General features: G+C 68.4%; 59 protein-coding genes (2 of these 59 running past the window's edge). 26 read left to right on the top strand and 33 right to left on the bottom strand.

Annotated elements, in window-relative coordinates; translation table 11 throughout:
- Positions 1-96: the 3' portion of an alpha/beta fold hydrolase gene (locus tag FB547_RS14325; RefSeq protein WP_186454166.1), read on the top strand. The gene continues 912 nt to the left of window position 1, outside the view; 96 of the gene's 1,008 nt are visible here — the last part of the coding sequence; the start codon falls outside the window, past its left edge; its stop codon occupies positions 94-96.
- A gap of 7 nt (positions 97-103) precedes the next feature.
- On the opposite strand, the gene ilvB is transcribed toward FB547_RS14325, so the two are convergent.
- Positions 104-1,903 (bottom strand): biosynthetic-type acetolactate synthase large subunit, encoded by a 1,800-nt coding sequence (gene ilvB, locus FB547_RS14320; RefSeq protein ID WP_145743288.1) that lies wholly within the window; start codon positions 1,901-1,903, stop codon positions 104-106.
- Positions 1,904-1,968: 65 nt separating this feature from the next.
- Between ilvB and FB547_RS14315 the strand changes: the two genes are divergently transcribed.
- Entirely contained in the window at positions 1,969-2,463 is a 495-nt protein-coding gene (locus FB547_RS14315) for an Lrp/AsnC family transcriptional regulator (protein WP_209535244.1), read from the top strand.
- Between the two features lie 118 nt (positions 2,464-2,581).
- The gene (locus tag FB547_RS14310; protein ID WP_145743286.1) at positions 2,582-2,986 is read left to right on the top strand and encodes a nuclear transport factor 2 family protein; all 405 of its coding nucleotides are present in this window, start codon (positions 2,582-2,584) and stop codon (positions 2,984-2,986) included.
- A 46-nt stretch (positions 2,987-3,032) separates the two neighbouring features.
- On the opposite strand, the gene FB547_RS14305 is transcribed toward FB547_RS14310, so the two are convergent.
- Positions 3,033-3,926, bottom strand: a complete 894-nt coding sequence (locus FB547_RS14305) for a LysR family transcriptional regulator (RefSeq protein WP_145743284.1) — start codon at positions 3,924-3,926, stop codon at positions 3,033-3,035.
- 89 nt (positions 3,927-4,015) lie between these two features.
- Between FB547_RS14305 and FB547_RS14300 the strand changes: the two genes are divergently transcribed.
- Positions 4,016-4,813: an NAD(P)H-dependent oxidoreductase gene (locus FB547_RS14300; protein WP_145743281.1), complete on the top strand. Its 798-nt coding sequence runs from the start codon at positions 4,016-4,018 to the stop codon at positions 4,811-4,813.
- Here the strand turns inward: FB547_RS14300 and FB547_RS14295 are convergent.
- From FB547_RS14295 to FB547_RS14270, 6 genes are all read right to left on the bottom strand, one after another.
- The gene (locus FB547_RS14295) at positions 4,810-6,900 is read right to left on the bottom strand and encodes an alpha/beta hydrolase domain-containing protein (protein WP_145743279.1); all 2,091 of its coding nucleotides are present in this window, start codon (positions 6,898-6,900) and stop codon (positions 4,810-4,812) included. The genes FB547_RS14300 and FB547_RS14295 overlap by 4 nt on opposite strands.
- Before the next feature lie 61 nt (positions 6,901-6,961).
- Positions 6,962-7,933 carry a Bug family tripartite tricarboxylate transporter substrate binding protein gene (locus FB547_RS14290; RefSeq protein WP_145743277.1) on the bottom strand — a complete coding sequence of 324 codons (972 nt, stop codon included), beginning with the start codon at positions 7,931-7,933 and terminating at the stop codon, positions 6,962-6,964.
- A 44-nt stretch (positions 7,934-7,977) separates the two neighbouring features.
- On the bottom strand, positions 7,978-8,343 hold the full coding sequence (locus FB547_RS14285) for a hypothetical protein (protein WP_145743275.1): 366 nt from the start codon (positions 8,341-8,343) through the stop codon (positions 7,978-7,980).
- Between the two features lie 157 nt (positions 8,344-8,500).
- Positions 8,501-9,892 carry an acyclic terpene utilization AtuA family protein gene (locus FB547_RS14280; RefSeq protein ID WP_145743273.1) on the bottom strand — a complete coding sequence of 464 codons (1,392 nt, stop codon included), beginning with the start codon at positions 9,890-9,892 and terminating at the stop codon, positions 8,501-8,503.
- An 86-nt stretch (positions 9,893-9,978) separates the two neighbouring features.
- Positions 9,979-10,950, bottom strand: a complete 972-nt coding sequence (locus FB547_RS14275) for a Bug family tripartite tricarboxylate transporter substrate binding protein (protein WP_145743272.1) — start codon at positions 10,948-10,950, stop codon at positions 9,979-9,981.
- 114 nt (positions 10,951-11,064) lie between these two features.
- Positions 11,065-11,412 carry a helicase SNF2 gene (locus tag FB547_RS14270; protein ID WP_145743847.1) on the bottom strand — a complete coding sequence of 116 codons (348 nt, stop codon included), beginning with the start codon at positions 11,410-11,412 and terminating at the stop codon, positions 11,065-11,067.
- A gap of 478 nt (positions 11,413-11,890) precedes the next feature.
- On the opposite strand from FB547_RS14270, the gene FB547_RS14265 reads away from it, so the two are divergent.
- Positions 11,891-12,742: a PA4780 family RIO1-like protein kinase gene (locus FB547_RS14265; protein WP_145743270.1), complete on the top strand. Its 852-nt coding sequence runs from the start codon at positions 11,891-11,893 to the stop codon at positions 12,740-12,742.
- 18 nt (positions 12,743-12,760) lie between these two features.
- On the opposite strand, the gene FB547_RS14260 is transcribed toward FB547_RS14265, so the two are convergent.
- On the bottom strand, positions 12,761-13,102 hold the full coding sequence (locus tag FB547_RS14260; protein ID WP_225612705.1) for a DUF1090 family protein: 342 nt from the start codon (positions 13,100-13,102) through the stop codon (positions 12,761-12,763).
- Between the two features lie 105 nt (positions 13,103-13,207).
- Positions 13,208-14,566, bottom strand: coding sequence for a homoserine dehydrogenase (locus FB547_RS14255; RefSeq protein ID WP_145743268.1), 1,359 nt, complete (start codon positions 14,564-14,566; stop codon positions 13,208-13,210).
- A 389-nt stretch (positions 14,567-14,955) separates the two neighbouring features.
- On the opposite strand from FB547_RS14255, the gene FB547_RS14250 reads away from it, so the two are divergent.
- Positions 14,956-15,360 (top strand): hypothetical protein, encoded by a 405-nt coding sequence (locus FB547_RS14250; RefSeq protein WP_047784726.1) that lies wholly within the window; start codon positions 14,956-14,958, stop codon positions 15,358-15,360.
- A 24-nt stretch (positions 15,361-15,384) separates the two neighbouring features.
- On the opposite strand, the gene ybaL is transcribed toward FB547_RS14250, so the two are convergent.
- The 3 genes from ybaL to phbB form a co-directional block, all read right to left on the bottom strand.
- The gene (ybaL, locus tag FB547_RS14245) at positions 15,385-17,088 is read right to left on the bottom strand and encodes a YbaL family putative K(+) efflux transporter (RefSeq protein ID WP_145743266.1); all 1,704 of its coding nucleotides are present in this window, start codon (positions 17,086-17,088) and stop codon (positions 15,385-15,387) included.
- 50 nt (positions 17,089-17,138) lie between these two features.
- Positions 17,139-18,482, bottom strand: coding sequence for a dicarboxylate/amino acid:cation symporter (locus FB547_RS14240; protein ID WP_145743264.1), 1,344 nt, complete (start codon positions 18,480-18,482; stop codon positions 17,139-17,141).
- 125 nt (positions 18,483-18,607) lie between these two features.
- Complete coding sequence (gene phbB, locus FB547_RS14235) at positions 18,608-19,345, bottom strand: acetoacetyl-CoA reductase (protein ID WP_145743262.1); 738 nt, start codon at positions 19,343-19,345, stop codon at positions 18,608-18,610.
- Between the two features lie 224 nt (positions 19,346-19,569).
- Here phbB and FB547_RS14230 point away from each other — a divergent pair, with 224 nt between their 5' ends.
- Together FB547_RS14230 and FB547_RS14225 are read left to right on the top strand one after the other, a co-directional pair.
- The gene (locus FB547_RS14230) at positions 19,570-20,088 is read left to right on the top strand and encodes a CinA family protein (RefSeq protein ID WP_145743260.1); all 519 of its coding nucleotides are present in this window, start codon (positions 19,570-19,572) and stop codon (positions 20,086-20,088) included.
- A 14-nt stretch (positions 20,089-20,102) separates the two neighbouring features.
- Complete coding sequence (locus FB547_RS14225) at positions 20,103-20,351, top strand: toxin-antitoxin system YwqK family antitoxin (protein WP_145743258.1); 249 nt, start codon at positions 20,103-20,105, stop codon at positions 20,349-20,351.
- A 90-nt stretch (positions 20,352-20,441) separates the two neighbouring features.
- Here the strand turns inward: FB547_RS14225 and FB547_RS14220 are convergent, their stop codons facing one another.
- Genes FB547_RS14220 through FB547_RS14200 form a run of 5 tightly spaced genes read right to left on the bottom strand, consistent with a single transcriptional unit; the run spans position 20,442 to position 25,419 of the window.
- Positions 20,442-21,446, bottom strand: coding sequence for a tripartite tricarboxylate transporter substrate binding protein BugD (locus tag FB547_RS14220; protein ID WP_145743257.1), 1,005 nt, complete (start codon positions 21,444-21,446; stop codon positions 20,442-20,444).
- Entirely contained in the window at positions 21,443-22,330 is an 888-nt protein-coding gene (locus FB547_RS14215; protein ID WP_145743255.1) for an HpcH/HpaI aldolase/citrate lyase family protein, read from the bottom strand. The genes FB547_RS14220 and FB547_RS14215 overlap by 4 nt, the downstream gene beginning before the upstream one ends.
- A complete protein-coding gene (locus FB547_RS14210) occupies positions 22,327-23,508 on the bottom strand; it encodes a CaiB/BaiF CoA transferase family protein (protein WP_145743254.1) in 1,182 nt (393 codons plus the stop codon). Before FB547_RS14210 ends, FB547_RS14215 begins: the two co-directional genes overlap by 4 nt.
- Before the next feature lie 19 nt (positions 23,509-23,527).
- Positions 23,528-24,436, bottom strand: a complete 909-nt coding sequence (locus FB547_RS14205) for a MaoC family dehydratase N-terminal domain-containing protein (protein ID WP_145743252.1) — start codon at positions 24,434-24,436, stop codon at positions 23,528-23,530.
- Between the two features lie 8 nt (positions 24,437-24,444).
- Entirely contained in the window at positions 24,445-25,419 is a 975-nt protein-coding gene (locus FB547_RS14200; protein WP_145743250.1) for a tripartite tricarboxylate transporter substrate binding protein, read from the bottom strand.
- A gap of 117 nt (positions 25,420-25,536) precedes the next feature.
- Between FB547_RS14200 and FB547_RS14195 the strand changes: the two genes are divergently transcribed.
- Positions 25,537-26,448, top strand: a complete 912-nt coding sequence (locus tag FB547_RS14195) for a LysR family transcriptional regulator (RefSeq protein WP_145743248.1) — start codon at positions 25,537-25,539, stop codon at positions 26,446-26,448.
- A gap of 215 nt (positions 26,449-26,663) precedes the next feature.
- Here the strand turns inward: FB547_RS14195 and FB547_RS14190 are convergent, their stop codons facing one another.
- Both FB547_RS14190 and phaC read right to left on the bottom strand, forming a co-directional pair.
- On the bottom strand, positions 26,664-27,842 hold the full coding sequence (locus tag FB547_RS14190; RefSeq protein ID WP_124959488.1) for an acetyl-CoA C-acetyltransferase: 1,179 nt from the start codon (positions 27,840-27,842) through the stop codon (positions 26,664-26,666).
- Between the two features lie 50 nt (positions 27,843-27,892).
- Complete coding sequence (gene phaC / locus FB547_RS14185) at positions 27,893-29,644, bottom strand: class I poly(R)-hydroxyalkanoic acid synthase (RefSeq protein WP_145743246.1); 1,752 nt, start codon at positions 29,642-29,644, stop codon at positions 27,893-27,895.
- A gap of 113 nt (positions 29,645-29,757) precedes the next feature.
- Between phaC and FB547_RS14180 the strand changes: the two genes are divergently transcribed.
- Entirely contained in the window at positions 29,758-30,081 is a 324-nt protein-coding gene (locus FB547_RS14180) for a hypothetical protein (RefSeq protein ID WP_145743244.1), read from the top strand.
- Here FB547_RS14180 and pgeF read toward each other — a convergent pair.
- Together pgeF and maiA are read right to left on the bottom strand one after the other, a co-directional pair.
- Positions 30,013-30,780 (bottom strand): peptidoglycan editing factor PgeF, encoded by a 768-nt coding sequence (gene pgeF, locus FB547_RS14175; RefSeq protein WP_145743242.1) that lies wholly within the window; start codon positions 30,778-30,780, stop codon positions 30,013-30,015. The genes FB547_RS14180 and pgeF overlap by 69 nt on opposite strands.
- A 14-nt stretch (positions 30,781-30,794) precedes the next feature.
- Entirely contained in the window at positions 30,795-31,433 is a 639-nt protein-coding gene (maiA, locus tag FB547_RS14170; protein ID WP_145743845.1) for a maleylacetoacetate isomerase, read from the bottom strand.
- 90 nt (positions 31,434-31,523) lie between these two features.
- Between maiA and FB547_RS14165 the strand changes: the two genes are divergently transcribed.
- The 4 genes from FB547_RS14165 to FB547_RS14150 all read left to right on the top strand — a co-directional run bounded on the left by FB547_RS14165 (position 31,524) and on the right by FB547_RS14150 (position 33,913).
- Positions 31,524-32,225, top strand: coding sequence for a fumarylacetoacetate hydrolase family protein (locus FB547_RS14165; protein ID WP_145743240.1), 702 nt, complete (start codon positions 31,524-31,526; stop codon positions 32,223-32,225).
- A gap of 19 nt (positions 32,226-32,244) precedes the next feature.
- Positions 32,245-32,796 carry an NUDIX hydrolase gene (locus tag FB547_RS14160; protein ID WP_055804497.1) on the top strand — a complete coding sequence of 184 codons (552 nt, stop codon included), beginning with the start codon at positions 32,245-32,247 and terminating at the stop codon, positions 32,794-32,796.
- Positions 32,797-32,806: 10 nt separating this feature from the next.
- Positions 32,807-33,313, top strand: a complete 507-nt coding sequence (locus tag FB547_RS14155; RefSeq protein ID WP_145743238.1) for a CreA family protein — start codon at positions 32,807-32,809, stop codon at positions 33,311-33,313.
- 96 nt (positions 33,314-33,409) lie between these two features.
- The gene (locus FB547_RS14150; RefSeq protein WP_145743236.1) at positions 33,410-33,913 is read left to right on the top strand and encodes a murein hydrolase activator EnvC family protein; all 504 of its coding nucleotides are present in this window, start codon (positions 33,410-33,412) and stop codon (positions 33,911-33,913) included.
- Between the two features lie 27 nt (positions 33,914-33,940).
- Here FB547_RS14150 and FB547_RS14145 read toward each other — a convergent pair whose 3' ends face one another.
- A complete protein-coding gene (locus FB547_RS14145; RefSeq protein WP_145743234.1) occupies positions 33,941-35,593 on the bottom strand; it encodes a phospholipase D family protein in 1,653 nt (550 codons plus the stop codon).
- A 191-nt stretch (positions 35,594-35,784) separates the two neighbouring features.
- Between FB547_RS14145 and FB547_RS14140 the strand changes: the two genes are divergently transcribed.
- Both FB547_RS14140 and FB547_RS14135 read left to right on the top strand, forming a co-directional pair.
- On the top strand, positions 35,785-37,209 hold the full coding sequence (locus tag FB547_RS14140; protein WP_145743233.1) for a homospermidine synthase: 1,425 nt from the start codon (positions 35,785-35,787) through the stop codon (positions 37,207-37,209).
- Complete coding sequence (locus FB547_RS14135; RefSeq protein WP_145743231.1) at positions 37,210-38,523, top strand: NAD(P)/FAD-dependent oxidoreductase; 1,314 nt, start codon at positions 37,210-37,212, stop codon at positions 38,521-38,523.
- Here FB547_RS14135 and FB547_RS14130 read toward each other — a convergent pair.
- The 7 genes from FB547_RS14130 to FB547_RS14100 all read right to left on the bottom strand — a co-directional run bounded on the left by FB547_RS14130 (position 38,520) and on the right by FB547_RS14100 (position 45,000).
- Positions 38,520-40,943, bottom strand: coding sequence for a catalase (locus tag FB547_RS14130; protein WP_145743229.1), 2,424 nt, complete (start codon positions 40,941-40,943; stop codon positions 38,520-38,522). The two genes, FB547_RS14135 and FB547_RS14130, sit on opposite strands and share 4 nt — an antisense overlap.
- 93 nt (positions 40,944-41,036) lie before the next feature.
- A complete protein-coding gene (locus FB547_RS14125; RefSeq protein ID WP_145743227.1) occupies positions 41,037-41,228 on the bottom strand; it encodes an aminoglycoside phosphotransferase in 192 nt (63 codons plus the stop codon).
- Positions 41,229-41,249: 21 nt separating this feature from the next.
- Positions 41,250-41,858: a hemerythrin domain-containing protein gene (locus tag FB547_RS14120; protein WP_145743225.1), complete on the bottom strand. Its 609-nt coding sequence runs from the start codon at positions 41,856-41,858 to the stop codon at positions 41,250-41,252.
- Positions 41,859-41,991: 133 nt separating this feature from the next.
- Positions 41,992-42,486: a hemerythrin domain-containing protein gene (locus FB547_RS14115; protein WP_145743223.1), complete on the bottom strand. Its 495-nt coding sequence runs from the start codon at positions 42,484-42,486 to the stop codon at positions 41,992-41,994.
- Between the two features lie 95 nt (positions 42,487-42,581).
- A complete protein-coding gene (locus FB547_RS14110) occupies positions 42,582-43,085 on the bottom strand; it encodes a hypothetical protein (protein WP_145743221.1) in 504 nt (167 codons plus the stop codon).
- Between the two features lie 15 nt (positions 43,086-43,100).
- Positions 43,101-43,880, bottom strand: coding sequence for an alpha/beta hydrolase family protein (locus FB547_RS14105; protein WP_145743219.1), 780 nt, complete (start codon positions 43,878-43,880; stop codon positions 43,101-43,103).
- On the bottom strand, positions 43,861-45,000 hold the full coding sequence (locus FB547_RS14100; protein ID WP_261380282.1) for a DUF3182 family protein: 1,140 nt from the start codon (positions 44,998-45,000) through the stop codon (positions 43,861-43,863). The genes FB547_RS14105 and FB547_RS14100 overlap by 20 nt, the downstream gene beginning before the upstream one ends.
- Positions 45,001-45,408: 408 nt before the next feature.
- Between FB547_RS14100 and FB547_RS14095 the strand changes: the two genes are divergently transcribed.
- The 3 genes from FB547_RS14095 (at position 45,409) to FB547_RS14085 (ending at position 46,740) form a co-directional block, all read left to right on the top strand.
- A complete protein-coding gene (locus FB547_RS14095) occupies positions 45,409-45,609 on the top strand; it encodes a hypothetical protein (RefSeq protein WP_145743216.1) in 201 nt (66 codons plus the stop codon).
- A gap of 107 nt (positions 45,610-45,716) precedes the next feature.
- A complete protein-coding gene (locus FB547_RS14090) occupies positions 45,717-46,325 on the top strand; it encodes an isochorismatase family cysteine hydrolase (protein WP_145743214.1) in 609 nt (202 codons plus the stop codon).
- Between the two features lie 22 nt (positions 46,326-46,347).
- Positions 46,348-46,740: a VOC family protein gene (locus FB547_RS14085; protein ID WP_145743212.1), complete on the top strand. Its 393-nt coding sequence runs from the start codon at positions 46,348-46,350 to the stop codon at positions 46,738-46,740.
- A 78-nt stretch (positions 46,741-46,818) separates the two neighbouring features.
- Here the strand turns inward: FB547_RS14085 and FB547_RS14080 are convergent, their stop codons facing one another.
- Positions 46,819-47,133 carry a plasmid stabilization protein gene (locus FB547_RS14080; RefSeq protein WP_145743210.1) on the bottom strand — a complete coding sequence of 105 codons (315 nt, stop codon included), beginning with the start codon at positions 47,131-47,133 and terminating at the stop codon, positions 46,819-46,821.
- Positions 47,134-47,373: 240 nt separating this feature from the next.
- Between FB547_RS14080 and FB547_RS14075 the strand changes: the two genes are divergently transcribed.
- On the top strand, positions 47,374-47,853 hold the full coding sequence (locus FB547_RS14075; RefSeq protein WP_261380281.1) for a DUF421 domain-containing protein: 480 nt from the start codon (positions 47,374-47,376) through the stop codon (positions 47,851-47,853).
- 43 nt (positions 47,854-47,896) lie between these two features.
- Complete coding sequence (locus tag FB547_RS14070; RefSeq protein ID WP_145743206.1) at positions 47,897-49,678, top strand: thiamine pyrophosphate-requiring protein; 1,782 nt, start codon at positions 47,897-47,899, stop codon at positions 49,676-49,678.
- Positions 49,679-49,694: 16 nt separating this feature from the next.
- Here FB547_RS14070 and FB547_RS14065 read toward each other — a convergent pair whose 3' ends face one another.
- Complete coding sequence (locus FB547_RS14065; protein ID WP_145743204.1) at positions 49,695-50,129, bottom strand: hypothetical protein; 435 nt, start codon at positions 50,127-50,129, stop codon at positions 49,695-49,697.
- A gap of 256 nt (positions 50,130-50,385) precedes the next feature.
- Here FB547_RS14065 and FB547_RS14060 point away from each other — a divergent pair, with 256 nt between their 5' ends.
- Both FB547_RS14060 and FB547_RS14055 read left to right on the top strand, forming a co-directional pair.
- A complete protein-coding gene (locus FB547_RS14060) occupies positions 50,386-50,817 on the top strand; it encodes a hypothetical protein (protein ID WP_145743202.1) in 432 nt (143 codons plus the stop codon).
- 39 nt (positions 50,818-50,856) lie between these two features.
- On the top strand, positions 50,857-51,120 hold the full coding sequence (locus tag FB547_RS14055; protein ID WP_012747128.1) for a hypothetical protein: 264 nt from the start codon (positions 50,857-50,859) through the stop codon (positions 51,118-51,120).
- Between the two features lie 6 nt (positions 51,121-51,126).
- Here the strand turns inward: FB547_RS14055 and FB547_RS14050 are convergent, their stop codons facing one another.
- Positions 51,127-51,990 carry a c-type cytochrome gene (locus FB547_RS14050; RefSeq protein WP_261380280.1) on the bottom strand — a complete coding sequence of 288 codons (864 nt, stop codon included), beginning with the start codon at positions 51,988-51,990 and terminating at the stop codon, positions 51,127-51,129.
- A 114-nt stretch (positions 51,991-52,104) separates the two neighbouring features.
- On the opposite strand from FB547_RS14050, the gene FB547_RS14045 reads away from it, so the two are divergent.
- The 3 genes in view from FB547_RS14045 to FB547_RS14035 are tightly spaced (each overlapping or abutting the next) and all read left to right on the top strand, a layout consistent with a single transcriptional unit that may run on beyond the window.
- Entirely contained in the window at positions 52,105-52,476 is a 372-nt protein-coding gene (locus FB547_RS14045) for a c-type cytochrome (RefSeq protein WP_261380279.1), read from the top strand.
- The gene (locus FB547_RS14040; RefSeq protein WP_145743196.1) at positions 52,473-53,417 is read left to right on the top strand and encodes a c-type cytochrome; all 945 of its coding nucleotides are present in this window, start codon (positions 52,473-52,475) and stop codon (positions 53,415-53,417) included. The genes FB547_RS14045 and FB547_RS14040 overlap by 4 nt, the downstream gene beginning before the upstream one ends.
- On the top strand, positions 53,414-53,514 hold the 5' end (the start) of the coding sequence (locus FB547_RS14035) for a cytochrome c oxidase subunit I (protein ID WP_145743194.1). 2,434 nt of this gene lie beyond the right edge of the window; the window shows 101 of its 2,535 coding nt (coding positions 1-101); its start codon is at positions 53,414-53,416; its stop codon lies beyond the right edge, outside the window. Before FB547_RS14040 ends, FB547_RS14035 begins: the two co-directional genes overlap by 4 nt.

The following is a 53,514-nucleotide window of genomic DNA, read 5'->3' as shown; positions in this document are numbered from 1 at the left end:
AGCAAGCTCATCGTCTACCCCGGCGCGCCGCACGGCCTGACCGACACGCACAAGGACAAGTTCAACGCCGACCTGCTGGCGTTCATCAAGTCCTGAGCGTACCTCAGGCCTCTTCGTACCACCGGTCCTTCGAGAGCATCACCCGGTGGTGCCCACACCCGGCCGGCATCATCGGAAAGCAGTTCTCCTGCGCCGCGACCTGCACGTCGAGGAAGAACGGGCCTTCGCTGGCCAGGCATTCGGCCAGCGCAGCCTCAAGCGCGGCCGGGTCCGACACGCGGCGCGCTCCCCAGCCGAAGGCCTTGGCCAGCGCCACGAAGTCGGGCAGCGCCTCGTTCCAGCTGTGGCTCAGCCGGTTGCCATGGTTGAGCTCCTGCCACTGCCGCACCATGCCCATGTAGCCGTTGTTGCACAGCACCAGCTTCACCGGCGCGCGATGCTGCACGGCGGTCGAAAGCTCCTGGATGTTCATGAGCACCGAGGCATCGCCGCTCACGCAGACTGTGAGCGCATCGGGGTGGCCGATCTGGGCGCCGATGGCCGCGGGCAGCCCATAGCCCATGGTGCCGGCGCCGCCCGAGGTGAGCCAGCGGCGCGGGCGGTCGAAGCGCAGGTACTGCGCGGCCCACATCTGGTGCTGGCCCACGTCGGTGGACACGATCGCGTCGCGCCCCGCGATGGCGCGCTGCAGCGACGCCATCAGCTGCTGCGGCAGGATCGCATCGCCGCGCGGCGCAAAGCGCAGGCACTGCTCGGCGCGCCAGCGCTGGATGCGTTCCCACCAGGGTGCAAGCCGCCCGGGCGCAAGGCCTTCGGCCGGCAGCAGCGCGAGCACGGCCTCGAGGATCGCGGCGCAGTCGCCCACCATGGGCACATCGACCTTCACCACCTTGTTGATGCTGCCGGGGTCGATGTCGATGTGGATCTTGCGCGCGTGCGGGCAGAACTCGTCGAGCTTGCCGGTCACGCGGTCGTCGAAGCGCGCACCGACGCACACCACCAGGTCGGCCTCGTGCATTGCAAGGTTGGCTTCGAGCATGCCGTGCATGCCCAGCATGCCGATGAATTTCGGGTCGGACGCGGGGAAGGCGCCGAGCCCCATCAGCGTGAGCGTGCACGGTGCATGCAGGCGCTGCACCAGCTGCGCGAAAGCCTCGCAGGCGGCCGGCCCCGAGTTGATCAGCCCGCCGCCGCCATAGAGCACAGGCCGCCGTGCGGTGGAGAGCAGGTCGGCCGCGCGCTGCAGCATCGCCTTCGGCGGCAGCGCCGCCCTGCCCGTGCGCAACGCGCGCAGCGGCCTCGACGCGGTGCCGTGTGCGAGGCGCGCGAGCTGGATGTCCTTCGGCACGTCGAGCAGCACCGGCCCCGGCCGGCCCGAGGCAGCGATCTCGAGCGCGCGGCGCACCAGCGCCGGCACATCGTCCGCCGCCCGCACCTGCTGGTTCCACTTGGTGACAGGGCGAGACATGCCCAGCGCATCGCTCTCCTGGAAGGCCTGCGTGCCGATCACCGCGGTCGCGACCTGCCCGCTGATGCAGAGCACCGGCACCGAATCGCTCAGGGCGTCGAGCAGCCCCGTGATGGTGTTGCCCACGCCCGGCCCCGAGGTGACCAGCACCACGCCCACGCGCCCCGTGCTGCGCGCATAGCCCTCGGCCGCATGCACTGCGGCCTGCTCATGGCGCACCAGCACGTGGCGCAGCCGCGGTTCGCCGTGCAGCGCGTCATACAGCGGCAGCGCGGCGCCGCCCGGGTAGCCGAAGATGGTGTCGACGCCGCACGCGACCAGCGTGTCGAGCAGGGCCTCGGCGCCGTTGCGCATGCGCGCGGCGGGATTGGGAGCCTCATGGGCCGCGGCGTGGAGGGCCAGGGAGGACGGAAGGGGAAGGTCGAGCAGTCGCATGCCGTCGATTCTTCCGCTTCTGATGCAGAATTTGCTTCTTTCTTTTGGCTCTTTCGGTCCAAATCATGAAAACCCTTCGGAAAACAGCCTCCAACGAAGAAGGATCTTTCGACAAGATCGACATGGCGATCCTGCGGGTGCTGCTGCTCGACTCGCGCAAGACCCTGCAGGAGATCGGCAGCGAGGTCGGCCTGTCGCCCACGAGCTGCTGGACGCGCATCAAGAAGCTCGAGGCCCACGGGGTGATCAAGCGCTACACCATCGACGTGGACCCGGCCAAGCTCGGCTACCACGACTCGGTGATCGTTCAGGTCACGCTCGAAAGCCACACCGACGAAACGCTCTACGACTTCGGCCGCGTGCTCGCCACCATTCCAGAGATCCAGGAGGCCTACCTGGTGTCGGGCGACTACGACTACTACATCCGCATCGCGGTGCGCGACACGCGCGACTACGAACGGCTGCTGCGCGAAAAGCTCTACAAGATCCCGGGCATCCGCCACAGCAAGTCGCACTTCGTGCTGCGCGTGCTGAAGGAAACCAGCGTGCCGGTCATCTGAGGGCGACGCGCATCGCGGCTTCGTAGGAAGCTGCTGACCGCAACTCTGCGGGTGACCTTGCACGCGTGACTCCGCTGGCACCCGATCGTTGCTTTCCCAACGTACCCAGGAGACGCCTGTGCAAGACAAAAGCCGCGAACTCTTCGCTCTTGAAAAGAAATTCTGGCAGTCGATGGTGGACAGCGACACGAACACAGCCATCGACTTGCTGTGCGAACCGGCCTTCATGGTGAGCTCTCATGGCTCGATGAAGTTCGACCACGCTCGCTACCGCGAGATGGCGGAGCACGGGACCATGGTGGTCAAGTCGTTCAAGCTCAGCGACATGGAGGCCACCTTTCCCAACGATGACACCGCAGTCCTGAGCTACAAGGCCCATCAGACTCTGTCGCCGAGAGGAAAGTCCGAAAAGGTGGAACAGGACATGCTCGACACGTCGACGTGGATCCGCGACGGGGACGCCTGGCGATGTGTCATGCACACGGAAGCACCTGCGCCAACGGGGCAGGCAAAGGGCAATTAGCTCTCGCGGGCGCGATTCTCCGCCCCGGGCCTCCGCGCCCCCGCACCTACAGGCTCGCCGCGATCTGCTCCCGCAGCCAGCGATGCCCCGGGTCGCGATGCCGCCGCTCGTGCCACAGCATCGCCATCTCGTAGCCCGGCACTTCCAGCGGCGCCTCCACCACGCGCAACCCCGGCGCGCCGCGCGCCAGCCGCTCGGGCAGCATCGCGACCATGTCGGTGCCGGCCAGCACCGACATCATGAAAAGGAAGTGCGGCACCGACAGCGCCACCCGCCGCGCGAGCCCCTGCTGCGCCAGTGCATCGTCCGTGGGGCCGGCAAAGCCGCCACCGCCCAACGACACCACCACATGCTCCAGCGCGCAGAACTGCGCCAGCGTGGGCCGGCGCTTGAGGCGCGGATGGCCGCTGCGTCCGGCCAGCACGTAGCGCTCATGGAACAGCACGCGCCGGTGCAGCCCGGGCGGTGCGCCCACGCTGGTGTGGAAGAACAGGTCGATCTCCCCCTGCTCCAGCTGCCGAGCCATGCGCGATGGCACCGCCTCCACCACGGCCAGCCGCGTATGGGGCGCGGCCGCACGAAGACCGGCGAGTGCCGGCAGCAGGATCGCCGATTCGGCATAGTCGGCCGCGGCCACGCGCCAGGTGGTGGTCGCCTCGGCGGGGTCGAAAGGTTTTGTGGGCGCCACCGCGCGAGCCAATGATTCCAGCGCTTCGCGCAGCGGCTCGCGCAGTTCGTCGGCCCGCGCGGTGGGCCGCATGCCGCGCTGCGCGGGCACCAGCAGCGGATCGTTGAACACCTCGCGCAGCCGGGAGAGCTGCACGCTCACCGAGGGCTGGGAGAGGTTCAGGCGCTCGGCAGCACGGGTCACGCTGCGTTCGGCCAGCAGCACATCGAGCGTCAGCAGCAGGTTGAGGTCGATCCGCTTGAAATTGTCCATCGCTATTCCTGGAATTCCGAATATTCATTTCCAATATAGCTCGGCAACTCCTAACCTGCCTGCATGTTCATCCGACGAATCATGCAGCCATGAAAATCCTTCTTGTCCATGCCCACCCCGAAGCCCGCTCGCTCAACGGCTCTCTGAAGCAGTTCATCGTGGATCGCCTCGTGCAGTCCGGGCACGAAGTGCAGGTGTCCGACCTGTACGCCATGCAATGGAAGGCCACGCTGGCGGCCGACGACTTCGCGCACCTCGAACCAGGCGCGCCCTTCGATCCCATCACCGATTCCCAGCGCGCCTTCGAGGCCGGCACCCAGCGCGAGGAAGTCGCCGCCGAGCAGGCCAAGCTGCTCTGGGCCGACACCGTGATCTTCCAGTTCCCGCTGTGGTGGTACACGATGCCGGCCCTCCTCAAGGGCTGGGTCGACCGTGTCTACGCCTATGGCTTTGCCTACGGCGTGGGCGAACACTCCGACAGGCACTGGGGCGACCGCTTCGGCCAGGGCGTGATGGCCGGCAAGCGCGCCATGCTCGTGGTCACGACCGGCGGCTGGGCCTCGCACTACAGTGCCCGGGGCATCAACGGCCCGATGGACGACCTGCTGTTCCCGATCCACCACGGCATCCTCTACTACCCCGGCTTCGAGGTGCTGCCGCCCTTCGTGGTGTACCGCACCGGCAAGGTCGATGCCGCGGCCTATGCGCGCATCACCGAAGAGCTGGGCCGCCGGCTCGACACGCTCGCAACCACCGAGCCGATCCCGTTCCGCCCGCAGAACGCCGGCGACTACGAGATCCCCGCGCTCACCCTGCGCGCCGACATCGCGCCGGGCGAGGCCGGCTTTGCGGTGCACGCCGCGCCGGCCGTCAGGAACGCGCGCTAGGGCAGCACCGGCTTCGCCGCCGCGCTGGCAATGGCCGCATCCGCATCGGTGCGCAGCATGAAGCGCCTGGCGACCAGGTCGTTGGCCGCGGCAGTCACGGCCGCGACGTAGCCGGCCTGGTCGGTGTAGCGCTCCTGCAGCGAGAGCCGCGGATCGCCGCTGCCCGAACGCTCGGCCGCCGTCTTCGCAAAGGGAAAGTACGAACCGAACAAGCCCGCCAAGTCGATGGTGCCCGGCTTGCTGGTGTAGTTCCAGCCGGTGTTCGTGCCCACGGGCACCGCCACGTCGAGGCTGCGGATGCCCGCGATGTCGTTGCCGTCGGCATCCACCTGCGGCACGAGGATGGCGTAGTCGCGGCCAAGGTAGGCGGGCGGCACCTGCGTGGCGATGCCGCTCTCGTCCTGCGGCCGGTAGTTCGGCCCCCAGTCGAGCAGCGAATAGGTGTTGACCAGGCCCGTGTAGTTCGCGCCCGGAATGGCCGGGAACTTCAGCTGCTGCGGGCGCACCAGCGTGGCGTCGGCCAGCTTGGGCACCTGGCTGTCGGGCGGCGCCGTGCCCTTGACGACCCAGTCCTCCAGGTTCTGGTAGAGCGCGCGCACCACCGGCACCACGCCGGCGTTCGCGTTGGTGGCGTAGAGCGCCCCCGCGGTCGCGCCCGGCAGCGAGGACAGGCCCAGCAGGTGGTGCGTGCTCGCGTAGTAGTAGATGCGCGCGTTGTCCGGCTGCACGAGGTCGGCCGTGCCCCAGGCGTCGGTCAGCAGCGGCGAGCCCTGCAGCACATAGAACTCCGTGCCGCTGAAGCCGATGAAGAGCTTGGGGCAGGTGCCGCTCGCCTCGCAGCGCGACAGGATGCCGCCGCGGCGCTGCGCCACGTCGTCCACGTAGTCCTTCGAGAGGCCGCGTGTGCCGGCCTGGCCGAAGGCCGTGTGGTCGGCGCGCACGCCTCCGCCGCCGCCCGGAATCGCGAAGCGCATGTTGATGTTGGTCTGGCGCGCCGCAATCTGCGCGAACACGCCGTCGAACACCTTGCGTCCCGCGAGGTCCTGGTTGAAGCCGAGGTGCACGAAGGTCTTCATGAAGTTGCCGCATTGCGACACGCCCGAGGCAATGGTGTTTTTGATGGCGGCCGCCACCGGGTTGGCGGTGCCCGCGGCGTCGCTCGCCTCGCGATGGAAGAAGGCGATCATGTCGCGCACGGCCGCGAGCCCCAGGCCCATGACCTTCGGGTCCTTCGCGACGTAGACCAGCTCGTACATGTAGGCCGGGTCCCATTTGTCCCGGAGGCACACGTTCGTCTCGTCGGGCGTGCCGGGGAACGGTGCGGCGGCGCTGCACCTGGCAAACTTCCAGTCGCTCGCGGGAATGAGCTGGCGCGCATCGGCTTCGTTGATGCGCCGCGTGAGCACGTAGCCGGGCTGCGTATTGTCCAGGCTCGCCGTCGCGTAGGCCTGCATGGCCGCATTGAACGGGCCGCCGGGCAGCGGCAGCGAATCGTTGGTGGCCGCCGTGGGCAACAGCTCTGCACGGTAGGTGCCGGTGATGCTGCTGCCGTCCGCATTCCGGGCCACGGGCACCTGGAGCGTGAGCTTGCCGGGCGCGGCCGGCACGTCGCCCTGCCAGGCGGCCGTGAGGAACACGTAGCCGCGCGACGCAAAGTACGGATCGAGGTTGACGATGTTGCCGCGGTTCGGCGCGTCGTAGCGCAGCACGCCGCTGGCCTTGCTCATGTCCTTGGGCTTGAAGAGCACGAAGTCGGAGCTGTACTCGACCTTGCCATTGGCATTGAGCGGCGCGAGCGGCAGGTCCTGGATGATGGCGTTGCGCGCGTCCTTCGGATCGACCTCGCCCGTGAAGGTGCCGGTGATCTTCTCGTAGGTGCCGACGCTGCCGAAGCTGCCCGCAACGTCCTCGGTCTTCGAGATGGCGAGCTTGAACTTCGGCGCTTCGGCAGTTGCCGGCGGGGGCGTGGTTGCGGCCGGCGGCGGCAGCACGAAGCCACCGCCTCCTCCACCACCGCTTCCGCCGCATGCGCTCAGGAAAAGGGCGGCCGAAGCCACCGTGGCAGCCAACAGGCTCCAGCGTTTCATGGTTTGTCTCCTTCGTTGTGTGTCTGCGCGGCGCCGATCCCCGCTGCGGCCGGCGCGCGCCCTACTCGGCTTCGATGCCGGCGGCCTTGACGATGCGGCCCCACTTCTGCGACTCGGCCGTCTGGAACCTGGCGAGCTCTTCGGGCGAGGTGGTGAACACCTCGGTGCCGGTGGGTTCGTAGAAGGCCGTCTTCGCGGACTCGCTCTTCGCGGCCTTCACCAACAGTTCGTTGAGCCGCTTGACCACAGCCGGCGGCGTCTTCGCGGGCGCATAGGCGGCGAACCAGTAGCCCATTTCATAGCCCTTCACGCCGGCCTCCGAAATGGTCGGCACGTCGGGCGCGAGCGGCGAACGCGCCGCGCTCGAAACGCCCAGCGCGCGCAGCTTGCCGCCCTTGACCTGCGGCAGGCCGGTGGCCGCGTCGGTGATCATCATGTGAATCTGCCCGCCCAGCAGGTCGGTGACGGCGAGCGTGTTGCTCTTGTAGGGCACGTGCAGCAGCTTGATGTCAGCCATCTGCTGCAGCAGCTCGCCCGCCATGCGGCTGGACGAACTGCCGCTGCCGAAGCTGTACTTGCCCGGCTCCTTCTTCGCGAGCGCCACGAACTCGGCCACGCTCTTGGCGGAGAACGACGGATTCACCACCATGATCTGCCCGCCCTTGCCGAGTGCAGTGATGGGCACGTAGTCCTTCACAGGGTCGTAGGGCAGCTTCTTGAACAGGTGCTCGTTGGCGGCATGCGTGGTGTTGGTGGTGATCAGCACGGTGTAGCCGTCGGCCGCGGCCTTGGCCACCTGCTGCGAGGCGATGAAGCCGCTGGCGCCGGCCTTGTTGTCGATCACGACGGGCTGCTTCGTTTCGGCCGTGATGCTGTTGCCCAGCGCACGCGCGATCTGGTCGGTGGCGGTGCCGGCCGCAAAGGGCACGACGAAGGTGATGGGCTTTTCTGGAAAGGCCTGCGGCTGCGCGTGGCCCAGCAGCGGCACCAGTGCCAGCGCGGCGGCCGAAAGGGTCAGGGAACGTCGTTTCATTGTTTTGTCTCCGAATGGATGGCTGAGGAAAAAATGGATGGCTGCTACGGCCCTGCCAGCAGCGGCGCCAGCGCGCGCGGCACGCGGATGGGCATGTCGAGCAACAGGAAGGACAGCGCCTTGCCGTGCGCATCGAGGTTCAGTGCATCGTTGACGCCGCCGTCGAGCACGGCATCGAGCACGAAGTTCATCGCATGCAGCCGCGGCAGCAGGAAACGCTGCACCCGTGCCGGTGCGCGGTGGCGGAACTGCATCGACACGCGCTCGGGCGTGAGCTGCTCGGCCAGCACCGGGTAGAGGTCCGCGTGCCAGGCGATCACGCTGATGTTGGAGCGGTCGCCCTTGTCGCCGGTGCGGCCGTGGGCCGCGCGGTAGAGCGGCACTTCGATCATGTCTGCCGTCGTGTTCATGCCAGTTTTCCTCCACGCTGGCGCGTAACCCGCGACGCATGAAACCGACACGGCCCAGGCCAGGAACACCGCGGAACCGGCTTGGCCGGGCCGCCAGTGTTGCCCCCTGGAGGGGGGAATCGAGCTGCACGAAGTGAGCGAGGGACGGGGGTGGGTTTCATCCCTGGGCCTCCGCGCCGAGCAGTTCGAAGCGCACCGGCACCGCTTCCCGCGGCAGCAGGCATGACAGGGTGTTGAGCCGCGGCGTGAGCGCCGTGCGCACGCCGCCGCCGCCCGCAGGCCCGCAGGTGTAGAGCGCCATGACCTCGCGCGCCAGGCGCTCGGCCTGGGCGCGCTCCGCATGCGTGGCGGCCACGCGCAGGCGCACGTCGCGCAGGCCGGTGTCGGGCGTGTCCGCCAGCATGCGGCCGGCATCGTCACCCAGGATGCTCAGCGCGCCGATCAGATCCACGCGCAGGACGAGCCCGTCGAGCCGCTGGCGCAGCACCTCGGCCGCGAGCCGCGCACGCGCTTCGGCACGCGGTCCCGCATAGGAGATCTCGCCCTCGGCAAGCCAGCCGCCTTCATGGCAGACGTTGACCTTGTAGTGGCTCGGTCGCGCATGGCCGCGCACACCGGAGAGTTCGACGCGGTCCCTGCCGGGCAGCGCGCGCACCTCGGCTTCGGCGATGTCGGCCACCACGTCGGGCGTGAGGTAGGCGCTCGGGTCGTGCACTTCGTAGAGCAGCTGCTCCTTCACGGTGGCTTCGCTCACGAGGCCGCCGGTGCCGTCGGCCTTGCCGATGGTGCAGTGGCCGTCGGCATCGATCTCGGCAATCGGGAAGCCCACCTCGTCGAGCCCCGGCACGTCCTTGTAGCCGGGGTCGGCGAAGTAGCCGCCGCACACCTGCGCGCCGCATTCGAGCAGATGGCCCGCCATGGTGGCGCGGCCCAGCCGGTGCCAGTCGTCGGCGCGCCAGCCGAAGTGCGACGTGGCCGGGCCGACCGCAAGAGAAGGATCGGCCACGCGGCCGCACACCACGATCTGCGCGCCGGCGTCGAGCGCGGCGGCAATCGGCTCGGCGCCGATGTAGGCATTGGCGCTGACGATGCGCAGGCCCTCCATCTGCGCGCCCAGCGTTTCATGCAGCAGCGCGCGGTGCGCGGGGCCGGAAAGGTCGTCACCCTCCACCACCGCGATGCGCGGCGCGTCGGCGCCGAGCTCGCGCGCCATGCGGGCGATGTGGCGGGCCGCGGCGCGCGGGTTGGCCGCGCCGAAGTTGCTCACGATGCGGATGCCGTGCGCGAGGCAGCGCGCCAGCACGGGCCGCAGCATGGCGTCGAGCAAGGGCTCGTAGCCGGCCTCGGGGTTGTCGCGGCGGCGCAGCTGGGCGAGCGCGAGCGTGCGTTCGGCCAGTGTTTCGAAGATCAGGAAAGCGCGCTGCCCCGCCGGGCCGCTGGCAAGCCGCGCGATCAGCGTATCGACCACCGGCCCGGCCGCATCGGTGCGATCGCCGGAAAAGCCGGCCGCGCAGCCGATCAGCAGTGGGGGCGGTGCATTGGCATTCATCGAGGCGGACTTTAGGCAGACCGCCGTCATCCGTAAAATCGAAAATTCGGATCAATTGATCTGAATTTCAGATCGCTTAAAAAATCTCACTGGTCGAGCCGGATGCCGCGCCTGGCGATGATCGCGCCCCACTTGCGGCCTTCGCTGTCGATGAACGAGCTGAACTCCTCGGCGGAGCCGCCGCCCGCCACCAGGCCCTGGCTGGCCAGCAGTTCGCGCACGGCAGGCTCCTGCAGCACGGTGTTCACGTCGGCATTGATGCGGCGAACGACGTCGGGCGGCGTACCGCTCGCGGTGAAGAGGCCGTTCCACGCCAGCGACTCGAAGCCCGGATAGCCCGACTCCGCCACCGTGGGCAGGTCCTTCATGAGCTCGGAGCGCTTCGCGCTCGTGACCGCGAGCAGCTTGAGGCGCTTGCCCTGGATGAGCGGCAGCAGCGCGGGTGCCACGGTGAACAGCGCCTGCGTGTCGCCGGCTGCCACCGAGAGGCCCGCGGGCGGCGATCCGGCATAAGGCACATGCACCGCCTCGATGCCGGCAACGCTGCGAAACAGCTCCATCGTCAGGTGCGACGAACTCCCCGCGCCCACCGAGGCATAGCTGAACTGGCGGCCCTGCTTCTTCGCCCACGCCACGAACTCAGGCAGCGTGTTGGCCGGGTTGCCGGCCTGCACGGCCAGCACGTTCGGCTGCGAGGTCGTGAGCACGATCGGCAGCAGGTCGCGCGCGGGCGCGTACGGCATGCGGCTGTACATGTGGGGCCCGAAGGCGATCGGACCGTTGAAGCCGATGCCCAGGGTGTGGCCGTCGTTCGGCGCCTTGGCCACGGCGTCCATGCCGATCAGGCCGCCCGCGCCGGCCCGGGTCTCGATGACGATGGGCTGCTTCCACATGGGCCGCAGCCGGTCGGCCAGCGTGCGCGCGATCAGGTCGAGCGAACTGCCGGCGGGCGCGGGAACGATCACGCGCACGGGCTTCGTCGGCCACTCCTGGGCGGAGGCGGCCATCGCCGATGCACAGGCGAGGAGGAATGCGGCGAGCCTGATCTTCTTGTTCATGTTCGATCTCTGCTTGGGGCCGCAACCTTACATCGGCGCAAAAAAACCAGGCCCGCTTTCGCAGGCCCGGCCTTCTTTCTCGTACCCGCATCCTTGCGGACGGGTTGCTTGCCACTACAGCGGCAGCGCATTGCCGCGTGCGGCAGCATAGGCTTCGGCCCGCACCGTCGCGCGGTCCACCGCACCGGCGACGACCGGCGCCGTGCCCGACGAGGCACCTTCGGCGTACGGGTCGGGCGCGCGTGCAGCGGCCACCGCTTCGGCACGCACGGCATCGCGGCTGTTCATGGCAACCGGCGGATAGATCGGGCCGGCATCCGCACCCGTGGCATAGGGATCGCCCGTGTGCGCGGCCACCACGGCCCCGGCGGCCACATTGGCACGGCTCTCGGCGGAGGTCGGGGGATGGACGCCTTCATAGGTTTCGGCATGGGCGGCGCCGGCGGCGGCCGCGAGGGCCACCGCGGCGGCGCAGAGAAGCCTGGCGCTGTGTCTGGAGCTGGGGCTGGAGCTGGAGCTGGAGCTGGAGCTGGAGCTGGAGCTGGAGCTGGAGCTGGAGCTGGAGCTGGAGCTGGAGCTGGAGCTGGAGCTGGAGCTGGAGAGGGTCATTCGGATTTCCTTCGATTCAATGAATGGATGGAGGGAGGCTGCGAACCGTTCTTGCTTTTTTTGGGCCGGTCCGTGAAATCAATTTTGCGACGGCATCCAGGTACAACCTCATGCCGCACGCAATCCCGGCAATCGCGACGTGGAAACAGCCGGCCGCGCTTTGAAGCGATGCGCGAAAGCTGCTAGCGGCCGGCTTGCGCTGCGCACCACTTCACGGAGCACGGCAAGGCCCTTTGCGCAACGCAGGCATGATCGGGGTCTACCAGATCGGCCCGGAAAGCCTGAGGGCCTTCCTCTCGACCCGCCCGCTGGATCCGATGGAGCGGTACCAATGAAAGCACCACCACGACTGCAGTCGCTGGTCGACGAAGGCCTGATCGACACGGTGGTCCGCCAGCTGATGAGCGGCAAGGAAGCCATGGTCTACGTGGTGCGCTGCGGCGAGGAGACGCGCTGCGCCAAGGTCTACAAGGAAGCCGACAAGCGCAGCTTCCGCCAGGCCGTCGACTACACCGAGAACCGCCGCGTGCGCAATTCGCGCGAGACGCGCGCCATGGCCAAGGGCACGCGCTTCGGCCGCCAGGTGACCGAGGCCATCTGGCAAAGCGCCGAGGTCGATGCGCTCTATCGCCTGGCGGCGGCCGGCGTGCGGGTGCCCGTTCCCTACAACTTCCTCGAGGGCGTGCTGCTGATGGAGCTGGTGACCGATGCCAACGGCGATGCGGCGCCGCGGCTCAACGACGTGGCGTTCACGCAGGGCGAAGCGATGCAGCACCACGCCAGCCTGCTGAAGGAAGTGGTGCGCATGCTGTGCGCGGGCGTGGTGCACGGCGACCTGTCGGAGTTCAACGTGCTGCTCGCGGCCGACGGCCCGGTGGTGATCGACCTGCCGCAGGCGGTGGATGCAGCCGGCAACAACCATGCGAAGCGCATGCTGCTGCGCGACGTGGAGAACCTGCGCAACTTCTTCGGCCAGTTCGCGCCGCAGCTGCTGGACACGCACTACGGCGACGAGATCTGGCACCTGTACGAGCGCGGCCTGCTGCGCGTCGAATCGGTGCTGAGCGGCACGCATGCGCGCGACACCGGCCCCGTCGACCTGGGCAACGTGCTGCGCGAGGTGGACGATGCGCGCGAAGAGGAAGCGGCGCGGCGCCTGCGCATGCAGCTGCCCAGGCTCTGACGCGCACCGGCGCGGCTGTCAGGGCCGCTCGTTCTTCAGCTCGCGCAGCTGCGCCTCGGCATGCTCGAGTTCGGCCCGCAGCGCGCGGATGTCGTGCTCCAGCTTGTCGATGCGCGCCGCGCGGCTTTGCGGCGGTTCGGACGCCCGGCAGCGCGCCCGCAGCGCGTCCAGGTTCTCGGCGAGCTGCCGGCGGCGCAGCATCTGGCCCCTGGAGCGGGCCAGGTCCATGTCGCGCTCCAGTGCGGCTTCTTCCGCTTCGCAGGATGAAGAAGCGGAAGATGCGCCCTCTCCCGTCTGCGCGGGTTGTGCGAATGCAGGCGAGGCCAGCGCCAGCATGACGAGCCACCGCCAGGGCTTCATGTGCAGCTCCCGCCGTGCCCTCGAAGGCAGCCATGCCAGGCGAAATCCATTGCAGCAACTCCCGTTCCATCGGCCGCGCCAACGCACGCCGTGCCGCATTCTGTCTCAGGCCAGCGTCTCCACGCACAAGGCGGTGAGCTTTCCCGCGACCGAAGGATGTGCCTGCAGGGCCTGCAGCGCCAGGTCCATCGTGCCCTGCCGCACCGGCTGCGTCAGCACCAGCAGCTGCGCGCCCATGCCGGGCTGCGCAGCCGCCAGCGCCACCTGCTGCACCGGCACCTGCTGCCCCGCCAGCCAGCCCGACACCGCCTCGACATGGCTCGCGGCATGCACGGGAATGCGCAGGTAGTGCGCGCAGCATGCCTCGGCGCGGGGCAGCACCGGCAATGCGCTCATCGCATGCGCATGAAAGCCCAGGTGCGGCACCCGCTGCGCGGCATGGGTGCCATCGAGCCGCGCCACGTCGACCAGGTCAGCAATCACCGCCGATGCGGTCTCTTCGGAGCCGGCGCCCGCGCCGTAGTACATCGTCACGCCGGACGCATCGCCCTTGACCATGACGGCATTCATCGACCCGTTCACATGCGCCATCAGGTGCGACGCGGGCACCAGCGCGGGCTGCACGCGCAGTTCCACGCCCTCCTCCCGGCGCCGCGCCAGGCCCAGCAGCTTGATGCGGTAGCCCAGCTGCTCGGCGCAGGCCACGTCCACCCGCTCGAGCGCCGTGATGCCTTGCACCTGCACGTCGGCAAGCCGCACGGCGGTGCCGAAGGCATTGGCGGCCAGCAGCGTGAGCTTGTGCGCAGCATCGATGCCGTCGATATCGAAGGCCGGATCGGCTTCGGCATAGCCGAGTGCCTGGGCCTGCGCGAGCGCCGCGGCGAAGTCCAGGCCTTCATCGCGCATCTTGCTCAGGATGAAGTTGGTGGTGCCGTTGATGATGCCCGCCACCCATTCGATGCGGTTGGCCGCGAGGCCCTCCCGCAGCGCCTTGACGATGGGAATGCTCACCGCCACCGCGCCCTCGTAGGCCACGGCCACGCCATGCCGCCGGGCCGCGGCAAAGATCTCGGCACCATGCACCGCGAGCAGGGCCTTGTTGGCCGTGACCACATGCTTGCCGTGCGCGATGGCGGCCAGCACCCATTCGCGCGCCGGGCCGGTGCCGCCGGCCACTTCCACCACCACGTCGACGTCGGGGTGGGTGGCCACGCGCAGCGGGTCGTCCGTCAAGGGAATATCCCCGCCCACGACGGCGGCGGCGCGCACCAGGTTGCGCGCGGCCACCATCGCCAGCTCGATGGGGCGGCCCGCCCGTCCCGCGATCTCGGCCTGGTTGCGCGCCAGCACCCGCAGCGTGCCCGAGCCGACGGTGCCGATGCCGATCATCCCCACGCGCAGCGCACGAATGGCCGCAGGAGGGCTGGGCAGGGGTTCGAGGGACTGGACAGGATCGCGGTACATGGACATCTCCGGATGAAAAACAAGAAACCCAGCTGCCAGAGCTGGGTTTCATTCATTCGGGGAAGAAGAGCGATACACCAGGTGGCTGCCGAAACGGCCACCTGCGCGTGCTCAGGTGGCCGCGGTGGTAATGGTGGTAATCATTCGTGCAACCAATGACCCCTCCGCCCGCGCGAAGGCAGGCGGCATCATGCGGGCCATGGAGGCTGCGCAGACGGTGGCGGGGAAGAGATGGCACGGCATGAGGGTGGGAGTGTACAAGAGCCCGGCCGGCTGCGCCGCGACTGCCGCGCCAAACCTGCGGGAATACGGGGAGCAGGCCTACAGCGCCCCGCCGGCAGCAGGCCTAGTGTTGTGGGCAAAGAACTGCATCACCAGGAGGCAGCATCATGAAGAGTTTCGTCCTAGAGCCCCGCATGCGCTCGAGCATCGGCGGCGCCTTCTACCCCACAGGCTATTCGATGGTGATGTTTCCAAGCGCGGAAGACGCCAACCGCATCGGTCACAAATTGATTGAAAACGGCGTGAGCGGCGACGAGATCTACCTGCTTCCCGCGGCCACGATCCTGGAAGAAATCACCCCCACCGTGCGGGAAGCCGACGAGCCGCTGCCGTCGGCCGGAACCGATGCGGCCACCGTACGCGCCTACACCAAGCTCGCGCGCGAAGGCCACACGGGCCTCCTGGTCAGGACGAAGAACGAAGAGGCAGCCAACCACCTGATGGAGGTGGTGCGCACCGTGCCCTATTCGATCGCACAGCGCTATCGCACGCTGGTCATCGAAGACCTCTGAGACCTTTCTTCCGCCGAGGACGGCTCAGGCAGCCGCCGCCGCTGCGCGCCGCACCACGTCGCGCGCCATGGCCTGCGCCAGCTCCTGTTCGCCCAGGAAGACCGTGGCGGCCATCTCGCGCGTCAACAGCTGCGCTTCCTCTTCGTTGTGGCTGCGGATCACGGTTTCGATGGCCGGATTGAGGGTGCGGGCGGTCTCCATCATCTGCCGCACGTTCATGGTGTCCGGTATGGCCACCACCAGCACACGGGCGCGCGCGATGTGCGCCTGGATCAGCACGGCCGGATCGGCCGCATCGCCCCAGACGGCCGCAACGCCGGCCTCGCGCAGCTTCTCCACCAGTTCGCGGTTCTGCTCCGCCACCACGTAGGGAATATCGTGCGCCTCCAGCTCGGACGCGATGCGGCGCCCGACGCGGCCGTAGCCCACGAGCACCACCTGGCTGGAGAGGTACCGGGCTGCGGTGGTGGTCGGCAGCTCGGCCAGCGGATGGTCGTGCGATTCGAGGCTGCGCGCCAGGGGGAGACGGCCGTGCAGCCATTTCTGCAGCGGCGCGATCAGGCTGAACCACAGCGGATTGGTGGCAATGGAAATCAGCGCGCCGGCCAGGATCAGGCTCTGGCCTTCCACCGGCAGCAGGCCGAGCGAGACGCCAAGGCCCGCAAGAATGAACGAGAACTCCCCGATCTGCGCGAGGCTCGCGCTCACGGTGAGCGCCGTGCCCAGCGGATAGCGGAACGCCAGCACCAGCGCGCAGGCGGCCAGCGACTTGCCCAGCACGATCACGCCCACCACTGCCAGCACCTGCAGCGGCCGTTCGATGAGCACCGCGGGATCGAAGAGCATGCCGACCGACACGAAGAACAGCACCGCGAAGGCATCGCGCAGCGGCAGCGACTCCTGCGCCGCACGGTGGCTGAATTCGGATTCGCGCATCACCATGCCCGCAAAGAATGCACCGAGGGCGAACGACACGCCGAACAGCGCCGCCGAGGCGAAGGCGATGCTGACCGCGGCCGCGATCACGCACAGCGTGAACAGCTCGCGCGAGCCGGTGCGCGTGACCTGCCAGAGAATCCACGGGAACGCGCGCCGCCCCACCACCAGCATCAGCGCCACGAACCCGCCCACCTGCAGCAGCGTGACGCCGAGCGTCTGCCACAGCGGGTCGGCGGGGTTGGCCGAATTGCCGGCATGGCCGCCCAGGGCCCCTGCGAGCGGCGGCATCAGCACCAGGACCAGCACCATGGCCAGGTCCTCGACCACCAGCCAGCCGACCGCGATGCGCCCGGTGAACGAATCGAGAATGCCCAGGCTCTCGAGCGCGCGCAGCAGCACGACCGTGCTCGCCACCGACAGCGCCAGGCCGAAGACCAGCGCCTCGCTCCATGACCAGCCCCACCAGAGCGCCAGCGCACCGCCCAGCAGCGTGGCCACCGCGATCTGCGCCAATGCGCCCGGCAGCGCGATCTTGCGCACCGCCAGCAGGTCGTCGAGCGAAAAATGCAGGCCCACGCCGAACATCAGCAGCATCACGCCGATCTCGGCCAGCTGCGCCGCAATGCCCGCATCCGCCACGAAGCCCGGCGTGAAGGGCCCGATGATCACGCCCGCCAGCAGGTAGCCCACCAGGGCCGGCAGCCGCAGCCGCAGCGCCAGGAAACCCAGCACGAGCGCCAGTCCCAGGCCGGCGGCAATCGTGTTGATCAGGGAAACGCTGTGGGGCATTGCTCCATTTTGCAGGAACGATGCGCCCCTCCGGTTTCACACGGGCATCGTCAGTCGGCCATCTTGCTGATGCGCGCGGCTTCGAGCACTTCGGGCTCCTGCGACTCCACCCAGCTCTCGTTGTTGAGCCCGGCGTGCAGCCGCTCGGTGTCGAGCTCGTTGGTCCACTTGGCCACCACGATGGTGGCCACGCCGTTGCCGATCAGGTTGGTCAGCGCGCGCGCTTCGGACATGAAGCGGTCGATGCCCAGGATCAGCGCCAGGCCCGCCACCGGCACGTGGCCCACGGCCGAGAGCGTGGCCGCCAGCACGATGAAGCCGCTGCCCGTGACGCCCGCCGCACCCTTCGAGGTGAGCAGCAGCACGGCCAGCAGCGTGATCTCCTGGGTCAGCGTCATCGGCGTGTTGGTGGCCTGCGCAATGAACACGGCCGCCATCGTGAGGTAGATGGAGGTGCCGTCGAGGTTGAACGAATAGCCGGTGGGAATCACCAGGCCCACGCAGGTCTTGTTGGCGCCCAGGTTCTCCATCTTCTCCATCATGCGCGGCAGCACCGATTCGCTCGACGAGGTGCCCAGCACGATCAGCAGCTCTTCCTTGATGTACTTGATGAACTTCCAGATGCTGAAGCCATGGAAGCGCGCTATGAGCCCGAGCACCACGAAGATGAACAGCAGGCAGGTCAGGTAGAAGGTGCCCATCAGCTTGCCGAGCGAGAACAGGCTGCCCAGCCCGTACTTGCCGATGGTGAAGGCCATGGCGCCGAAGGCGCCGATGGGCGCCAGCTTCATGATGTAGCCCACGATCACGAAGAGCACGTGCGAGCCCTTCTCGATCACGTCGAACACCAGCGTGCCGCGCCCGCCGAAACGGTGCAGCGCAAAGCCGAACAGCACCGCGATCAGCAGCACCTGCAGGATCTCGCCCTTGGCGAAGGCATCGACCAGCGTGCTCGGGATCACGTTGAGCAGGAAGTCGACCGTGCCCGTCATCTTGCCCGGAGCGGTATAGGACGCGAGGGCCTTGGTGTCGAGCGTCGACGGGTCGATGTTCATGCCCGCGCCGGGCTTGAGCAGGTTGACCAGCACGAGCCCCACCACCAGCGCGATGGAGCTCACGATCTCGAAGTACAAGAGCGCCAGGCCGCCGGTCTTGCCGACCTTCTTCATGTCTTCCATGCCGGCGATGCCCACCACCACCGTGCAGAAGATGATCGGCGCGATGATCATCTTGATGAGCTTGATGAAGCCGTCGCCCAGCGGCTTCATGGCCTCGCCGAGCGCGGGCTGGAAGTGGCCGAGCAGCACGCCGATGATCACCGCCGCGATCACCTGCACGTAGAGCGAACGATAGAGCGGGAGCTTTCTGGTGGGCGTGATTGTTGTGTCTGCCATGTTGCCTCCGGAGGGGTTGGAAACTGTAGAACCGAATCGACCGCTTCTCATACGTAGAAGCCACATCGCAGAAATGAAAAAACCCGCCTCGGCGGGTCTTTTCGATCAGCTTCCCGTCAGCATGATCAGTGCATGTGCAGGCCGCCGTTGACCGAGAAGTCGGCCCCTGTGCTGTAGCCGCCCTCGTCCGTAGCGAGCCACGAGATGATGGAGGCGATTTCGCTCGGCTCGCCCAGGCGCTTGACCGGGATGGTGGCCACGATCTTGTCGAGCACTTCCTGGCGGATGGCCCTGACCATGTCGGTGCCGATGTAGCCCGGGCTCACGGTGTTGACCGTGACGCCCTTGCTCGCCAGCTCCTGCGCCAGCGCCATCGTGAAGCCGTGCATGCCGGCCTTGGCCGCCGAATAGTTGGTCTGCCCCGCCTGGCCCTTGGCGCCGTTGACCGAGCTGATGTTGATGATGCGGCCCCAGCCCTTCTCGACCATGTCGCCCACCACCTGCTTGGTGACGTTGAACATGCTGTTGAGATTGGTCTCGATGACCGCGCTCCAGTCCTCGGGCGTCATTTTCAGGAACATGCGGTCCCGCGTGATGCCGGCGTTGTTGACCAGCACGTCGATCGGGCCGTGCGCTGCCTTGGCGGCGGAAAAGGCCTCGACGGTGGATTGCCAGTCGCCGACATTGCCGACCGAGGCGTGGAACTCGAAGCCCAGGGCCTTCTGCTCGGCCAGCCATTTGGCATGGTCGCGCGTGGGGCCGCAGCCTGCGACGACAGTGAAGCCGTCCTTGTGAAGGCGCTGGCAGATGGCTGTTCCGATGCCACCCATGCCTCCGGTGACATATGCAACTTTCTTGCTCATGAATTTTTCCTTGATGTATGCGAAAAGCCTGAACGGCCGCCTTCACTCTAGCGAGTTTCAAGCCGTCGAACTCTGAGGAAAACACTGAGCCGAGCTTGCAACCAGCTGTCACGGTACGGCCGCATGTGCAACCATATTGCATAAGTCCGTACCGTCCCCGCACACCCCTATTGCTTCCAAGGAGTTCAAAAGTATGAATTTCGGAATCGCCAGGCGGCGTCCCCATGTCTGACGGCGCCGGCCTCGAGCCGCTTTCCATCCTCGCCGGCCGTGTCGGCGCCGTCCTCCGCGAGCGGCGCCAGACGGTGGCGGTGGCCGAATCCTCGGCCGGCGGCCTCGTGTCGGCTGCCCTGCTCGCCATCCCGGGCGCGTCGGCTTTTTTTCTCGGCGGCGCGGTCGTCTACTCGCGCCGGGCCGCAAAAGCGCTGCTGGGCCTGGGGGCCGAAGACATGGCGGGCATGCGCGCGGAAACCGAACCCTATGCCAGCTTCATTGCAGGCAGGATCCGGGACAGCCACCGCGCCACCTGGGGCATTGCCGAGAGCGGCGCGGCCGGCCCTTCCGGCAGCCCCTACGGCGACGCGCCAGGGCATGTGTGCCTGGCCATCGCCGGAGAGGCTGCGGCGAGCAGGACGATCGAAACCGCCCATGCGGACCGCGCGTCGAACATGGACGCCTTTGCGCGGCAGCTGCTCCTGCTGTTCGACGAGACGCTGCGGGCCCATTCAGGAACGTCTGGCTGAACCACGAGGTGCCGATGAAGAAACCGACCACCCAACCTCATGTGCAATACCACAAGGACGGCAGCGTCTGGGCGCGCGGGCAGAAGACGCCCGAGGGTGTCCTGACGGGCTATTGGGAATGGTTCCGCAGCGACGGAACCCGGATGCGCTCCGGCCATTTCGAGAACGGCGAACAGACCGGCGAATGGACGACGTACGACAAGGAAGGCGCCGTGTACAAGGTCACGCGCATGAAGCCGAAGAAGCCGCCGACCGGCGCTTGAGCCTCCGTCTGCGGCCGGCGTGTCTGGTCAGCGATATCCGGCCCGCCGTGGGCCAGGGAGCCCGGGCGGACCGAGGATCGCTCAGCCGTGCTAATCCGCCTGCACCCCCGCCGCCTTGATCACCTTCCCCCACTTCTCGGTCTCGGCCGCCAGGTGGGTGCGCAGCGCTTCGGGGGTCACCTTGTCCATGGGGACCGCCTCGGTGCTCAGTTCGGCGAAGCGGTGCTTGACCATGTCGTCCTGCAGCGCAGCGCGCAGGGCCTTGTTGAGCTTCTCCATCACGGCCGGCGGCGTGCCCTTGGGCGCGTAGATGCCGTGCCACACCTTCACGTCGAAACCCTTCAGGCCCTGCTCGTCGAGCGTGGGGATGTTGGGCATGCTGGACAGGCGCTTGGGCGTGGTCACGCCGAACACCTTGACGCGGTTGCCGTCCTTGATGACCGGTGCGGTCTGGGTGGTCTGGTCGCACAGCAGATCGACCTGCCCGCCCATCAGATCGTTGAGCGCCGGGCCGGCGCCCTTGTAGGGCACGGTGGTGAGCTGCACCCCGATCTGGTGCGCCAGCAGCATGCCGCACAGCTGCGACACCGCGCCGATGCCGGCGTTGGCGAGCGTCACCTTGTCCTTGTTGGCCTTCACGTAGGCCAGCAGTTCCTGAAAATTGTTGGCCGGAAAATCCTTGCGCGAGAGCAGGGTCATGGGCACGTCCATCACCTGGCCCACGTATTCGAAATCCTTCAGCGGGTCGTAGCTGAGCTTCTTGTAGAGCGCGGGCGCGGTGGCCATGCCCATGTGGTGGATCAGGATGGTGTAGCCGTTGGGCGCCGCCTTGGCCACGCGCGCGGGCGCAATGGTGCCGCCCGCGCCCACGGTGTTCTCGACGATCACGGTCTGGCCGAGCGACTTGCCCATGGGAATCGCGAGCATGCGCGCGACCACGTCGGTGGGGCCGCCGGCCGAATACGGCACCACCATGGTGATGGGCTTTTCCGGCCAGGGCGCCTGTGCGGCGGCCGGCGATTGCGCGGCCAGCAGGCCTGCGCCCAATGCCGCGGCCAGCAGGGTGCGGGCCTTCCAGTTCTTCTTCAGATTCATCGGGTTGTCTCCTGGGTTGTTGGATGTGTGTCTTGTTCTGCGGCGAGCGCCAGCAGCCGTTCGGCCAGGCGAACCACCGGCGCGTCGACCATGCGTCCGTCGAGGCTGGCCACGCCGCCGCCGGCCGACCGCACGGCTTCGATCACGCGGCGCGCCCATGCGAGCTCGCCGGCGCTCGGCCCGAGCGCCGCCTGCACCGGCGCGACCTGGTCGGGGTGGATGCACAGCTTGGCGCCGAAGCCGCCGCGCCGTGCGCGCGCCGTGTCGGCGGCCAGGCGCTGCGTGTCGCGCCAGTCGGCCGTCACGCCGTCGATGGGCGCGGGCAGGCCGGCGCGGCGCGAGGCCAACAGCAGCGCGAGGCGCACCGGCACGAGTTCAGCCTCGTCCGCATCGCAGGCCAGCCCGACATCAGCCTGGAAATCCAGGTTGCCGAAGGCGAGCCGCAGCACCTGTGGCACTGCCGCGAGTTCATCGACTGCCGCAAGCCCGGCGGCCGATTCGACGAGCGGCACGAGCAATCCGTTCGGGCCGACGACTTCGGCCAGCCGCCGCAGGTCGCTGTCCCGCTCCGCCTTGGGCAGCAGCACGCCCGCGGCCAGCCCTTGCGAGACCAGCCCGGCCACGGCCGCGCGGTCGTCCTCGTGCCAGGGGGTGCCTGCGGCATTGATGCGCACCAGCAGGCGCTGCCGGCCGGCCGCGGGCAGCGCGGCGAACGAGGCCGCGAGGCCTTCGCGCGCCGCAGCCTTTCGTTCGGGCGCCACCGCGTCCTCCAGGTCCACGATCACCGCGCCCGCACCGGTGGCCAGCGCGCGCGCATGGCGTTCAGGCCGGTCGGCCGGCACGAAGAGAAAGGCGCGGGCCAGCGCGAGCGCTGCCGTGCTCACACCGCGCCCGCCTCGCGCAGCGCCGCAATGTCCGCCTCGCTGCGGCCGAGGCTGCGCAGGATGGCGTCGGTGTGCTGGCCGACCGCCGGTATCGCGTCCATGCGGTAGTCGAAGGCGCTCTGGCGGCCGGCCGGCAGCAGCGCCGGAATGTCGCCGGCCGGCGAGCCCACCTGCCGCCAGCGCTCGCGCGCCTGCAGCTGCGGATGCGCCCACAGCCCGGCCATGTCGTTCATGCGTGCGTTGGCGATCTGCGCCGCATCGAGGCGCTCGACCACCTGCGCAGTGCCGATCGCGGCAAAGGTCTCCACGATGATCGCGCGCAGCGCGTCCCGGTGCTCGTTGCGCCGTGCGTTGCTGTCGAAGCGCACGTCGGTCGCGAGCCCCGCCTGCAACAGCACCTTCTCGCAGAACACGCGCCATTCGCGCTCGTTCTGCAGGCCCAGCATCACCGTGCCGCCGTCGCCCGCGGGAAACGGACCGTAGGGATAGATGGTGGCGTGCGATGCGGCGCTGCGCGGCGGCGGCGGCGCGCCGTCGTAGGCGTAGTACATCGGGTAGCCCATCCACTCGGCGAGCGATTCGAGCATCGACACGTCGATGTGCGAGCCCTTGCCGGTCTTGCCGCGCTGGAGCAGCGCCGCGAGGATGCCGGTGTAGGCGTACATGCCCGCCGCGATGTCGGCAATGGAATTGCCCGACTTGCACGGATCGTCCGGCGTGCCCGTGACCGAGAGAAAACCCGCCTCGCTCTGGATCAGCAGGTCGTAGGCCTTCTTGTCGCGGTACGGGCCGTCGTCGCCATAGCCCGAGATGTCGCAGACGATGAGCCGCGGATGCATTGCCTGCAGCGCCTCGGCGCCCAGGCCCATGCGCGCGGCGGCGCCCGGCGCGAGGTTCTGCACCAGCACGTCGGCATCGGCCACCAGCTCCTGCAGCACCGCGAGCGCGGCGGGCTGCTTGAGGTCGAGCGTGAGGCTTTCCTTGGAGCGGTTCACCCACACGAAGTGCGAAGCCTCGCCGCCCACGCGTGCATCGTAGGCGCGCGCGAAATCGCCGGCGCCGGGGCGCTCCACCTTGATGACGCGGGCGCCGAGGTCGGCCAGCTGCCGGGTGCAGAAAGGCGCGGCGATCGCGTGTTCGAGCGAAACCACGGTGATGCCGTCGAGAGGTCTTGTCATGGGCTTGTTTTCCAGTTTTTCATGCGAGCACGGCCGTGGCCTGCATCGTGAGCCAGCCGTCGGCGTCCTCGCCCCAGAGGCTGAAGGTCTTGCCGTCCGTGCTGCCTTCGGCCGGCTTGCCATGCACGCGGAACGGCGCGGTGTCGAAGGTCGGCCGCACGGCGCGGAACTCGAAGCGCGCGAGTTGCGCGCCCGGCACGTTGCGGCGCAGCAGGTCGACCAGCAACGTCGCGATCAGCGGCCCGTGCACGATCAGGCCCGGATAGCCCTCGACCTGCGTCACGTAGCGGCGGTCGTAGTGGATGCGGTGGCCGTTGAAGGTCAGCGCCGAATAGCGGAACAGCAGCACGTCGTCGGGCACGATCTCGCGGCTGAAGGCGGCGTCCTTCGGCGCCGGCGTGGGCGACGGCGCCTTCTCGCCGGGCGCGGCCGCGGCGCGGTAGACGATGTCGTGTTCCTCGGTCAGCGCGAGGCCGCGTTCGTTGCGCACTTCATGGCGCACCAGCACGAACATCAGCTCGCCGGTGCGGCCGGCCTTGTGGGTGACCGAAGCGATGGTCGAGGTGCGCTCGGCCCTATCGCCGACCTGCAGCGGGTTGCCCTGCTCCCACCTCAGCCGTCCGCCGGCCCACATGCGGCGCGGCAGCGGCACGGGCGGCAGGAAGCCGCCGCGCTTCGCATGGCCGTCCTCGCCGATCTCGGATTGGCGATGGTGCGGCAGGAAGTAGAGCCAGTGCCAGAGTTCGGGAAGGCGCGTGCCGGCGGCGGGCGGCGCGTCGTCGCGGTCGAGCGTGGCCGAGAGCGCGCGCACGGGGGCCGCGGTGATGTCGTCGGCCAGCGTCTCGCTGCCGCCCTGCCAGGCCTGCAGCCTTGCCAGCATGCCGGCATCGATCGCGCCGGAGGGTTTTTCCTGCTCGGTGTTGGTCATGGGTTCCTTCAGTCGACCGCTGCGCCGGAGGCCTTGACGATGCGCGCCCACTTGGCGAGGTCGTCCTGCAGCAGTTTCGAGAATTGATCGGGCGTGGTGGGCGCCGCGATCTCGACGCCCTGCTGTTCGAGCTTGTCGCGCAGCTCCTTCGCGGCCAGCGCCTTGCGCGTGGCGTCCTGCAGCATGGCCAGCACCTCGGGAGGCACGCCCGCGGGCGCGAACAGGCCGATCCAGAGCGTGCCGTTGTAGCCCGGCACCGCCTCGGCAATGGCGGGCACGTCGGGCAGCACCGGCGAGCGCTTCTCGCCGCTCACGGCCAGCGCGCGCAGCTTGCCGGCCTTGATGTGCGAGAGCGCCGAGGGCAGGCTCGCGAACACGATCGGCAGCTGCCCGCCCAACACGTCGTTGAGCGCGGGCGCCACGCCCTTGTACGGCACGTGCTGCATCGAGATGCCGGCCATGCTGTTGAGCATTTCACCCAGCAGGTGGTTGAGCGTGCCGTTGCCGGCCGAGGCGTACTGGTAGTTGGCGCCCTTCTGCCGCGCGAGCTTCAGGAATTCGTTGAAGTCCCTGGCGGGAAACGAGGGATGCACCAGCAGCACGTTGGGCACCGCGCCGACCAGGCCGACGGGCTTGAAGTCCTTCACCGGATCGAAGCCCGGGTTCTTGTAGAGCGCCGGGTTGATGGCCTGGCTGCTGCTGATGGTCATGAGCAGCGTGTAGCCGTCCTTCGGCCCCTTGGCGACCAGCTGCGTGCCGATGTTGCCGCCCGCGCCCGGCCGGTTGTCGACCACCACGCTGGCATTCATCAGCTCGCCGAGCTTCTGGCCCACGAGGCGGCCCACGATGTCGTTGGTGCCGCCCGCGGCCTGCGGCACGACCAGCGTGACGGGGCGCGAGGGGTAGGGCTGCGCGGCTGCCGGAACCGCAGTGCAGAACGCTGCCGCGGCAAGGGAAAGAAGCGCCAGTGCGCGGAATTTCATTGTCTTTGTCTCCATGTCTGCATGGTGTTCTGCCGTGGCAGTGCGCGCAATCTGCGATTTCGGAAGCCAGCCTTCTGAGATACCGAAGGCTTGGGCTTTCGGCTTTACGATGGCGCCATGCTTTTCGACTTGACGGATCTGCGCCTCTTCGTTGCCACGGCCGAGCTCGGCAACCTCACGCGCGCGGCCGAACGGCAGCACCTGTCGCTTGCGGCGGCCAGCGCGCGGATCAAGGCGCTCGAAAACCAGGCCGGGCTGCAGCTGCTGCAGCGCGAAGCCCGTGGCGTGCGCCTGCTGCCGCCGGGAGAAGCCTTCCTGCACCACGCGCGCCTCGTGCTGCACCAGACCGAGCAGCTGCGCGCCGACCTGCTCGAATACGGCGGCGGGCTGCGCGGCCATCTGCGCGTGTTCGCCAACACCACGGCCGTGACCGATTTCCTGCCTGAAATCCTGCCGGGCTTTCTTGCGCGCAACCCGCGCATCAATGTCGACCTTCAGGAAAAACCGAATGCTCAGATCCCGCGCGGCGTGCTCGACGGCCGCGCCGACATCGGCATCGTGGCGGGCCGCGTCGACACGCTGGGCCTGGAGGCGATCCACTTCAGCACCGACCGGCTGGTGCTCGTCACCTCGCGCCAGCACCGCTTTGCGAAGCGCCGCAGGATTTCATTCGCGGAAACGCTCGACGAAGACGCGATCGGCATGCAGCAAGGCAGCACCTTGCAGACCTTTCTGGCGCAGATCACCGACAACCTCGGCAAGCGGCAGAAGCTGCGCATCCAGCTCGGCAGCTTCGATGCCATGTGCCGGATGATCGGCAGCGGCGTAGGCATTGGCGTGGTGCCGGAGTCGGCGGCGCGGCGCAACCAGGAGAGCATGCAGCTCGCGCTGATCGATCTCAGCGATGCGTGGTGCGTACGGGAGCGCTATCTGCTGGTGCGCGACCGGGCCGCCCTGCCGATCTACGCGCAGGCGCTGGTCGAGACCCTGTGCCAGCACTACGCGGGCGAGCAGGCCGCCGTCGATTGAGCGCCCAAAAACAAGGACTTGCGGGCGAATTGTGAAGAAGTCGCCGCCATCCCCAGTTTCCGTGGACAACTTTGGGGATAACTGATGTTCTTCCTTGTAAAGGTGATCTAACTCATTGTTTTACAAGGGGAATAATCAGTTTGCTCAAAATTTGAGCGGTGAACAAAGTGGCCCGTCGGCGGGAGCGCGCTCTGAATGCGCGCCCCCAGTGGAACCTATCGCTCGATCGTCAGCGCCACGCCCATGCCGCCGCCGATGCACAGCGACGCAATGCCCTTCTTCGCGTTCTGGCGCTGCATCTCGTGCAGCAGCGTCACGAGGATGCGGCAGCCCGACGCGCCGATCGGGTGGCCGATGGCAATCGCGCCGCCGTTCACGTTGACCTTGTTCACGTCCCAGCCCATTTCCTTGTTCACGGCGCAGGCCTGCGCCGCAAAGGCTTCGTTGATCTCGAGCAGGTCGAGGTCGGCCGCCTTCCAGCCGGCGCGCTGCAGCGCCTTGGTCGAGGCGGGCACCGGGCCCATGCCCATGATGGCCGGGTCGAGGCCGGCGGTGGCATAGCTCGCGATGCGGCCCAGCGGCTTGAGGCCGAGCGCGGCGGCCTTCTTGGCCGTCATCACCATCACGGCTGCTGCCCCGTCGTTCAGGCCCGAGGCATTGCCCGCGGTCACGCCGCCGGCCTTGTCGAAGGCGGGGCGCAGGCCGGCCAGGCCTTCGGCGCTGGTCTTGCGGTTGATGAATTCGTCCTTGTCGAAGACGATCGGGTCGCCCTTCTTCTGCGCAATGCTCACGGGCACGATCTCGTCCTTGAACTTGCCGGCGTCCTGCGCGGCCGCGGCCTTGGTCTGGCTGCCGAGCGCGAGCTCGTCCTGCGCGGAGCGGTCGATGCCATACTTCTTGGCCACGTTCTCGGCCGTGATGCCCATGTGGTACTGGTTGTAGACGTCCCACAGGCCGTCCACGATCATCGTGTCGACCAGCTTCCAGTCGCCCATGCGCTGGCCGTTGCGCGAATTGGGCAGCACGTGCGGCGCAGCGCTCATGTTCTCCTGGCCGCCGGCAATCACGATCTCGCTGTCGCCCGTGGCCACGGCCTGCGCCGCGAGCATCACGGCCTTCAGGCCCGAGCCGCAGACGGCGTTGATGGTGAGCGCCGGCGTTTCCTTGGTGCCGCCGCTCTTGAGCCAGGCCTGGCGCGCGGGGTTCTGGCCCGCGCCGGCGGCCAGCACCTGGCCCATGATGGCTTCGCCGACCTGGTCGGCCGTGAGGTTGGCGCGCGCAATCACTTCCTTGATCACGAGGGCGCCCAGCTCGGTGGCTGCAATGCCCGCGAGCGAGCCGCCGAACTTGCCGACCGCCGTGCGTGCAGCCGAAACGATGACGATGTCTTCCATGAGGTTCTCCGTTGAAGTGATTTGAAGTCAGGGTTGTGAAGGATCGGGGATCAGGCTCTTGCCTTGACGTAGCGTCCGGGCGCCGGCTCGATCGCCTTGTAGGCCTTGCCGTTGCCGTAGGCCTTGGGCGCCAAAACCTGCTTGCCCGCATGGCCCTTGAGCCATTGGGCCCAGTCGGTCCACCAGCTGCCGGGGTGCTCGGTGGCGCCGGCCAGCCATTCGGCATGGGTCTTGGGGAACTTGCCGTCTTCGCGTATCCAGTGGCTGCGCTTTTTCTTGGCGGGCGGGTTGATCACGCCTGCGATGTGGCCGGAGGCGCCCATGACGAAGCGCTTCTTGCCCGGCAGCAGCTGCGTGGACGCATAGGCGCCGCCGATCGGCACGATGTGGTCTTCGCGCGAGCCGTAGATGTAGGCCGGGATGTCGATCTTGCCGAGGTCGATTTTCTCGCCGCAGACCGTGAGCGCATTGGGCTTGGCGAGCTTGTTCTCGTGGTACGTGTTGCGCAGGTACCAGGCATAGAACGGGCCCGGCAGGTTGGTGGCGTCGCTGTTCCAGTAGAGCAGGTCGAAGGGCGGCGGGGTTTCGCCCTTCAGGTAGTTGCCGACCACGTAGTTCCAGACCAGGTCGTTGGGCCGCAGGAAGCTGAAGGTCGAGGCCAGGTCCATGCCGGGCAGCAGGCCGCCCTTGCCCAGCTGCATTTCGCGGTACGCCACCATCGCCTCGTCGACGAAGATGTCGAGGATGCCGGTGTCGCTGAAGTCGAGGAAGGTGGTGAGCAGCGTGACCGAGGCGGCCGGCTTTTCGCCGCGCGCCGCGAGCACGGCCAGCGCGGTGCTCAGGATGGTGCCGCCCACGCAGAAGCCCAGCGCGTTGATCTGCTTGCTGCCGCCGATCTCCTGCACGAGGTGGATCGCCTTGATGGCGGCGTTCTCGATGTAGTCGTCCCAGGTGGCGTTGGCCAGCGACTCGTCGGGGTTGCGCCAGCTCACCACGAACACGCGGTGGCCCTGCTCGTTGGCATAGCGGATCAGCGAGTTTTCGGGCTGCAGGTCGAGGATGTAGAACTTGTTGATGCACGGCGGCACCAGCAGGAACGGCCGCTCGTACACCTTGGCCGTGAGCGGCTTGTATTCGAGCAGCTGGAACAGCTCGTTCTCGAACACCACGGCGCCCTCGGTGGTGGCCACGTTGCGCCCCACTTCGAAGGCGCTTTCGTCGGTCATGCTGAGGTGGCCCTGCTTCATGTCGTGCAGCAGGTTCTGGATGCCCTTGGCGATGCTCTCGCCCTGCGTGTCGATGGCCTTTTTCTGTGCCTCGGCATTGAAGGCGAGCGAATTGCTGGGCGACGCCGCCGCCATCCACTGCTCGACCGCGAAGCGCATGCGCGCCTTGGTCTTTTCGTCGGCGTCGATGGCCTCGGCCATGCTGAGCAGGGTGCGGCCGTTGAGCAGGTAGACGGCCGCGGAGAAGGCCGCGAGCGGATTGCTGCCCCAGGCTTCGCCGGCGAAGCGCCTGTCGCCCTCGGGCCTGGCATCGAGGCCGCGGCGCCAGAGCTCGGTGGCTTCGGCCATGTATTGCTGCTGGATCGCTTGCAGCTTCTCGGGCGCAATGGAGACTTTGGGCAATTCAGGCAGCTTCGCCCCCGGCGGCAATTGCCACAGCGGCGTGCCGCCGCCGTTGAAGGCCGAGGCCCCCTGTACGGCGGACTGCTGGAGCGATTCCAGCGCCTGGGTCCATCCCTCTGAAAGAGCCTGCTGGAAGGGCGCGAACGCATCGGCCCCCGTGGCTTGTTGCTTCATCATGTCTCCTGGTCCTCGCCTGAATCGGTACGGATGGCTTGCGTATTTTGAGTATCCTGCATTTCGCAAGGCGCCCACAACGCTCCCCGCTCACTTACCGACTGAAACTTCTTGTGTTTATCCACCTGATCGTGATTGGCTGGCTCTACGTCGCCCTGATGATGGCCGTGGCCGAAGCCACCAACACCACGGGCACCGTATTGGGTGCCATCTTCACATTTCTTTTGTACGGATTGGCGCCTGTCGCACTGGTGGTTTACCTGATGGGCACCCCCGGGCGGCGCCGCGCGATCAGGCAGCGCGAGGAAAAGGCGCAGGAAGAAGCGCGCCGCGCCGCAAGCGAGGCGGCCGCGGCGGCAGGCACGGACTCAGACCTTCCAGACCAGCGCGGCGAAGCGCCCGCTGACGCCGTCCCGCCGGTGCGAAAAGAACCGTGACGGGTTGGCGACGGTGCACCACGCGTCGCTGCCGTCGTTGCCGTGCACCGACGCCACGCCGGCCGCGCCGAGGCGCTGGCGCGCGAGCGCGGGAAGATCGGCCAGCCATTTGCCGGGGGCCGGCGCGGGCCGGAAGCAGCGTGCGGCCTCGCTCGCATGCGCCTCGAACGCGGCCTTGACCTCGGGCCCGACCTCGAAGGCCCGGGGGCCGATGCAGGGGCCGAGCCAGGCCATGACCTTGCCGGCCGCCTGCGCGGGCTCGAAGCAGCGGACCGCCGCCTCGAGCACGCCGCCGGCCAGGCCGCGCCAGCCGGCGTGCGCGGCTGCCACCCGCTGGCCCGATTCGTCGGTGAAGAGCACGGGCAGGCAGTCGGCCACCATGATCGTGCATGCCACGCCGACGGCCGTGGCGGTGCAGGCGTCGGCCGGCGTGCCATCGCCCACGATGCCGGCTTCGGCATCGAGCGCCACGAGTCCTGTGCCGTGCACCTGCTGCAGGAAGACCGGGCGCGCGCCGCCGATGGCCTGCGCCAGGCGATGGCGGTTTTCGGCAACGTGGGCGGCCAGGTCGCCCACGTGGTCGCCAAGGTTGAGGCTCTGGTAGCGGCCCTGCGAAACACCGCCGTGGCGCGTGGTGCACACGGCCCGCACGTTGGGCGGCGCCGGCCAGCGAGGCACGAGCCATTGCGCGTCTTCCATGGCGGCGGGCTCGCTCAGGCTTCCGCGTCGGGGCACTGCGAAGGCTGGGCGCGCTGGAAGGCGTCGAGCTCCATGCAGGCCTCGAAGGCGGCCATGGTGCGCGGCAGACCGCTGAAGTCGCAGTCGAAGCGGCGGCCGTTGAAGATCTGCGGCACCAGGCAGCAGTCGGCCAGCGTGGGCGTGTCGCCATAGCAGAAGCGGCCGCCTGGATGCTGGGCGAGCTGGCGCTCGAAGGCCAGCATGCCTTCGCGCACCCAGTGGCGGTACCAGGCGTTCTTGGCCTCGTCGTCGAGCTTGAGTTCCTTCACCAGGTACTTGAGCACGCGCAGGTTGTTGAGCGGATGGATCTCGCAGGCGATGGAGTCCGCGAGTGCGCGCACATGGGCGCGGCCCACCGGATCGTGCGGCAGCAGCGCCGGCTCGGGATAGGTCTCGTCCAGGTATTCGATGATGGCCATCGACTGCGAGAAGCGCTCGCCCTCGTCTTCGAGCAGCGGCACCAGCATGTCGGCCGAAATGGCCGAGAACGGTCCCGTGCGGTGCTCGCCGCGGGCGATGTGCACCGGGATGTAGTCGAACTCCAGGCCCTTCAGGTGGAGCGCGATGCGCACGCGGAACGAGGCGGACGATCGGAAGTAGTTGTGCAGCTTCATCATCCCGCAAGCATAGCGCCGCACCGGCAGCCCGCGCCTGCCTCTGGCACACTGCCGTTTTTCTCCGTTCCGCTGAAAAGGACAGACGCAATGGCTTCCGAGTTTGTTTTCGCCCCGCCCGCGACCGTTTCGGTCCCCGTGGTCGGCCAGGCCGCCCGTTTTCCGGTGCACCGCATCTACTGCGTGGGCCGCAACTACGAGGATCACGCCAAGGAAATGGGTTTTACCGGCCGCGAACCGCCTTTCTTCTTCATGAAGCCGGCCGACGCGCTGGTGGTGGTCGATGCGGGCCAGACCGGCACCATGGCCTACCCCACGCTCACGAAGAACCTGCACCACGAGATCGAGCTCGTGGTGGCCATCGGCACCGGCGGCAAGAACATTGCGGCGGCCGATGCGCACAAGCACATCTACGGCTATGCGGTGGGCCTGGACATGACGCGGCGCGACCTGCAGAACGACATGAAGAAGCAGGGCCGCCCCTGGGACATCGGCAAGGGCTTCGAGCAGAGCGCGCCCATCGGCCCGATCGTGCCGGTGGCCGAGGCAGGCGACGCCGAGAACGCCGAGATCTCGCTGCAGGTGAACGGCACCGACCGCCAGCGCAGCACCGTGAGCAAGCTGATCTGGAACGTGGCCGAAACCATCGAGCACCTGTCGGCCGCATGGGAGCTGCAGCCCGGCGACCTGATCTACAGCGGCACGCCCGAAGGCGTGGCGGCGGTGGTGGCGGGCGACACGCTGGTGGGCGAAGTGGCCGGCCTGCCGAAGCTCACGATCAAGATCGCCTGATGCCGCGGTTTCCCGCTCCATGATCCTGCGCGTCCCCATCAAGCACTGCAAGAACTGCGGCACCGCAGTGGTCTACCGCGTTCCCGACGACGGCGACACCAAGGAGCGCGCCGTCTGCCCGGCCTGCAGCACCATCCACTACGAGAACCCGCTGAACGTGGTGGGCACCATTCCCGTGCTCGGCGACAAGGTGCTGCTGTGCAAGCGCAACATCGAGCCGCGCTGGGGCAAGTGGACGCTGCCCGCGGGCTTCATGGAGCTGGGCGAGACCGCGGCCCAGGGCGCGGCCCGCGAGACCGACGAAGAGGCCGGCGCCCACTACGAGATGCAAGGCCTGTTCGCGGTGATCAGCGTGGTGCGCGTGGGCCAGGTGCACCTGTTCTACCGCGCCCGCCTGCTCGACGACCGCTTCGACCCCGGCCACGAAACCATCGAGGCCCGGCTCTTCACCGAGGAAGAGATTCCCTGGGAAGAGATCGCCTTTCGCACCGTGCGCGAGGCGCTGGAACACTTCTTCGAGGACAGGCGGCGCGGCAGCTTCGACCGCGTGCACGAACTCAGCATCGTTTGAAACAACAGCCATGACCCAGGCCCCCCGCGCTTCCCTCCTCCTTCGCGGCGCCTTCGCGTGTGGCGTGGCGCTGGTGGGCCTTGCGCTGGCCCCGGCCTCGCATGCGGAAACGGTGGGCGACGTGGACACCGCGTTCAAGCTCATCGGCCCCGACCACAAGATCGTGGTGGAGGCCTACGACGACCCCAAGGTCAATGGCGTGACCTGCTACGTCTCGCGCGCCAAGACGGGCGGACTGGCGGGTGCCTTCGGCGTGGCGGAGGACAAGTCAGAAGCCTCCATTGCCTGCCGCCAGGTCGGGCCGGTCAGCATCACCCAACCCCTGCCCAAGCGCGAAGAGGTCTACAGCGAGCGGCTGTCGATCCTGTTCAAGCGGCTGCGCGTGGTGCGCATGGTCGACGCCAGGCGCAACACGCTGGTCTATCTCACGTACTCCGACCTGCTGATCGAAGGTTCGCCGAAGAACAGCGTGACGGCGGTGCCGATCGACCGCGGCACGCCGATCCCGCTCAAGTAGATCCGGGTTCGGCCGAGTTTGCTAGCATGGACGAGGTGGCTCGCCCGGCGCGCCGACCGCGGGAACCCTCAGCAACGAATTCGTTCCAAAAGAGCCATGCACCTCCAGACTTTTGCCTTTCGTACCGGCGCCGCGCTCCTGCTGGCCGCCGGCCTGGCCGCTTGTACCACGCCGCAGCCGCCGGCGCGGCCCGGCGTGCCCATTCCGCCGCCCGTGCAGCAGCCCCAGGCCATGTTCATCCGGCCCGCCGCCGGCACCACCATTGCCCGCTTCGACGGCGTGCGCAACAAGGGCCTTGACATTGCCGGCAACCTGGGCGATCCCATCGTGGCCTCGGCGGACGGCCGCGTGGTGTACGTGGGCGGCGAGCTGCGCAGCTACGGCAACATGGTCATCATCAAGCACAATGAGACCTTTCTTACCGCCTACGCCCATGCGCAGACCATCCTCGTGAAGGAAAACGCGGTGGTCCGGCAAGGCCAGAAGATCGCCGAAATGGGCAAGAGCGAAACCGACCGCGTGAAGCTGCATTTCGAGATCCGCAAGAACGGCACCGCCGTCGACCCCGAGCCCTACTTGAGCGGTCGCCTGCAGCAATAGCACCTGCGCGGGCCGCCGGCGCGCGGCCTACAGCAGGCTCTCGGGCACCAGCGGCGCGAATAGCTCCAGCTTCCAGCGCGACCAGAAATCCGTTTCCGGCTCCACATGCAGGATGGTGTCGGCGCCGTCGCCCGTCGCCGGGCTCACCCATTCGATGCCGCCGCGCGGCCCCAGCTGCAGCTGGTAGGCACCGTCCAGCCGGATGAAGCCGATCAGGCTGGTGAGCTGCTGGGCAATCTGCGGGCTGAAGATGAACAGGCCGATCTCGGTGTTGTGCAGCATCGAGCGCGGATCGAAATTCATCGAGCCGATGAACACCATGCTGCGGTCGACCACGGCCGACTTTCCATGCAGCCGTCCGCTCGCGGAGCCGTAGATGCCGAAGCGCCTGGTCTGCTCGACGCGCTTGGGACTCAGCTCGTAGAGCTCCACGCCCAGGCCCAGCATCTCGGGCCGGTAGCGGCGGTAGCCGATGTGCACCAGCGATTCGTCCGTGGCGGCCAGCGAATTGGTGACGATGGTGTAGCTCACGCCCCGCTGCCGCACGAGGCGGATCGTCTCCATGCCGCCGCGGCCCGGAATCAGGTAGGGCGTGGTCTGCAGGATCTCCTGTTGCGCGCCGCGCAGGTAGCGCCGCACGTTGTAGAGCACGCTGTCGGTCGATTCGTCGGCCGGCAGTCCGCGGGCTTCCGGGGGCCCCAGTGCCTTGGCGGGCGCGTCGGCATAGGCTTCGGCGCGCGCCCAGACGAGCGACAGTGCGCCCTCGCCCAGGTCCTTGCCGAGCGCATTGTTGCCCAGCAGGTCGGTGGAGGTCAGCGGATCGGGATGCAGCGTGTCCGGCCCGGCGGTCATCTGCTCGAAGCCCTCGCGCAGCTGCTGCGGCGTGGCCCCGCCATTGGAGACCAGCGACTCGATCGGATAGACGTACGGGCTGTTCCAGTACATGTCGAACAGCGACGACAGCCGCGGCACGACCGTGCCGGCCACCAGCGTATCGATGTCGATGAAGTTGGAGCCGCCATCGCGCAGGAAGTATTCGTTGGCGATGTTGCGCCCGCCCATGACCGCCATCGAGTTGTCCACCACGAACAGCTTGTTGTGCATGCGCCGGTGCACGCGGTCGAAGTCGAGCAGCGACGCCGCCCAGCGCGTGCCCAGCAGGCCGCGGCCGGCCGGAAACGGATTGAAGAAGCGCACCTCCACGTTCGGATGCGCCGCGAAGCCCGCGAACAGCGGATCGGCGCCCGCGGTGTAGAGGTCGTCCACCAGCAGGCGCACGCGCACGCCACGCTCGGCCGCGTCGCGCAGCGTGCGCAGCAGGTAGCGGCCGGTTTCGTCGTTCTGCACCAGGTAGTACTGCACGTCGATCGAGCGCTGGGCGCGGCGCGCGAGCTCGACGCGCGCATGCAGCGAATACTGCGGCATCGGCAGCAGACGGAAGCCGCTCAGCCCCTGCCCCGGCGGCGAGGCCGCCGCCACCAAGCGCCCGAGCATGGTGTCGGCGCCATCGGTGATGGCCACCGATGGCTTGCGCTCCACGCCGGCCGGCAGCCCCGCGCAGCCGCCCATGAACAGCAGGGCCAGGCCGAGCAGCAGCAGCCAGGACACGCGCCCCAGGCGGGAGCCGGGGCCGGCCGGCATGACGTGATGTCGTGGATTGAAGGAAAAGTCTTCTGCCATCGGTTCGATGCAATGCGCGACGTGCGCAGGGTGGCCGGTTTCTACCACGGCTCCGGGCGAAAACTCCGCTCATGGAGTCCTCCTACACCATCGGCAAAGGCAAGCTGACGCATCCGCGGGCGCAGGCGCGCCACATTCCCGCGAGGAACCGACGAGGCCGGCCCGTCCGGCGCGACTCAGAGAGGTGACGGATGACGAAGAAGAATGAACCGCTGGCTCGCCTGGACGGCAGGCTCACGATGATCGGCTTCGGCTCCATCGGCCAGGCGCTGCTGCCTTTGCTGTTCCGCCATTTCGCACTCAAGCCAGCCGACGTCAGGATCGTGAAGCCGGGCGAGGACCGCAGCGGCCTGGCGAGGGAGCTGGGTGTCCAGGTCATTCCGGTGCGGCTCGAGGAAGGCAACTTCGCCGCCGTGCTGGAACCCCTGGTGGACAAGGGCGACTTCCTGGTCAACCTCTCGGTCGAGGTGTCGAGCCTGGCGCTCATCAAGCTCTGCCGCGAACGCGGCGCGCTCTACCTGGACACCTGCAACGAGCCCTGGGGAGGCCGCTACGACGATCCCGGCCTTCCGCCTTCGCGCCGCTCGAACTACAGCCTGCGCGAGGAGGTGCTAGCCTGGCGCCTCGACAAGCGCGGCGGGCCGACGGCGGTGATCACGCAGGGTGCGAACCCGGGACTGGTCTCGGCGCTGCTCAAGCAGGCACTGCTGAACATCGCGGCCGACACGCATGCCGAACTCGAAGCCATGCCCGCGAGCTACGAAGACTGGGCGGCGCTCGCACAGCAGCTCGGCATCAAGGTGGTACACATCGCCGAACGCGACACCCAGGTTGCGAAACAGCGAAAGCAACGCGGCGAATTCGTCAACACCTGGTCGGTGCAGGGCTTCGTCGACGAGGGCTTGCAGCCCGCCGAGCTGGGCTGGGGAACGCACGAGCGGCACTGGCCGGCCGATGCCGCGCGGCACGGCTTCGGCAGCGACGCGGCCATCTACCTGGAGCGCCCCGGTGTCGGCACGCGGGTGCGCAGCTGGACGCCGCTGGAGGGCCCGTACCACGGCTTCCTGGTGACGCATGCCGAATCGATTTCCATTGCCGACCACCTGACGCTGCGCAAGGACGGCGAGGTGGTGTACCGCCCCACGGTGCACTATGCCTACCACCCCTGCGACGATGCCGTGCTCTCCCTGCACGAGATGGCGGGAAAGAACTGGCGGCTGCAGCACCGCCAGAGGATCGTGCGCGACGAGATCGTCGAAGGCATGGACGAACTCGGCGTGCTGCTGATGGGCAATCCCAAGGGGGCCTACTGGTACGGTTCGCGGCTCACCATCGAGCAGGCGCGCGAACTGGCGCCCGCCAACAGCGCCACCAGCCTGCAGGTGGTGGCCGGCATCCTGGGCGGGATGTCGTGGGCGCTGCGCCATCCCGATGCCGGCCTGGTGGAGCCGGACGACCTGGATCACCGCGTGGTGCTGGAAGCCGCCATGCCCTACCTCGGCGAAGTGGCGGGCGTGTATGGCGACTGGACGCCGCTGAAGGACCGCAGCCCGCTCTTCAACGAGGAGAAGGACGAAGACGACCCCTGGCAGTTCATCAACTTCCGGGTGGCCTGATTGCTGCTGCGCAAAGAACTCGGCGTCGTCGAGAACTCCTACTACGAAGCCAGCGTGCAGCGGGCGGCGCGCTTCGAGCCTGCGCGCCCGCTCGAAGGCATTGCCACCGCCGATGTCTGCGTGGTGGGCGGCGGGCTCGCGGGGCTGTCGGCCGCGCTCGAGCTCGCCTTGCGCGGCTACGCGGTGGTGCTGCTCGAGGCGCAGCGCGTGGGCTGGGGCGCCTCGGGCCGCAACGGCGGCCAGGTGATCGTGGGCTTCGGCGCCGACGGCGAAGAGGCCCTCGAAAAGCAGTTCACGCCCGAGGACGCGCACCGCGCCTGGAACATCTCGGTCGAGGGCCTGGACCTGCTGCAGGACCGCATCGCGAGCCACGCGATCGACTGCGACTGGCAGGCCGGCTACCTGAACCTGTCGGTCAAGCCCGCAAAGTCGCGCGCGCTGCGCGAATGGATGGAGCACGTGGGCCGCGTGCACGGCTATCCGCTCCAGTGGCTCGGCCCCGGCGAGGTGGCGCAGTGGGTGGACAGCAAGCGCTTTGACGGCGGCACCTTCGATGCCCGCTCGGGCCATCTGCATCCGCTGAAGTATTCGCTGGGCCTCGCCTCCGCGGCGCGCGCGGCCGGCGCGCAGCTGCACGAGAACTCGGCCGCGCAGGTGATCGAGCGCGGCGCGCGGCCCGTCGTCAAGACCGCGCAGGGCGAGGTGCGCTGCAGCTTCGTGGTGCTGGCGGGCAACGTCTACCTGGCGGAGTACGGCGACGACGTGGCGCCCGAGGTGTCGTCTCGCATCATGCCCGTGGGCACCTACATGATCGCGACCGAGCCGATGGAGCCGGCGCGCGCCGATGCGCTCATGCGCGGCAGGCCGGCCGCGTCGGACACGAACTTCGTGCTCGACTACTTCCGGCTGAGCGCCGACCACCGGCTGCTGTTCGGCTCGGGCGACAGCTACAGCGCGCGGACGCCGCGCAACCTCATCGAGAAGATCCGCAAGAGCATGCTCGCGGTGTTTCCGCAGCTTGCCGACCTGGGCATCGACCATGCCTGGGGCGGCTTCGTCGACATCACGATGAACAAGGCCCCCGACTTCGGGCGCATCGGAACCAACATCTACTACCTGCAGGGCTTCTCGGGCCACGGCCTGGCGCTCACGGGCATGGCAGGCAAGCTGGCGGCCGAGGCCATCGCGGGCCAGGCGGAACGCTTCGACCTGTTCGCGCGCATCGGCCACCACGCCTTTCCGGGCGGCACCCTGCTGCGCACACCCGCGCTGGTGCTGGGGATGATGTACTACCGGCTGCGGGACTTCCTCTAGGCGGCGTCCACCACCAGCGCCCCGATCTCGCGCGCCGGATGCCGGTGCTTCGCGAGCGCCGCGACGAAGGCCTCGATGGTGGATTCGAAATTCTCCGCCGCCCCGCGCAGCACGCCCGGGTCCGCGTCGCCCGACGGCAGGGTCTCGGGAATCTTCGCTTCGGCCAGCAGCGTTGCCGAGGCCCCGAGCGCGAGAATGGTCTTGCCGTGCTGGAACTGGTCCTTGATGAACTGCTCGGTGTAGGCATTGGCGGAGAGAAGCTCCACGCCTTCGGCGCCATCGGGCAGCACGAGCGCATCGAACAGGAAGCCGGGTTCGTTTTCCATCGAGGCGTCGGCTTCCATCGTCTCGCCTTCGGCCGTACGGAACGGTCCGATGCGCGGCCCCACCAGGCGACCCACGGCGCCTTCGGCCAGCAGCGCCGCCTGGAGGGCCGCGATCTGCTCGCCCTGCACGCCGTCAGCCACCAGCAGCGCCACCTTGCGCGTGCGCACGGAACCATCGCCGGGCCGCGCCGTCAGCGACAGTGCATGCGAATGCGTCACCTCCGGCTTGGCAGGCTGCGCGAGCGCCCGCGGCAGCGCGGGCGGCACCGGGATGCCCAGGCCGTCGGCCACCTGCTGCGCGAGCAGCGGCGATGCATTGACGAGGCTCGCCACCATGCGCTCACGCACCGCAGGCACGGTGCACTTCGAGAGTTCGAAGCGGAACGCCGCCGCGATGTGGGCCTGCTCGGTGGGCGTCTGGCTTTCGAAGAAGAGCGTGGCCTGCGTGTAGTGGTCGGCAAACTTCTCGGGCTTGCCGCGCACCTTGTCCTGCTCCACGCGCTGCGGAAAAGTCATGAAGCCGGCCGAAGCCCCGGCCTGGAACGGGCAGCCGCCGCCCAACGAGTTGGGCTCGTAGGCCGCGCGCCCGCGGTGGATGGCCTGGCGGTGCATGCCGTCGCGCTGGTTGTTGTGCACCTGCGCCATCGGCGCGTTGATCGGCAGCTCATGGAAGTTCGGCCCGCCCAGCCGCGTGATCTGCGTGTCGACGTACGAGTGGATGCGCCCGGCCAGCAGCGGATCGTTGGTGAAGTCGATGCCCGGCACCACGTGCGCGGCGCAGAAGGCCACCTGCTCGGTCTCGGCAAAGAAATTGTCGGGGTTGCGGTTGAGCACCAGCCGCCCCACGGGCGTGAGCGGCACCAGTTCCTCGGGCACGATCTTGGTGGCATCGAGCACGTCGAAGCTGAAGGCCTCGGCCTCTTCCTCGGTGAAGATCTGCAGGCCGAGCTCCCATTCGGGAAACTCTCCGGCCTCGATGGCTTCCCACAGGTCGCGGCGGTGGAAGTCGGGATCGGCGCCCGAGATCTTCACGGCCTCGTCCCACACCAATGAATGCGTTCCGAGAACCGGCGACCAGTGGAACTTGCAGAACACGGAATCGCCGGCCTCGTTCACGAGACGGAAGGTGTGCACACCGAAGCCCTGCATCATGCGGTAGCTGCGCGGGATGGCGCGATCGGACATCTGCCACATCAGCATGTGCGTCGACTCGGGCATGAGCGAGACGAAGTCCCAGAAGGTGTCGTGCGCGCTCGCGGCCTGCGGCATCTGGTGGTGGGGCTCGGGCTTCACGGCATGGACCAGGTCGGGAAACTTCATGGCGTCCTGGATGAAGAACACGGGCATGTTGTTGCCCACCAGGTCCCAGTTGCCTTCGTCCGTGTAGAACTTGACGGCAAAGCCGCGCACGTCGCGTGCGGTGTCCTTGGAGCCGCGCTCGCCGGCCACGGTGGAAAAGCGCACGAACACGGGCGTGATCTTTCCCCCTTCGCGCAGCGGCGCCGCCTTGGTGAACTGCGGGATGCCTTCGTAGCACTCGAAGTAGCCGTGGGCGCCCGAACCGCGCGCATGCACGATGCGCTCGGGAATGCGCTCGTGGTCGAAGTGGGTGATCTTCTCGCGCAGGATGAAGTCTTCGAGCAGCGCGGGGCCGCGCAGGCCGGCCTTCAGCGAATTCTGGTTGTCCGCGATGGGCACGCCCTGGTTGGTGGTGAGCCGCTGGCCGCCCGAGTCGACGCGCGCCCGGTCCAGCGATTCGATGGTGGCATTCAGGCCCGGCATGGCCATGCCGCCGGCCTTGTCCGAGTTGATCTCTTCGGACAAGGTGCTGGCCGTTGCCGCAGACGACAGCGGCGGCACGGCCTGGCCTGCCTGCGGGCGAAGCGCGTTGTCGTGGCCATGCTCCAGCGGCTTGTTCGCATTGAAGGGCATCGCGGCCGCCAGCGCCTGCGCATGCGCGGCTTTCTGCGAGGGCGGATCGGGCGGCGGGTTGCCCGGCAAATGCGCGGCGCCGCTGTCGGTGTTGCGGGCGGCCGCCGCTGCGCTGGTGGCGGCGCTGTCGGAATCGGGAGGAGGCGTTCTGGAAGGCGACATGAATACTCCGTTCGATGGATGAAGGAAACACGATGGCGCGGACCATCGGCCCGATGAAGTTGTCGGGTGCGTCGCCGGCAAGGCCGGCGGAATTCAGCGCGCTGCGCGCTCGCGTCCCAGCTTGCCCTCGGCCGCCAGCTGGAGCACGCCCTCGGCAAACTTCATGAGCTCTTCCGAGAGCGGCGCGCCCGGCGCGAGAACGCCCACGCGCTCGGCCAGCGCCTGGAACGCAGCGCGCGAGGACTCGGGCGCTGCGGGCAAGGGAATGCGGGTGTCTTCTGGCATGGGGTGGTCTCTCCTGGCGCCTCAGGTGCGCGCGTGATGCGCCGGGTGCCAGCGCAGATGGCCGGAACGCCGTGCGAGCAGCAGCCCGGCCGCAGCCAGCCCGACCACTGCGATCGCGGCCGTGTTGCCGGATGCCGCACGGCCCATGTCGAGCGCGATCTCGCCGGTGCGCGGCCCGGCAAGCTGCAGACGGCGCTTGGTCATCTGCGCGCCGAGCTCGCCGAGCCGGTCGGCCAGCAGCTTCTCGGCGGCCGGCAGAAGGATGGTCTCCTCGTCGGCCACGTGGTGCATCACGTCGCGCATCAGCGCCGAGAGGGTTTCGTCGTAGTCGCGCGCTTCAGGCTCCATGGCGCGAAGCAGGCCGATGAGGCGGCGCATCCCGGAATGCTCCTCGAGCGCCTTGGTGATGCGTTCGTCGTCCTCGCAGACCTTGCGCATCTCGGGATAGAAGATTTCTTCCTCGAGCTGCGCATGGATCTCGAGCGCGGTGCAGATGGTGTTGACCAGCCCTTTCTTCACGCGTGCCGGCGCGCCGGCCTTGTACTGGTGGAAGGTGGAGAGCACGTGCGTGTGGTCGAGGCGAATCATGTTGGTCGCCGTGGGAAAGAGCCGGGAGACGATGTTTGTCATGTGGACCTCCAGGATATGACGCCCCCCGAAGCGCCTTCGGCGCTTCCCCCCACTGGGGGGCGCACCCGGCGGCCCGGCAAAGCCGGTTCCACGGGTGCGCCGGGCTAGGCCGTCGCAGGTTGCGTGCGGCCGGTCAGGCGGCTGCGGTCAGCTCTTCCATGAGCTCTTCCTTGCGCGTGGCGAGCTGCTCGCGCATGGCCATCAGGTCGAGCCCCCTGGCGGCGCGTGCCTTGACGAAGATCTCGTTGCGCTCTTCCTTCACATGGTGGTCGATGTATTCGCCCAGCACGATGACCTTGGCATCGAACTTGTCGTCCACCTCGGTGGCGGCCTCGATCTGCGCGATCAGTTCCTTGGCGCTGGCGTGCTCGACCTCGGCTTCGTCGAGAAGATCGGTTTCGCTGATCGCCTCGCGCACGGCCGGGTAGAAGATTTCTTCCTCGATCCGGGCATGAACGGTCAGCTCGGTACAGATCTGGTTGGCGAGTTCGCGCTTCTTCTGCTGCACGTCGGCAGCGCGCGAATGGGTCAGTTCCTCGTACTCCTTGAACATCTTCTTGACGTTGCGGTGGTCGGTATCGAGAAGGCTGCATGCATCAGGTGCTGCGCGCTTGGTGGAGTTGGGCATCGTGGGCTCCGGTTGGGTTGATGGAAGCCGAACGATGAAAGGGCCGCCGGCGCGGCGGCGTAGGAAAGCTGCCTGAGTGCGCGTAGCAAGGCGCACTACTCGTGCACGGTACGGCGCTGGGCCAGCAGGCATCCGGCCGCCAGGCCCACGGCGAAGAGTCCGTAGACCAGCCCCATCGAGCCTTTGGACAGGTGGTGTTCGAAGCCCGGCCTGAGCCGGTGCGGAGTGATCGTGTAGTCCACCGCGCAGGCCAGCGCAGTGGCGGCGCCGGCGCTCGCGAGCGCCGCGGGAGCCGACTGCGCGGGATGCCGGCTGGCATGCAGCCAGCCATAGATCAGCGCCCAGAAGATGGCGCTCGCATGGTGCGTGGCGTAGCCCAGCGCGGTGTGCTTTAGCGTGGGGACGCGCACATCGAAGGCCTGGTCGCCCCAGAGCCAGTGGCTGGTGGCGTTGGTCGGCGCCACCATGCTGCCGGCCTCGCGGCGGCCGCACAGCATCAGCGCGGCGGTGGAGGCAATGCTTGCAAGCGTTCCCGCGACGAGGCCGGTCCGCAGCGTCGAGCGTTGTCTTTCGCTCAGTGTCAGGGCGAGGGTCTGCATGGGAAACCTGTCTTTCTATGCGGGGCTCGCGGAAACGGGCCGCGTCATGGTGCCGGTCGCCCTAGCACCCAGCGTCATTTCCGTCATCCAGGAGACCAGGAGTTGTCCATAGGCCTGGCGGTGCGCCTGCTTCGACAATGCATGGTCGGCACCGGAGAGGACCCGGTAGGTCGCGGAGCGCACGCGCTTGAAGGCACCCAGGTAGTTCTCGATGACCGGGTGCGGCACGATCTGGTCGTGCTCGGACTCCACGATCAGCACGTCGCCCGTGAATGCCTCGCAGGCCGCGAGCGCCCGGTTGTCACGCGGGCCCACCAGGGTGCGGCGATAGGCCACGAGGTCGGGCCTGCTCAGCTGGCCCTTGGGCGCGAGCCACTCGCGGTCGCGGTAGAGCGCCGGCGCCCGCAGCGCGAGCCAGCGCACCGGCCGCATGGTGCTGACCAGCGCCGCCAGGTAGCCGCCGTAGCTGCTGCCGACGATGGCAATGGCCTGCGGGTCGACGGTCGGATGGCTGATGAGCGTGTCGTAGGCCGCGAGCACGTCGCGCAGGTTGTCCTCGCGCGTGACCTCCTGGCGCAATGAGGCATGGCGCGCATGGCCGCGCAGGTCGAAGGTGAGGCAGACGCAGCCGAGCGCGGCAATCTCGTGCGCGCGCGCGATGTACTGCTCCTGGCTGCCATCCCAGCCATGGACCAGGAGAACGCCGGGCACCATCGTGGAGGCGGCAACCAGCGTTCCGGCGATGTGCTGGCCGTCTACGGATATGTCTATGAAGTTATGTCGTGTCGCTGTCATATGGCTGGAACAATGCGTATTTGGCGAGCGGCCCGATCTGCGAATCGACGCCGCGGTAGTGCACCGTTGCGCCCGCCGGGATCGCCGGCGCCTCACCATACGCCTCGAAGCAGGAGATGCGCACGCGCTCGAGCGCCGGGTCGCGCCAGAAGCATTCGAGCGCGACCATTTCGGCCCCGGTGGCGCCGCCCACGCGCCACGACTGCTCGAGCACGCCCGAGCGCCAGGCGCCGTCCGCGCCCAGCCCCTGCGCCACGTCGTAGTTCACGCGGGAGGCAAAGAAACCCGGGTAGCAGTCGATCACCGCATGGTGGTAGCGCCGCGCCTGGTCGATGGCCAGGCAAAGCGCGGGCGGCGGGCTGGTCATGGCCAGCAGCGCATCGAAGTTGCCGCGCACGAGCGTCAGGTCGGAGCCGCCGTAGACGTTCTGGCCGGTGTTGTCGCGCGTCATCCGCTGGCGGCCGAAGTAGCTCACGATCATCTGGTCGACCAGCACCTGCCCGACGCTGTAGGTCTCCGGCGTGGCGAGGTTTTCTTCGAGCACCACGCCGTGCAGCGCAATCTCGCCCTCGTCCATGGCCCCGAGGCAGCGGTCCAGGGCATCGGCATCGGCGGCCATGGCCTGGCCACGCCCGCCGGTGGCGCACACCGGCTTGATGCGCACCGCGCCGCTTTCCAGCAGGTGGCGCCCGGCCCATCGCGCGTCTTCGAGCGAGAACGCCGAAAAGCCGCCGAGCACCGCATGCGACACGGCAGGGGCGAAGGCCGGCTCCCATCCTTCGGGGCAGACCGCCGCCCTGCCCACCAGCGGATGCGTGATCGCCTTGGTGGCGACGAAGGGGTGCGGAACCACGCCGCCGAACAGGTCGTGCAGCGTCGAGATGCCGAGCGAGCGCGCCAGCTGCGTGCTGGCGATGGTGTCGCTCGGCACGAAGTACAGCGGCGTGTTCTCGTGCGCGCGCGAGGCGTCGTATTCGCCCGCGTAGCGGAACTGCTTCAGCGCCGCGAGCCGCTGCGCGAAATTGCCGCGCGTGGCCCGTTCGTGATCGCTGCCGTAGGCCTGCGGATCCGCGCTCCAGACCACGACGCTGCCGCCGGTGCTCTTGAGGACCGTGTCCACGAGGGCGACTCCCGAGCTGAAAAGTGTGTCCATGGCATGGGCCCGGGCTTAACGGTGCGCCTCCAGGCGGATGCCGGAGGAAGCGCCGGTGACAAGGGCAAGAGGCCGGGTGAAAGCGGATCTGTTCATCGGGAGCACTCCTTGTGAACGGTTGGCTGGGTGCATGGGGGCTATCCGTGCATCTCGATGAGGCCGGCTCCTACAGAAGGCCCTCCTGCACGGGCCTAGCTTGTGGCTTCTTTGCAGCAGCCCCCAAGCGGGCGTCGTCCTCGCAGCAATGGTCGGACAGGTTTCGGCCCGGCGGGGCGGGATAACGCGCGTCGTCGTGAAAGAGGCCTCCTACGCGGCCTGCTAAACCGCCCTTCTTCCGCCGGCGCATACTCCGTTTCGTCACAACCGAGGACGAACATGCCCGCTCCTTCCAACCCGGAGTCCCGTGCGCTCGCCAAGCTGGCCTGGGAGGCCGCCTGGGAACGGCTGGGCAATGCGCTGCAGCCACCAGCCGGCTATCCGCCGGCCACGCCGGAGCAATTGGCCGAATGCTTCGAGGTCGCGCAAGCACGGCTCGATGAGGTGCGCGCGGCCTACGGCGTGCCGCAAGGCCGCTGAGCAGCTGGCCCCGGCCGTCCCCGACCAGCGCGCGTGGCGGCGACTTTCGCCGCCACGCGGGCCTTTCCTACGGCCGCGGCGCCGGCCATTGGGAATGGTGGGGCGCCATGGCGCCTCCCCGCTCCCAATCGCAGCCCCCCGCCCTCGCACCGGCTCCCGCCGCGGGCCACACGGCCCTCCTGATCATCGACATGATCAGCTGCTGGGACTTTCCCGACGCCGAAAAACTGTTGCCCGGCGCGCATGCCATTGCGGGGCGCATCGCGGCGCTGAAGGCACGCTGCACGCGCGCCGGGGTGCCCGCCATCTACGTCAACGACAACCGAGGACGCTGGCGCTCGGACTTTCCCGGGCTGGTGGAACTGTCGCTGGCTTCCGGAGGCGCGGGCGCCGAGATCACCTCGGCGCTGCTGCCCCAGGAAACGGACTACTTCGTGCTCAAGCCCAAGCAGTCCGCCTTCTTCGCGACCCCGCTCGAACCGCTGCTCGCCTACCTGAAGGCCAGGCGGCTGATCGTGACCGGCGTGGCGAGCGACCAGTGCATCTGGGCCACCGTGGCCGACGCGGGCATGCGCGACCTGGAGGCCATTGTTCCGCGCGATTGCGTCGCCTCGCAGACGAGCGCACGCAACCAACGCTTCCTGCGCCAGGCGCAGGAGGCGCTGCGCGTCTCCACCACGCCCGGGCCGCGCATCCGCCTGCCCGTGAAGCGCTGATGCGGCCCGAGGACGACCGTTCATGTTTGCGCATATCCAGCTCGGCGTGCAGGACCTTCCGCGCATGACCGCCTTCTACGACGAAGTGCTGCGCCACTTCGGCATGGTGCGCTTCACCGATCTCGCGCGCGTCGGGCCGGCGGGCGTGCTGTGGCGGCACCCGGGCGCGCGTTGGCCGCAGTTCGTGATCGACCGTCCGTTCAACAGCGAACCGGCCACCGCCGCCAACGGCTCGCAGGTGAGCTTTCTGGCCGCCTCGCGAGAGGCGGTCGATGTCGCCTGGAAAAGTGCCCTGGCCCATGGCGCCACGGACGCAGGCCCGCCCGGCTTGCGGCCGCGCTATGCCGAAGACTTCTACGCCGCCTACTGCCTGGATCCCGAAGGGCACAAGCTGTGCTTCGTGCACACGCCGTAGGCGGGCGGAACCCGCCGCGGGTCATCAGTTCGGGGACATCAGTTCGGAGACGCGCGTCATCGCATGTTTTGCCGGGGATCAGCCGCTGCGCCGCTCGGCGTTGCGCTTGCGCGTGGCCGCAGCCTTCTTCGCCGATGCCGATCGTTCGGCGGCCGTGCGGGACGCCGCCGCGGCGCCGCCCTTGTGGCCGCCGCTGCGCGAGGGCGCGTGGTTTTCCGCCTTGCCGCGTCCGCTGCCGCTCTTCTTGCCGCCGCCGGTCTCCGCATTGACGGTGGCCCAGGCGCGCCTTTCGGCTTCGCCCTTGCCCACGCCGCGATGCTCGTAGCCTTCCTCGATGTGCTCGGCCTTGCGTTTCTGCTTGTCCGTATAGGACGACTTGTCACCTCTTGGCATTGCTTTCTCCTGAAGGGTGAAGGAGCGTTTCATGCTGCGCGCTCCATCCCCCTTGCGGGTCGGAGGACACAGGCCTTGCGCGTGGGAGCAGTCTGGCGGCGGCGCCGCGCGTCGCGCCCGCGCGGGTGTCGTTGTGGGATTGCGCCGACGGTGCCTGAGGCCGGTTGAACGACATCCGCAGCCGCAGCCGGCGCTGAACATCGGGCTGCAGGTGGCCGCCCTCGCCGCCGAATGGCACATATGAACCTGTCCGACTTGTTCTCCCCCGACCAGCCGCTGCTGGAGATGGTGATCCGCGGCAGCGCCGTCTACTGGTTCCTGCTGATCGTCTTCCGTTTTGTCCTGCGGCGCGACATCGGCTCGATGAGCATGGCCGACCTGCTGTTCATCGTGCTCGTGGCCGATGCCTCGAGCAGCGCGATGCAGGGCGAATACAAGTCCATCACCAATGGCGTGGCGCTGCTGGGCACGCTGATCGCCTGGAACTACCTGCTCGACGTGCTCGCCTACCGCTACGAACTCGTCGCGCGGCTCCTGGAGCCACCGCCCGAGCCGCTGGTGCGGCACGGCAGGCTGGTCGCGCGCACGCTCAGGAAAGAACGCATCACGGTCGACGAGCTGATGGGAAAGCTGCGCGAAGAAGGCGTTGACGATCTCGGCAAGGTCCGCATCGCCCGGCTCGAGAGCGACGGCAAGGTCAGCGTCATCCGCAACGAATGAAACAACAGCCGCCGGCACCCCCCGGCAACGGATTGGAGCCTCGATGAAGAAGACAGTCAGCGATTTCGTGGTCCAGCGCCTGCACGACTGGGGCGTGCGGCGCGTCTACGGCTACCCCGGCGACGGCATCAACGGCCTCATGGGCGCGCTCGACCGGGCGGACGGCGCCATCGAATTCATACAAAGCCGGCATGAGGAACTGGCTGCCTTCATGGCCTGCGCGCATGCCAAGTTCTCGGGCGAGGTGGGCGTCTGCCTGGCCACCTCGGGACCGGGCGCGATCCACCTGCTGAACGGCCTCTACGACGCGAAGCTCGACCGCCAGCCGGTGGTCGCCATCGTCGGCCAGCAGCAGCGCAGCGCGCTCGGCGGCGACTACCAGCAGGAGGTGGACCTGGTTTCGCTGTTCAAGGACGTGGCGCACGAGTTCGTGCAGATGGCCACCAGCGCGGAGCAGGTTCGCCACCTGATCGATCGCGCGATGCGCATCGCGCGCGACCGCCGCGCCGTCACCTGCGTGATCGTGCCCAACGACGTGCAGGAGCTGCCGGCGGTGCCGGTGCCGCCGCGCAGGCACGGCACCGTGCACAGCGGCATCGGCAGCACGGCCAGCGCCACGGTGCCGAACGCCGCGGCGCTGGGGCAGGCGGCGGACATCATCAACGCGGGCGGCAAGGTGGCCATCCTGGCGGGCGCAGGCGCCCTGCATGCCACGGACGAACTGATCCATGCAGCCGAGCGGCTCGGGGCCGGCATTGCCAAGGCCCTGCTCGGCAAGGCGGCGGTACCCGACGACCTGCCCTTCGTGACCGGCGCCATCGGCGTGCTCGGCACGCGGCCCAGCTCGCGCATGATGGAGGACTGCGACACCTTGCTGATGGTGGGCTCGTCGTTCCCGTACGCCGAATTCCTGCCGCCCGAGGGCCAGGCCCGCTGCGTGCAGATCGACACCGACCCGCGCGCCATCGGGCTGCGCTACCCCGCGGAACTGGGCCTGGTCGGCGACAGCCGCGCCACGCTCGCGGCGCTGCTGCCGCTGCTCGATCACAAGGAACACGGCGCCTGGCGCCAGGGCATCGAGGCCGACGTGGCGCGCTGGTGGCGGGTGCTCGAGGCGCGCGCCCATGTGGAGGCCTCGCCGGTCAATCCGCAGCGCGTGTTCTGGGAGCTGTCGCCGCGCCTGCCCGAAGAAGCGGTGCTCACCTGCGACAGTGGCACGGCCGCCAACTGGTACGCACGCGACGTCAAGCTGCGCCGCGGCATGAAGGCCAGCCTGTCCGGCGGCCTCGCCACCATGGGCCCGGCGCTTCCCTATGCGATTGCGGCCAAGCTGGTGCATCCCGACCGGCCCGTGGTCGCGATGCTGGGCGACGGCGCCATGCAGATGAACGGCCTCAATGCGCTCATCACCCTGGCGCGCATGTGGCGCGGCTGGGCCGACCCGCGCCTCGTGGTCATGGTGCTGAACAACCGCGACCTCAACCTCGTGAGCTGGGAGCAGCGCGTGCTCGGCGGGGACCCGAAGTTCAACGCCTCGCAGGAGCTGCCCGACTTTCCCTATGCGCGCTTCGCCGGGATGCTCGGGCTTGCGGCCCTGCGCGTCGACACGCCCGAAGCCGTCGGCCCGGCATGGGACGCCGCCTTTGCGGCCGACCGCCCGATGCTGCTGGAGATGGTCACCGATTCCGCCATGCCGCCGCTGCCGCCCGATGTCTCGCTCGCCCAGGCCAAGGCCTACCTGCTGGCCCTGTGGCAGGGGGATCCCGAAGCCATGCGGACCATCAAGGCCACCATGCGGGAATACTGGGCCAGCGCGACAGCGTGACGAGCCTTCTCTCCTGCTACTGCCCGGTCTTGATGCCCGCCCTGGCCTTCGATTCTTCCTCGCTCGCGCGCGACAGGCATGCGGCCTTGTCGCCGTCCTGCCGCTCGTTGCACTTCTCCCTGGCAATCTCGTAGTTCACCGCCACCCGCGTTTCGGCGAGCCTGCGGGCATTGGCGTCGCTGGGGCTGCGCTGGTGGTCGAGTTCGGCAAGTGCAATCCTCTGGCGGCCCTGCGCTTCCTTGATGCAGACCGCCCTGGCGGGCTCGACCTGTTTCTCGCACTGTTCCAGCGCGGCCTTCAGGTTGGCGCCGATCCGCTCCCGCGCAGCGCCGTATTCGACGATGGCCGGATCGATCTCGGCCGGATGCGGCGGCGAAGTCTGCGCACCCGCCGGAATGATCATCGCCGCCCACAGCAGCGCGGCGGCGAACAACGCGTGAAGCCTTTGCATGGCGATCTCCTGTCAGTCGCTCTTGCCGCAGTGTGGGCGCCGCATCGTCCGCGCCGGTAGGACGTGCGCCCAAGCCCGCCGGAGGCACCGCCGACGCCCCCGCCGATGCATGCCCGCACGCGCGGGCAGCGTCAGCATGTGCTTACGACCGCTTCGCAAGGCGTCCTACCGCTTCGCAGCGGCCGACTTCTATATTGGCCTCGGACGCCGGATCTTCCCCCTGCAAGAAAAACCACCGGCGTCAAGGAGTTCAACCATGAAGAAACTGCTATTGATGTGTGCCGCAGCCTCCTGCATGGCGGTGGTCCAGGTGCATGCGCAAGTGAACACGCCTCCTGCGGCGGCCACCGATCCGGCCATGGCCGAATACAAGGCCGCGCGCGACAAGATCGCGGCCGACTACAAGGCCGACAAGGCGGCATGCGATGCCATGAAGGACAACGCCAAGGACGTCTGCATCGAAGAAGCCAAGGGCAAGGAAAAGATTGCCAAGGCCGAACTCGACCAGAAGCAGAAGCCCAGCGACAGCAACGCGCGCAAGGTGGCCGAAGCCAAGGTGGAAGCGGCCTATGCGATCGCCAAGGAAAAGTGCGACGACCAGAAGGGCGACGCCAAGAACGCCTGCGTGAAGGAAGCCAAGGCCACCGAGGCCAAGGGCAAGGCCGACATCAAGGCGATGAAGAAGTAAGCAGTGGCGCACAGCCCCCGGCACCGGACCCGAGAAGCGGTGAAGCCCTTGCAGACGCTCGCCATCTCCGAAGCCCTGCGCGCCCAGCTGTCGGCCGACAACCTCCTGGCCATCAATTCGCATGGCCAGGAGGTTCTTCATGGGCTCGACTTCGACGAGTCGCAGCTTCTCGTGGATTGCAGCGAGCAGCAGCCTACGGATCCTTCCATGCGCGAGCGGTGCGCGCAGCTCGTCATCAAGCACGAGCGGGCCCGGCTGCGCATTGCCACGGTCGACGACGAACGCAACGCGGCCAAATTCTAGAAAGACTCAGCGCAGCGCCGCCAGGTAGGCGGCGATGTCGCGCGCGTCCTGCTCGGACACGCCCATCTCCGGCATGGCCGTGAGCGGATCCACCTCGCGCGTATGGCGCAGCCAGCGCACCATGTTGTCCGGCGTGTTGGCGAGCTTTCCCGCGATCAGCGAACGGCCGCCCATGCCCGCGAGCGGAGGCCCCACGTTCGGCGACGAGCCCGTGATGCCCGGGATCGTGTGGCAGGCGCTGCATGCGTACTGGTACAGCGCACGCGCGCCGCGCTGCGCATCGGCCGCCCGCAGCGGTGCGACGCTTTCTGCCGGCCCGCATGCCGGCCGCGCCACTGCGCCCTGCGCGCCGGTGGGCTCCACGCGCGTTGCTTCGGCGTACTGCTGCGGCGTGAGCTCGGGCAGGCGCGCCATGAACGCCACCACCGACCACAGGTCTTCCTCGGACAACCTGAACTCCCAGGCCGGCATGCCGCTCATGCGGATGCCGTGCTTGGTCAGCCAGTAGAGTTCGCGCGGCTTCCAGTGGTGCCGCGCATCCACCAGCGGTCCCGGCAGCGGCTGCATGCTCTTCCCGATGTCGCCCTGCGCGACGCCCGGCGCACCATGGCATTGCACGCACTTGTCGCGAAAGCAGGCCGCGCCGCGCATCACCAGCCGCTCGTCGTCGAGCCGCGGCGGCTCGATGTTGCGCGCGCGCATCCTCACCGACTGGTGCATGGCGGTTTCCAGCAGCGAATAGACCGGCTGGAAATGCTGCTGCGTGGCCGCCACGTCGTACAGGCCGCCATACACCACCAGCGCGCCCGCCGCCGCGCCCGCGAGGCCCAGCGCGGCGACAGTGAGCAGGACGGTCTTGGGTGCACCCATCGGCAGCATTCAATTGGCGGCATTGTCCGACGCGCACCAGCGCCGCCGTGTCGGCGCAAGCCGCATTCCAATCCGCAGAATCGCGGCATGGTGGCCGCCCCCTCATGCCCTGCCGTGTGTCCGCTCGCCCTGCTGGTGCTGGCGATGCTCGCAGCCGGATGCACGCCGGGAGAAAGCGGCCCCGTCTTCGAGCGCGCGCCGCCCGCGCAGCGCGAGCGCGGAAGGCTGCTGCTGGCGCAATACCAGTGCGGAAGCTGCCACACCATTCCCGATGTGCAGGCCGCGCGCGGCCGCACCGGCCCCACGCTCGCCGCCTTCGGCCGCCGCAGCTACATTGCCGGCCAGATGCCGAACGGCCCCGACGCTTTGGGGCGCTGGATCGTGGCGCCGGCCGCCATGGTGCCGGGCACCACCATGCCCGCGATGGGCGTCTCGCCCCAGGACGCGCGCGACATGGCGGCCTACCTGCTCGCGCTCGAGAAATGAACGCGGCGAGCGAGGGCGCATCCCAATCCGCCCTGCGGGCCGCCGGCCCCGTTGCGCAATCGCTGCTCGAAGTGAGCGGCGTGCTGGCGGTGGGCGGCGCGGTGATCTTCGCCGGGGTCATGCTGCTGCTCGTGCTCGCCGTTGCCCGCCCGGGGGGCGACGGGGTGAGCACGCGCCGGTGGCTGCTCGGCGGGGGTCTCGCGTTTCCGACGGTAGTGCTCTCGGCGCTCTTCGCCTACAGCGAATTCCACCGGCCGCCGTGGCGGCCCATTCCACCGCCCGGTGCGCTGATCGTCGGCGTCACGGGCCACATGTGGTGGTGGGAGGTGCGCTATCGCGACGCCGCCAGCGGCGCCGAGGTCGTCACCGCGAACGAGATCCGCATTCCCGTCGGCCGGCCAATCTATTTCGGCCTTGGCAGCGCCGACGTGATCCACAGCTTCTGGGTGCCTTCGCTCGGCGGCAAGATGGACATGCTGCCCGGCCGCGTGCAGCACCTGCTGCTGCAGGCCGACCGGCCCGGCACCTGGCGCGGACAGTGCGCCGAATACTGCGGCGAGCAGCATGCGCGCATGGCGCTGCATGTGGTGGCCGAGGAACCCGCGGCCTTCGATGCATGGCTCGCGGCGCAGGCCAGGCCGGCGGCCGCGGCGTCGCGCGAGATCGAACGCGGCCGCGAGGCCTTCCTCGCGCACCGCTGCAACGCCTGCCATACGGTGCGCGGCGTGAGCGAGCAAAGCCGCCTCGGACCCGATCTCACGCACGTGGGCAGCCGGCTGCATCTGGGTGCCGGCACCGTGGCGAACGATGCCGCGCAACTCGCCGCATGGGTGGCCCATACGCAGCAGCTGAAGCCAGGCGCGCGCATGCCCTCCTCCGGCGATCGCATCGGCGAGGCCGACCTGCAATCCATCGCGGCCTGGCTCGCGCAACTGAAATGACGGCGCAGGTTTCCGAGGAAGGCCGTACCAGCGCGCCGCCGCGCCCCGCAGGCGAGCGCGAGGCGCTCGAGCGCGCGTGGCGCCCGCCCGTCGGCTG

It is taken from the genome of Variovorax beijingensis (genome assembly GCF_007828835.1).
Taxonomy (GTDB): domain Bacteria; phylum Pseudomonadota; class Gammaproteobacteria; order Burkholderiales; family Burkholderiaceae_C; genus Variovorax; species Variovorax beijingensis_A.
Note: the sequence above shows the minus strand (reverse complement) of the source record. Positions and strands in the feature narration are given on the sequence as shown.

What these genes read in the sequence shown, in the direction of transcription:
- phbB (WP_145743262.1), bottom strand. Translation starts at nt 19,345, where the DNA reads ATGAGCAAGAAAGTTGCATATGTCACCGGAGGCATGGGTGGCATCGGA.
- FB547_RS14120 (WP_145743225.1), bottom strand. Translation starts at nt 41,858, where the DNA reads ATGACAAACATCGTCTCCCGGCTCTTTCCCACGGCGACCAACATGATT.
- FB547_RS14260 (WP_225612705.1), bottom strand. Translation starts at nt 13,102, where the DNA reads ATGAAGCCCTGGCGGTGGCTCGTCATGCTGGCGCTGGCCTCGCCTGCA.
- FB547_RS14240 (WP_145743264.1), bottom strand. Translation starts at nt 18,482, where the DNA reads ATGGCAGACACAACAATCACGCCCACCAGAAAGCTCCCGCTCTATCGT.
- FB547_RS14140 (WP_145743233.1), top strand. Translation starts at nt 35,785, where the DNA reads ATGACGAAGAAGAATGAACCGCTGGCTCGCCTGGACGGCAGGCTCACG.
- FB547_RS14220 (WP_145743257.1), bottom strand. Translation starts at nt 21,446, where the DNA reads ATGAATCTGAAGAAGAACTGGAAGGCCCGCACCCTGCTGGCCGCGGCA.
- ybaL (WP_145743266.1), bottom strand. Translation starts at nt 17,088, where the DNA reads ATGCCCCACAGCGTTTCCCTGATCAACACGATTGCCGCCGGCCTGGGA.
- FB547_RS14190 (WP_124959488.1), bottom strand. Translation starts at nt 27,842, where the DNA reads ATGGAAGACATCGTCATCGTTTCGGCTGCACGCACGGCGGTCGGCAAG.
- FB547_RS14150 (WP_145743236.1), top strand. Translation starts at nt 33,410, where the DNA reads ATGCACCTCCAGACTTTTGCCTTTCGTACCGGCGCCGCGCTCCTGCTG.
- FB547_RS14230 (WP_145743260.1), top strand. Translation starts at nt 19,570, where the DNA reads ATGTCTGACGGCGCCGGCCTCGAGCCGCTTTCCATCCTCGCCGGCCGT.
- FB547_RS14050 (WP_261380280.1), bottom strand. Translation starts at nt 51,990, where the DNA reads ATGGGTGCACCCAAGACCGTCCTGCTCACTGTCGCCGCGCTGGGCCTC.
- FB547_RS14305 (WP_145743284.1), bottom strand. Translation starts at nt 3,926, where the DNA reads ATGGACAATTTCAAGCGGATCGACCTCAACCTGCTGCTGACGCTCGAT.
- FB547_RS14275 (WP_145743272.1), bottom strand. Translation starts at nt 10,950, where the DNA reads ATGAACAAGAAGATCAGGCTCGCCGCATTCCTCCTCGCCTGTGCATCG.
- FB547_RS14200 (WP_145743250.1), bottom strand. Translation starts at nt 25,419, where the DNA reads ATGAAATTCCGCGCACTGGCGCTTCTTTCCCTTGCCGCGGCAGCGTTC.
- FB547_RS14155 (WP_145743238.1), top strand. Translation starts at nt 32,807, where the DNA reads ATGACCCAGGCCCCCCGCGCTTCCCTCCTCCTTCGCGGCGCCTTCGCG.
- FB547_RS14085 (WP_145743212.1), top strand. Translation starts at nt 46,348, where the DNA reads ATGTTTGCGCATATCCAGCTCGGCGTGCAGGACCTTCCGCGCATGACC.
- FB547_RS14075 (WP_261380281.1), top strand. Translation starts at nt 47,374, where the DNA reads ATGAACCTGTCCGACTTGTTCTCCCCCGACCAGCCGCTGCTGGAGATG.
- FB547_RS14040 (WP_145743196.1), top strand. Translation starts at nt 52,473, where the DNA reads ATGAACGCGGCGAGCGAGGGCGCATCCCAATCCGCCCTGCGGGCCGCC.
- FB547_RS14165 (WP_145743240.1), top strand. Translation starts at nt 31,524, where the DNA reads ATGGCTTCCGAGTTTGTTTTCGCCCCGCCCGCGACCGTTTCGGTCCCC.
- FB547_RS14130 (WP_145743229.1), bottom strand. Translation starts at nt 40,943, where the DNA reads ATGTCGCCTTCCAGAACGCCTCCTCCCGATTCCGACAGCGCCGCCACC.
- phaC (WP_145743246.1), bottom strand. Translation starts at nt 29,644, where the DNA reads ATGAAGCAACAAGCCACGGGGGCCGATGCGTTCGCGCCCTTCCAGCAG.
- FB547_RS14280 (WP_145743273.1), bottom strand. Translation starts at nt 9,892, where the DNA reads ATGAATGCCAATGCACCGCCCCCACTGCTGATCGGCTGCGCGGCCGGC.
- FB547_RS14295 (WP_145743279.1), bottom strand. Translation starts at nt 6,900, where the DNA reads ATGAAACGCTGGAGCCTGTTGGCTGCCACGGTGGCTTCGGCCGCCCTT.
- FB547_RS14250 (WP_047784726.1), top strand. Translation starts at nt 14,956, where the DNA reads ATGAAGAGTTTCGTCCTAGAGCCCCGCATGCGCTCGAGCATCGGCGGC.
- FB547_RS14060 (WP_145743202.1), top strand. Translation starts at nt 50,386, where the DNA reads ATGAAGAAACTGCTATTGATGTGTGCCGCAGCCTCCTGCATGGCGGTG.
- FB547_RS14300 (WP_145743281.1), top strand. Translation starts at nt 4,016, where the DNA reads ATGAAAATCCTTCTTGTCCATGCCCACCCCGAAGCCCGCTCGCTCAAC.
- FB547_RS14125 (WP_145743227.1), bottom strand. Translation starts at nt 41,228, where the DNA reads ATGCCAGAAGACACCCGCATTCCCTTGCCCGCAGCGCCCGAGTCCTCG.
- FB547_RS14225 (WP_145743258.1), top strand. Translation starts at nt 20,103, where the DNA reads ATGAAGAAACCGACCACCCAACCTCATGTGCAATACCACAAGGACGGC.
- FB547_RS14210 (WP_145743254.1), bottom strand. Translation starts at nt 23,508, where the DNA reads ATGACAAGACCTCTCGACGGCATCACCGTGGTTTCGCTCGAACACGCG.
- pgeF (WP_145743242.1), bottom strand. Translation starts at nt 30,780, where the DNA reads ATGGAAGACGCGCAATGGCTCGTGCCTCGCTGGCCGGCGCCGCCCAAC.
- FB547_RS14095 (WP_145743216.1), top strand. Translation starts at nt 45,409, where the DNA reads ATGCCCGCTCCTTCCAACCCGGAGTCCCGTGCGCTCGCCAAGCTGGCC.
- FB547_RS14080 (WP_145743210.1), bottom strand. Translation starts at nt 47,133, where the DNA reads ATGCCAAGAGGTGACAAGTCGTCCTATACGGACAAGCAGAAACGCAAG.
- FB547_RS14315 (WP_209535244.1), top strand. Translation starts at nt 1,969, where the DNA reads ATGAAAACCCTTCGGAAAACAGCCTCCAACGAAGAAGGATCTTTCGAC.
- FB547_RS14160 (WP_055804497.1), top strand. Translation starts at nt 32,245, where the DNA reads ATGATCCTGCGCGTCCCCATCAAGCACTGCAAGAACTGCGGCACCGCA.
- maiA (WP_145743845.1), bottom strand. Translation starts at nt 31,433, where the DNA reads ATGAAGCTGCACAACTACTTCCGATCGTCCGCCTCGTTCCGCGTGCGC.
- FB547_RS14105 (WP_145743219.1), bottom strand. Translation starts at nt 43,880, where the DNA reads ATGACAGCGACACGACATAACTTCATAGACATATCCGTAGACGGCCAG.
- FB547_RS14290 (WP_145743277.1), bottom strand. Translation starts at nt 7,933, where the DNA reads ATGAAACGACGTTCCCTGACCCTTTCGGCCGCCGCGCTGGCACTGGTG.
- FB547_RS14115 (WP_145743223.1), bottom strand. Translation starts at nt 42,486, where the DNA reads ATGCCCAACTCCACCAAGCGCGCAGCACCTGATGCATGCAGCCTTCTC.
- FB547_RS14070 (WP_145743206.1), top strand. Translation starts at nt 47,897, where the DNA reads ATGAAGAAGACAGTCAGCGATTTCGTGGTCCAGCGCCTGCACGACTGG.
- FB547_RS14145 (WP_145743234.1), bottom strand. Translation starts at nt 35,593, where the DNA reads ATGGCAGAAGACTTTTCCTTCAATCCACGACATCACGTCATGCCGGCC.
- FB547_RS14090 (WP_145743214.1), top strand. Translation starts at nt 45,717, where the DNA reads ATGGCGCCTCCCCGCTCCCAATCGCAGCCCCCCGCCCTCGCACCGGCT.
- FB547_RS14205 (WP_145743252.1), bottom strand. Translation starts at nt 24,436, where the DNA reads ATGACCAACACCGAGCAGGAAAAACCCTCCGGCGCGATCGATGCCGGC.
- FB547_RS14195 (WP_145743248.1), top strand. Translation starts at nt 25,537, where the DNA reads ATGCTTTTCGACTTGACGGATCTGCGCCTCTTCGTTGCCACGGCCGAG.
- FB547_RS14110 (WP_145743221.1), bottom strand. Translation starts at nt 43,085, where the DNA reads ATGCAGACCCTCGCCCTGACACTGAGCGAAAGACAACGCTCGACGCTG.
- FB547_RS14265 (WP_145743270.1), top strand. Translation starts at nt 11,891, where the DNA reads ATGAAAGCACCACCACGACTGCAGTCGCTGGTCGACGAAGGCCTGATC.
- FB547_RS14255 (WP_145743268.1), bottom strand. Translation starts at nt 14,566, where the DNA reads ATGTACCGCGATCCTGTCCAGTCCCTCGAACCCCTGCCCAGCCCTCCT.
- ilvB (WP_145743288.1), bottom strand. Translation starts at nt 1,903, where the DNA reads ATGCGACTGCTCGACCTTCCCCTTCCGTCCTCCCTGGCCCTCCACGCC.
- FB547_RS14065 (WP_145743204.1), bottom strand. Translation starts at nt 50,129, where the DNA reads ATGCAAAGGCTTCACGCGTTGTTCGCCGCCGCGCTGCTGTGGGCGGCG.
- FB547_RS14285 (WP_145743275.1), bottom strand. Translation starts at nt 8,343, where the DNA reads ATGAACACGACGGCAGACATGATCGAAGTGCCGCTCTACCGCGCGGCC.